Source organism: Bacillus cereus group sp. MYBK14-1 (assembly GCF_051916885.1).
Classification (GTDB): domain Bacteria; phylum Bacillota; class Bacilli; order Bacillales; family Bacillaceae_G; genus Bacillus_A; species Bacillus_A cereus.
This window is the reverse complement of record NZ_JBQAHM010000004.1, coordinates 115344-173014: the sequence shown is the minus strand read 5'-3', so window position 1 is coordinate 173014 and position 57671 is coordinate 115344. Positions and strand designations below refer to the sequence as shown.

Sequence of the window (57671 nt, the reverse complement as noted above, 5' to 3'; positions counted from 1 at the left end):
GATTATGTCATGTCATTCTCTGGATGGAGTGCGGACTTCCCAGATCCAATTACATATCTTGATATGTTTGTAACAGATGGGTCACAAAATAAGATGAAGTACTCTAATCCAAAATACGATGAAATCATTATGAAGGCGAAAAAAGATGGAAGCGATGTAAATGCTCGTTGGAAGAACTTATTAGAAGCAGAAAAAATGTTACTTGATGATGCTGCGATCGTTCCAGTATATCAACGTGGTAGAGCATATTTACAAAGAGATTCAATTAAAAATATGTATAACCATAAATATGGCGGCGATTTAAGCTTTAAATGGGCGTCAGTAGAGAAGTAAGAAAAAAAGCAGGTGATCGCCTGCTTTTTTTTAATACGTTCGTTTCTTATAAATGCCTTTTCCGCCAACTTGGTTCCAGCCAGATTGTACATCCAAACTTTTGTTAACAAACTTCATTTTTTCTTTTCCACCAAAGAGCTTTTCGCCGATGCTATTTGTAATGACACCAATCAATGCTGTTATTCCGATGATGAGGGCAGCAACCGTAATAAAATCAATAAAAAAAGCAATCATTTGAAAACTCCCCCTTTGCCTGTCTGTATGTTTATTGTATGAGATAAAAAATGAAAAAGAAAGAAATGTCAGAAAAATATTTAATTTACTTTAGAAATCGTGTAGACAGGAGGGAGGATATTTGTTAAAATGAGAACAAACGTTCCTTTTTATTCTCATTTGTATAGTCTTACATTTCTTAATTGATTTATCAAGAAAAGGTAAGAAAACGTTCTCTTTTTCATAGGGAAGATTATAGATAAATAACTATATATTATATGAAAAATCTATGAGAAGTGAGTAGTAAAAGGATTGAAAGTTATTGTTAAAGTACAGCTGAAGTGAGCGTAATCATGTTACATAGCAGTGAAATGCACGGAAGAGTTTTCTCAACTAGCAGGAAATTTACTGTATATTTCTTGCAAAATCTATTGTATAATGATTATAGAAGTTACTTATTAAAAGTAATTGTTGTTTATTATAAGTTGTTGCTTACATGAAATGCGATTTTTGTACTTTTCAATAAGACAAGTTATCGCGAAAAATTGCTGAAGTTAGAAATTAAAACTGTATTTAGTACAGAATTTGTACTCTTTAAGGAGAGTGAGCTTTGTATGGTAACATTATATAGTTCTCCAAGCTGTACGTCTTGTAGAAAGGCGAAATTATGGCTAGAGGAAAATCATATTCCCTATACAGAACGTAATATTTTCTCAGATCCATTAACGATTGAGGAAATTAAAGAGATTTTACGTATGACAGAAAGCGGAACGGATGAGATTATTTCTACTCGTTCGAAAGTTTTCCAAGAATTGAATGTAAACTTAGAGTCTTTACCACTTCAAGATTTATATAAGATGATTCGTGACTATCCAGGGATTTTACGTCGTCCAATTATGATTGACGAGAAACGCCTTCAAGTTGGTTACAACGAAGACGAAATTCGTCGTTTCTTACCACGTACAGTAAGAACGTTCCAATTACGTGAAGCACAACGTCTTGTAAATTAATTATAATAATATGAAAACCTTCTACCTATTATATAGTAGAAGGTTTTTTTTAATGTTTCACATTGCGTAATCGAACTTGTTGTACGATAAAGCCGATGCATAAAATAGTGAAAATGAACAAATAAGGAATGCTTGTAGTGAAACTTGGATTGTTATGAAAAAAGGTTGCAAGTCTGTCTTCATGTGTAACCATTTTTCCTGCAGTATAGGCAAGAATCGCTGCACCGCAATAAATGAGGAATGGAAATCGTTCCATAAGTATTAAAATAAGTTTGCTGCCCCAAATAATAATCGGGATAGAAATGAGTAAGCCGATTATGACGAGTAAAAATCTCCCGTGAGCTGCACCTGCAATGGCAATAACATTATCAAACCCCATAACGAGATCCGCGAAAACAATTGTCCGCACAGCTTGAAATAAAGTTGTTTTTCCTTGAATAGAAGAAAGATCGTTGCTATTATCGGTTAATAAATTGACTGCAATTAATGTAAGTAAAACCCCGCCAATCAATTGTAGAAATGGAATGTCGAGTAAATAGACAGCTAGTATAGTAAGGATGATTCTTAGTACAATCGCTAAAAGAGTACCGATCAAAATAGCCTTATTTCGTTTCGATTCAGGTAAATTTCGGCTAGCTAGTGCGATGACGATTGCATTGTCACCACCTAATACAACATCGATACCGACAATCATTAGTACGGATGTTAAAAACTCTAAGTCCATTCGTCTGCCTCCATTTATGATGTTTTAATAAGCGAACTATATGTATGTGATGAAGAAAGTTGTTGTTAAATAATCTCTTCTAATAGAAGTTTCACTTTATTACAGTGTACGGGGGAATGTGGAAATGTATGTCCAAATTTTTTGTAAGTAAGAAATCGCTATAATAATATATTTATGTAGTTTATCGAGTAAAGATAGGCATATAACTATTTTTGTAAAATAAATCGATTTTATTTCCATTCTGGAGAATCTTATCATAAAATGAGAGTACAAGAATCTATTGATTTGTCATATGAGTGGGGAATCCCTTCATAACAATTCTAAGCAGGAAGGGAGAGTTGTATTTTGGATATTGAAAGAATTAATGATCATACGATGAAATTTTTTATTACGTACATTGATATAGAGGATAGAGGATTTAATCGTGAAGAAATTTGGTATGATCGCGAACGAAGTGAAGAGCTCTTTTGGGAGATGATGGACGAAGCTCGTGATCATGACGATTTCTTTATTGATGGACCGTTATGGATTCAAGTGCAAGCAGTCGATAAAGGGATTGAAGTACTTGTCACGAAAGCAGAGCTTTCAAAGGACGGACAAAAGCTGGAACTACCGATAGGGGTAGACAAAATTATAGATATTCCTCTAGATGAAGGCATCGAATCATTATTCCAACAAGAATTAGTCGAAGAGGTAGAAGAACAAACAGGAACAAACTTTAATGAAGATGGTACGTTTGGCTTTTTAATTAAATTTAATGATTTTGAAGATGTCATTTCATTAAGTCATCGTCTTATCTTTGAAGATATAAAAGATGAGCTGTATTCATTTGAGGACCGCTATTATGTATATGTGGAATTCGATGAAGTGCTACATGATGAAGAAGAAATCGATCGTATTTTAAGTATTATTTTAGAATATGGAGAAGAATCAACTTTAACAATTCATCGTGTAAGTGAGTATGGAAAACAAATTGTGAAAGAGCATGCGCTTGAAACGATTCGCAATAATTTTCCTGCTAAAACGTAGGCCGATTTCTGTAGTATGAAATCGGCTTTTTATATGAAGAATAGGAAAGCTTTCTTAGTTAGGAGGTAAGAGATGAAAAATACGTTAAAGCTGATTTTCTTTATACTGCTATTGTTCGCATTATTTGTTTCGTTACGTATGTTTATTGATGTAGCATTTTATTCAGATGTGATTGGGATAAAAGATGTTTCGATTTTAGGTATTATTAGTATTTTATTTACAGTATCTGCGTTTTTAATTGGTTGCGTTATTTTCTTAGAAAATCGACATCCATCTAAAACACTTACATGGTTAATTGTTTTAGGAATTTTTCCGGTATTTGGTTTCTTTGCTTATTTATTATTCGGACAAAATTTTCGAAGAAAAAGAATGTTCCAAAAGAAGGCGTTACTTGATGAACAGGCGTTTTTACAATATAAAGGGCATGAAGATTACGAAGAACGAATTTTACGCAATCATAAGCATCAAGAACTGTTATTTCGTTTAGCGGATCGATTAGGAGCTTTAAATATTTCATTTCAAACTGAAACGAGGACATTAACAAATGGAGATGAAACGTTTCGGGCTATTTTAAATGGGTTAAAACGAGCGAAACATCACATTCATATGGAATATTACATTGTGCGTGATGATAAATTAGGAACAGAAATTAAAGATATTTTAATACAAAAATCGAAAGAAGGCGTTGTTGTTCGCTTTTTATATGATGCGGTTGGAAGTTTTAAGTTATCGAAATCGTATATTGAAGAATTAAACGATGCAGGTGTAGAAATGATTCCATTCTTTCCTGTGCGCTTTCCGATTTTAAACGATAAGATTAATTATCGAAATCATAGGAAAATTGTTGTGATTGATGGGAACGAAGGATTTGTAGGCGGATTAAATATCGGTGATGAGTATTTAGGGAAAAATAAATATTTTGGCTTTTGGCGAGATACGCATTTGTATTTACGTGGTGAAGCGGTTCAAAGTTTACAACTTATTTTCCTTCAAGACTGGTTTTATATGACTGGAGAGGCTGTGCTAGCCCCTGAATATTTACAAGCAAAAGCAGTTGAGGGTGATCATTGGGGAGGAGTGCAGCTAGTTGCAGGTGGCCCCGATAATAAGTGGGAAACGATTAAGCATTTATATTTCGCAATGATCGCTTCTGCTCGGAAATCTATTTGGATTGCAACGCCGTATTTTATTCCGGATGATGATATTTTATCCGCATTAAAGGTTGCTGCACTTGCTGGTATTGATGTTCGTTTATTAATGCCGAGTAAACCTGATAAGCGCACTGTCTTTTACGCATCGAGATCGTACTTCCCAGAGCTTTTAGACGCAGGAGTAAAGATATATGAATACGAAAAAGGTTTTCTTCATAGTAAAATTGTCATCGTTGATTCTGATTTAGCTTCAATTGGGACAGCTAATATGGATATGAGAAGTTTTCATTTGAATTTTGAAGTAAATGCCTTTTTATATGATACAGATAGCATTAAAAGACTTGTTCAAGACTTTAAAGACGATTTAGAAGAATCCAGTGAAATTCACGTCGATCGTTTTCATAAAAGGCGTCTGCATAGACGAATTGTTGAATCAACGTACCGGTTATTATCGCCATTATTATAAAAAGAGATGTCCGAAATTGGGACATCTCTTTTTTAAAAGGAATTTGTAATAAATTGTAGAATATAAGGAGCTGAAAGGGTGTGATTCCGATATTTATAGCTAAAAGAGAAAACGGAGAAAAAATTCATTTACTCTATAATTGTAATGAAGAGCTTTTGCGCCGTATGCGCCAACAGGAACGATTCTTTTGTGTAGCTTGCGGAAAGGAAGTGCAAATGAAATTAGGGAAACAAAAAAGTTGGCATTTTGCTCATAAAAAAGTGGATTCATGTCTTGCCTTTTATGAAGCGGAATCAAAGTATCATATGCATGGCAAAGAATTGTTATATAGATGGTTCAAACGTCAAAACTTTCAGGTGGATATAGAGTACTACCTCCCAGAAATTAAGCAGCGACCAGATGTTTTTGTAGAGAGGGCGGGTAGAAAAATTGCAATTGAATACCAATGTGCAAACCTCGCTATAGAGCAGCTGTACAAAAGAACATATTCGTATTGGCAAGCTGGTATACAGGTCATTTGGATCGTTGGTGGAAATCAATTGAAAAAGCAATCTGCATATTGGATGAAATTTTCCTCACTTATGGCTTTCTCCTTACAATCTTATCCTCAGCCACTTCTTATTTTCTTCTGTCCGAAACAAAAATCATTTATGAAATGTGCATTTGTCACTCCCTTTTCTACAAATGTTTTTTTCTCACATACTATATATTTACCAACTGATGCGACTACTTTTGAAATGCTTTTTTCTCCTGTTCCTTTCGGGAAAGAAAGATTGGGTGAAGAGTGGAAGAAGAGAAAGAAAAACTTTCGCCAAAATGCCTTACCGATTTGGAATTATAATTATAAGTCATTATTACGCCTCTTATATCAATTTAAATGTACCCCAGCGAGCTTTCCTTCTGAAATTGGTGTTCCACTCCCTTCTGGATTTGCTTTTCAAACAAACCCATTTATATGGCAAGCTTTTCTATATATGAAGTGTATAGGAGAGCTTGCAGTGGGAGAGTGTATTTCTCTTCAATACGTGTGTAGTTATGTAAAAAGGTATACGAAAAGGCGGATACTTCCGTACTTTTCGCAGCACATATGGAAAATGGCAGTTACTGAATATATGACATTTTTATGCTATATAGGTGTTTTACGTAAAGTGGGAACTTATACGTACCGAAAAATAAGGGATGCCGTGATGTTAAAAACAGAGGAGGAAATTATGAAACATGATGAGATTTGCTTAATACATGCGCTATCTTTATTTGAGGCAAATTTTAACATGAGAGGAGGAAAAGCGGATATAATAAAGAATGATTGTGAAGGAATTACATAAGAAAAAACGAATTGTACTTAAGTAGAGATATTTAAAGGAGGGCTTAAAGAATGTCTGAACAAAACAAAGCGAAAGCATTACCAGATCGCAACGAGATTGAAGAAGCAAGTACGTGGCGATTAGAAGATATTTTCCAAACGGATGCAGAATGGGAAAAAGAATTCCAAGCTATTAAAGAGCTATTACCGAAGTTAACTGAATTTAAAGGGAAACTTGGTGACTCTGCGGACAATTTACTTGAGGCATTGCAATATGAAGATGAAATATCAATGCGATTAGGTAAGTTATATACATATGCTCATATGCGTTACGATCAAGATACAACAAACTCTGTATATCAAGCATTAAATGATCGTGCAACAAATTTATATTCACAAGTATCTAGTAGCACAGCGTATATTGTGCCTGAAATTTTATCGATTTCAGAAGGTACATTGCAAACATTCTTGAAGGAAAATAGAGATTTAAGTGTATATGAACATGCATTAGAAGAAATTACACGTCAACGCCCGCACGTATTATCAGAAGCTGAGGAAGCTTTATTAGCGGAAGCATCTGAAGTAATGAGTTCATCAAGCAATACATTCGGTATGTTGAATAACGCGGATTTAAAATTCCCATCTATTAAAGGGGAAGACGGAGAAGAAATAGAAATTACACATGGCCGTTACATTCAGTTTTTAGAAAGTGATGATCCTCGTGTTCGCAAAGATGCATTTAAAGCTGTATATGAAACGTACGGAAAATTTAAAAACACATTCGCAAGTACGTTAAGCGGAGCAGTAAAACGTAATAATTTCAATGCGCGTGTTCGTAAATATGATTCTGCTCGCCAAGCTGCACTGAGCAATAATAATATTCCAGAAGCAGTATACGATCAACTCGTTGAAACAGTAAATGACAACTTACATTTATTACACCGTTACATCGATATTCGTAAGCGTGCACTAGGACTTGATGAGCTTCATATGTATGATTTATATACACCACTTGTACCAGAAGTGAAAATGAATGTGAAATACGAAGAAGCGCAAGACCTTTTATTAAAATCTTTAAACGTACTTGGTGATGAATATGTTGATATTTTGAAAGAGGCATATGAAAATCGCTGGGTAGATGTGTATGAGAATAAAGGAAAACGAAGCGGGGCATATTCATCTGGTGCATATGGAACAAATCCGTATATTTTAATGAACTGGCATGATAATGTAAATAATTTATTTACACTTGCTCATGAGTTTGGTCATTCGGTGCATAGTTACTATACAAGAAAAACACAACCGCACGTATATGGTGATTATTCCATCTTCGTAGCAGAAGTGGCATCTACTTGTAATGAAGCACTTCTAAATGATTATTTATTAAAAACGACAGAAGATAAGAAAGAGCGTCTATATTTATTAAATCATTATTTAGAAGGGTTCCGTGGTACTGTATTCCGTCAAACGATGTTTGCAGAGTTTGAACATATTATTCATAAGAAAGTACAAGAAGGACATGCTGTTACGCCAGACATGTTAACGGAAATTTACTATGATTTAAATAAGAAATATTTCGGTGACGCTTTAGTAATCGACGAAGAGATTGGTTTAGAATGGTCTCGTATCCCACACTTCTACTACAACTATTACGTATATCAATACGCAACAGGATTTAGTGCAGCGACAGCTCTATCTAAACAGATTTTAGAAGAAGGACAACCAGCAGTAGAACGTTATATTAACGAGTTCTTAAAAGCAGGAAGCTCTGATTATCCAATTGAAGTGCTGAAAAAAGCAGGAGTAGATATGGCATCTCCTGAACCAGTAAAAGAGGCACTACAAGTATTTGAAGAGAAATTAAATGAATTAGAAGCATTATTATTTGAAGAAAAGTAATGAAAAAAGACGAGGGATTGTATCCTCGTCTTTTTGTTGAATAGATTCAATGTCGATATTTGTCGGAGAGAAAGGTGAATTTCTTTGTTTTTCTAACTGAAAGGATAGTTTTACGACTGATTTTTAAAATTAAAACCCTTTGAATCGTTTTTTATAATTGAAATAAGAGAGAGTGATAACGATGATTCCGAATAAAAGAGGTAAGGCAATAATTTTAGGAAAAGCTTGTAGTAGAGAGAGGATGTACAAGAAAAAAGAAACGATGACAGCTAGAAAGAGAAGAGCAATATAAGATTTTTTCATAAATAAACCCCCTAAATGACCTTTTTTATAGCTTATTCAAAAATGAAAACGTTTAGAATGTGACAAAAGTGTGAAATTCGACAAAAGGGGTTGTCATCTGACGTCGAATCTTGTAATATAATAAGCGTGAACGAATTCACATACAAACATATACCCCTTTGTTTGAACGTGAAAATTTCTCCCATCCCCTTTAATATTTTTATAAGCCGTAAAGAAGAAGACCTGGTGTTTACACCAGGTCTTTTTCTTTTGCTATCCATTTCCAATAACGTTCGCATTTTACTTCTATCATTTGTACTTTTCGTTTCAGTTGTAATTTTTTTAGTTCGCGTTCAATTTCTTGTTGCGGACAATCATAAATAAATGCTACTTCTTTTGAAGATATAAATTGTGTTGCTTCTAGTAACACTTCTAAAGGTGGTAATGGTTCTGGCTCAATTTCACATTTTACAAGTTCTTTCAATAATTGTACGTATACATCGTAGGAATAATTTCCAGCGATTTTAATACCTTCTTCATCTGAGTTCGCATGAAAAAAGACGAGGGAAGGTATTTCTGTAATATGCATTTCATTCGTGAATTTCAAGTCACATTGGAAAGCTTTTTTTGCACTAGCAGAATGTAGATCTTTTTTAAATTCTTCTACATCAATATTGCTATCTTTCGCACATGCAAGTAATAGTTCGCAGTCAGGGTTTGATACATTTTCAAGGAAAATGTATTCTTGGAGTTTTCGCAAAAACTTCGAACCTGCTTTTCGGCCTTGCAACTCCGCTGCCTTAATTGCCATCGAAACTAAATATGGTGTTGACGATGCTTCTTGCATATGTACCTTTCCATCACATGAAAAACCTTGTAAACTGGTTGTCTTTTCCCACACAAATCGAATATTAGCAGGTTTATTCCATTTGTGTGAGGAAGCGTTCGTTCCATCCACTTTTCCTGTTACGATATGACGAATAGAGAAGTATTTCCCGTATTCAAGCCATAGTTTAATAATAAAAGGCTCAATTTCCCAGCAATCTTTACAAAGTGGATCAATAAATAAATATGCTTCTACAGACTTATGCTCGCATGCGGAAGGAGATGGCATATTTATATGCTTTGCTTCCTGCTTATCCATTACACTTCACCTGTTTCGTTTGGAGTATTAACCATATGCTGAGCGGTTAATGCTAAACGTTCAAAAACAAACTCTCTTATATGACCATGAACTCCAGTATCATCCATTGCTTGCTCCATACATGATAGCCAAGCTTCTGCTCGTTTTGGAGTAATCTCAAACGGAAGATGGCGTGCCCTTAACATAGGATGACCATGTTCTTCAGTGTACAAATTAGGACCACCTAAATATTGTGTTAAAAATTGCTTCTGCTTCCTAGCGGTTTCTGTTAAATCTTCCGGGAAGATGGGAGATAAGTCAGGGTGTTTACTGACATAGGAATAAAATGTATCTACTAATATTGCAATGCATTGTTCACCGCCAATTCCTTCAAATGGTGTCATCGGTTGCTTGCTCATCCTTTATAAACTCCTTTTTCCATGAAATGTATATCTATTGTAGCAATGGAATGTTCGAGAGGGCAAATAAACAGCTTTCTCAAAGATTCTTTGCTTATTCTACGGGTGTAAACTTTTTTAGTGAGATGTATCCACTAGTGAAACATATTCACTAGTGGAATTTTCACTTTAGCGTGCTTTTTTTTGTTTGGCAAGGAAAAAGCGTTTTACTTTGTTATTTGTATGGCGAACAGGTATGTTATGTTGCGTTAATAAATGAATAAATGCAGCTTTTCCTGTTTCTTCATCTTGCACTTCAAATTCAATTTCATAATCATCGTGATTGTAATAGAAACTATGATCAAAGACAAGCGTTCCGCCTTTAAATAATGTTTCTGCTCTTTCTGTTGTTAAACTACCCATATATGTTAAAGCAGAAACAGGAATTTGTAATTTGTGTAATTGATCTACTACTGCTCCTTGAATGATTGTGTTTGTTTCCATCATCATTTTTGCTTCGTCTTCTGTTACGACTTGATGCGTTTCTAATAAACCGATTTCTGCAGGTTGTTTCAACGTTAACGTATAAGTTTCTCCTTTATGACGAATACGAAGTGCAGAGCCAGCTTCTTTTAACGAGAAGTCAGGTGTTTCAAAGTAGTGATTCACTTGTTTTGTAAATGCTTCAATAGAAAACGATTTACATAATGTATCGAATTCTTCTTTTGTAACGATATTTTTGAATTCAATTTCAATTTCTTGTGTCATTGTATAATCTCCTTTTGAAAAATAATTCTTTACACATTATCGCTTTTTCATAAATTTGGTTCAATGTTTTATTTGTTTGCGTCCATGTTATGATACAATAATACTGTTAAGTAAGACAGGAAGTTGAGATGGAGGAGTTAGAGCATGCAAAATAAAATCCAAGTTAAGAGCGTAGAAAAGAGAGAGAATGCTCTTATTTTTTGTGCGGAAAATAGTGAAATAGAGGTAAAGGAGTTAAGTGCGCGTAATCACGTACTTGTAGACTCAGACAATTTATCATTTTTATATATCTTAGAAAATGAATCATCTTTCATTTATGTAAGTATTCCGCACACATGCTGGGAAGCAATGCATGAAGCGATGAATAACGATGTGGTTATGTTCGTTCGCGTGAATGACATTGAAATGGAATTAGAAGGATTAAAAGAAGAAGTAGAATATTTAGTTGAAAATATTGAAGGTAATGCAAATTACGGAGAAGAATTAGTAACTGCTGTAGAAAAAGTATTTCTATAAGCAAATGGATTGATTTTGGTGGTGGTTGAAATGAATCGAAATTGGGAAGAATTTTTAGCACCTTACCACCAAGCGGTGGCAGAGCTAAAAGTGAAACTAAAAGGAATGCGTACTCAATTTGCAATGTTAACAGAGCATTCTCCAATTGAGTTTGTAACAGGAAGGGTAAAGTCGGTTGCAAGTATTATTGATAAAGCGGAGAAGAGAAATGTACCGCTAGACCGATTGAGAGAAGATATGCAGGATATTGCTGGGCTTAGAATGATGTGTCAATTTGTTGATGAGATTAAGCCTGTTGTAGAATATCTTCGAAAACGAAATGACTTTGAAATCGTGGAAGAACGTGATTATGTCACGCAAAAGAAAGATAGCGGTTATCGTTCTTATCATGTTGTCATTAGTTATCCTGTTCAAACGATTCAAGGTGAACAAAAAGTATTGGTAGAAATCCAAATACGCACGCTAGCAATGAACTTTTGGGCAACAATTGAGCATTCTTTAAATTATAAATATAGTGGACGTTTTCCTGAAGATATTAAAATACGATTGCAACGTGCAGCTGAAGCGGCGTTTTTATTAGATGAAGAAATGTCTTCTATTCGTCTTGAAATTCAAGAAGCGCAAAAGGCTTTTTCAAGAAAGCAAGAAACGAAAGATTCCGAATCATAAACTAAAGGGTGTTGGGCGATGAAATTTACAATTATGTCAAAGGGAGATCAATCATCAGATACACTGGCAAGCACGATGAAAGAGTACTTGCTAGATTTTGGATTTATAATGGATGAAAAGGAACCCGATATTGTAATTTCTGTTGGGGGAGATGGAACGCTTTTATATGCGTTTCATCGTTATTATAATCGATTGGATGAAACAGCATTTGTTGGTGTACATACAGGACATCTAGGTTTCTATGCAGATTGGTTACCAACAGAAGTAGAGAAATTAGTAATTGCGATTGCGAAAACACCATTCCAAGTGGTGGAATATCCGCTTTTAGAAGTTATTATTCGCTATGTGAATGGAAGTAAAGAGTCACAGTATTTAGCGATGAATGAGGCGACTGTAAAAAGTGCAGAAGGTACATTAGTAACAGAAGTAGAAATACGCGGAGAATATTTTGAAACATTCCGCGGAGATGGCCTTTGTATCTCTACTCCTTCAGGAAGTACCGCGTATAATAAAGCGCTTGGCGGAGCAATTATTCACCCATCTATTGAAGCGATTCAAATTGCAGAAATGGCGTCCATTAACAATCGTGTATTTCGTACTGTAGGATCGCCACTCGTATTGCCGAAGCATCATACATGTGTGTTAAAGCCAGCTGCAGGAATGAACTTACAAATTACAGTGGATCATTTAACGATGGTTCATCAAGATGTGAAATCAATCCAGTATCGCGTCGCAAACGAGAAAGTACGATTTGTTCGTTTCCGCCCATTCCCGTTCTGGAAACGAGTTCGTGACTCGTTTGTTGCAGATAAATAGAAAGGGTTATATATTTGAACAGATTTACATTGAAATGGGATATAGGGCCGGCTGAAGAGGGAACTTTAGTTAGGGAATTTTTGAAAACGAAAGGTATTTCTAAAGCCGCTTTAACGGATATAAAGTTTCATGGCGGAGCAATTGAAGTAAATGGTCAACATGCGAGTGTTCGTCATCAGTTGCGTGCTGGTGAAGAATTACGTGTCTTTTTTCCAGTGGAGGAAAGAAGTGAAGGGATGATGGCAGAAGATATTCCTTTATGCATTATATATGAAGATGACGCGGTTCTTATCATTAATAAAGAGGCGAATATGTCAACGATTCCGTCTAGAGAACATCCGGCAGGAAGTGTTGCCAATGCGCTGTTATCTCATTATGATAAGCAGCATCTTGCAAGTACAGTGCACATCGTAACACGTTTAGATCGTGATACTTCGGGGCTTATGCTTATTGCAAAAAATCGTTTCGTGCATCATCTTTTATCGAAGCAGCATCAACAAAAAGCTGTGAAACGAACGTATGAAGCAATTGTTCACGGAAAGATTGTAGAACGAGAAGGAATGATTGATGCACCAATTGGTCGAAAATCTGATAGCATTATTGAGCGAATGGTTTGTGAGGATGGACAAAGGGCAGTTACTCATTTTAAAGTAATTGATAGTACATATCATAAGACACATGTAGCGCTTGAGCTTGAGACAGGAAGAACGCATCAAATTCGTGTGCATATGGCTCATATAGGACATCCATTACTTGGTGATAGCTTATATGGAGGGAGAAGGGATGAAATGAAACGGCAAGCACTTCATAGTAAATCTTTGACGTTTTATCATCCTATTTTAGAGAAAGAGATGTCTTTCACTATAAAGCTTCCAAGCGATATGCAAGAAGTGTTGCGGCATACTTAAAAAGGGAACAAAATTCTTATATTATAAAGAATTTTGTTCCCTTTTTTCTTAGCGGAATAATATTAAAATTTGGTTTTCACCCGTACGCTTTATAACGAAAAATCCATTTTCGGCTTTTGTAGCAATGCCATTGTCATTTGGAAGACAAAATCCATGTGCTTCGCAAGTGCCGTCATCACGTACTAACATTTGTCCAATTAATCCGACAGGAAGCCACTCGGCGCGATCTTTTCTGGCTACATATTTGCGAGTTGGATCCCATTCTGTATTTAAAAGAGGTTGTATTTCTTCGGTTTCCGTCCATACATATTGGCGTTTTCCAAAGTTATCTGTTTTATAACGTTTTTCCCAACTTAAAGCCCCGCTATTTCCTATAAGGGCAGGGGTTGCACTAGATATTCCTAAAATGAACGAGTCGTGTGAAGTAGCTATCCGAATTTTTTCTTCGCTACTAAATGTAACGAAATAACCGACATCAATAGGTTTATGATCTTCGGTTTCAAACATTTGTGCAAAATCCGTTCCACTTGCATTGTAAGACGCACCCTCAATGTACATTTCTCCATTATGGGCAAGCCATTTAGCCCCGATATTATGGTCGGTGTCGCTTACACCATTTGCAATAAACCAAGAATAAGCTTCTTCTGCAGTGCCGAAGCGCCCCATAATATGGCTACCTGCAAAATGAGCTGTTGATGTATGATGACCTTCCGCATGAGAAGAGGATCCGTTAGCGATAGTTGCGGTTCCTTCTGCGTGTGCTGCTTCGCCTAAAGCAATCGTCTGTTTACCCTCTGCATGAGAATAAGCTCCGCCTGCTGTCGTTTCACTTCCCTCACTATGCGAACTATGTCCAGTTGCTTTTGAGTTTGATCCCTCTGCATGAGAGAAAGAACCTTTTGCGTGTGTTAATAAGCCTTCCGCATGTGCTGCCATGCCCTCCGCATGAGAGTGAAGCCCTTCCGCATATGCATATCGGCCGCCCCTTTTAACTTTTGTATTTTCAGGTGTAGGTGTCTCAATTATGAGTGGTTTTTCAGTTTGTATATCATTCGATGAAGCCAATGCCTCTTTTATTTTTTTTACTTTGTTTATAATAGCAGCTGGAATTTCTGGTTCCACTTTTTTATTTATTGCTACAGAAATATTTTCTTCCGTCTTTTCTTCTGTTTGATTAGAATGTATTACCTGTTCATCTTGATTTGAGAGCTGTTTATTTTTTTGTTGCATCTTTATTTTTCTGCGATCGATTATGCGGCTCATCACAGCATTTTCTAAAGAGACATATGTTGGTTTTACTTTGCTTTTTTTTGATGACTCTTGTTCTTCCAGTTCTTCTATCGCTGCAGCCCGAATACTACACCAGTTGTTAATTCCGTACATGGGCAGATATAAAGGGGGAAATTTTCTTTTTTGTTTAGAAGATTTTTTCTTCATTCTGTCACCTCCTGCGACATTATATGTAGTGTAATTAAAAAAAGATGCACTTTATTGCATCTTTTTTTAATTACTTTACCTAGTTTTATATGAGATCTGCCTAAATAATACGGTAATCTTTCGCTAAGTAAGGTAGTTATGAAATTGGACGGAATTTCTCAGCGACAAAAGGTAAAGAAGAAGGAACAGAGATAGTCTCCATTTCAGGATAACGTAATCCGGTTAATTTGCCACCAAATACAGCACCAGTATCAATATTGACTGTCTGATTGACGAATCGAGGTTCTGCTACTGGTGTATGTCCATATACAATCCAAGCTTGCCCCTTGTACTCTTGCGCCCAATCGCGACGGACAGGTGAGCCATCGGCATGCTTTTCTCCTGTAATATCGCCATATAATACAAAGGTTTGTACTTTTTTATCTCGTCTTCCTATGTAATCTTGCCGAATCCCAGCGTGACATACGATTACTCTTTTTTCATCTAGTATGTGGTAGAGCGGTGATTGTTCATAAAGAGTGATAAACTTTTCTTTTATAATGTTTTGCTTATGAGAAGGGAGTGCCTCATATTCAGCAACAGTTGTTTCAAGTCCGTGAGCGACTGTTACATTACGCCCAAGGAAAAATCGATATAGTTTATTACAGTGATTTCCAGGAGCGTAATAAGCTTCTTTTTTATGTATGACAAGTTCCCATACAATTTCAATCATACGTAATGAATGAGGACCACGGTCTGTAATATCGCCAACGAATGCAAGTTTACGTTGGTCAGGGTGAACCGGTAGACCGCTACTCCAGTTATATCCTAGCTTCTCTGTTAAATTTTGAAACTCTTGGAAGCATCCATGAATATCTCCTATAATGTCATATTTCATATTTAAACCTCCATCGTATTTTTCATTAGTATATCTAAAAAAAGGATAGAGATAAAAATATAGCGTTTTTGTGTTGTTCATTTAAACATAAAGATTTTCGTTCTTGAGCGAACATTTAAAATGAATCCAATCGCAATCATGTATGTAAGCAGTGAACTTCCTCCGTAACTCATAAGAGGTAATGTTATCCCTGTAATGGGAAGTAATCCGATTGTCATCCCGATATTTTGGAATACTTGGAAAGTAAACATTCCGATTGTACCAGCGCAAATGTAACTACCGAAAGGGTCATTACTTTCTAAAGCAATATGAATCATTCGAAAAATGAGTAAGAAAAAAAGAGAAATAATGACACTTGCGCCTAGAAAGCCAAATTGTTCAGCGACATTAGTGAAAATAAAATCTGTATGTGGTTCTGGAAAATATACTTGTCCATTTTCCCACCCTTTTCCTTGCATTTCTCCGGATCCAGTCGCTAAGAATGCTTGTCTTAATTGATAGCCTTGTGCATCATATTTGTAAGGTGCTAACCATCCGTAGAAGCGATTTAATTGATACTCTTTTAAAATGTGTGCTTTAAAGAAATCTGTGTGAGTAAAAAAAATATATATTAATGTAGATCCAGCAACGAAAGTACCTGAAACTAATCCAAAAATAAAACGCCATCGTATGCCAGAAACTAGTATCATTGCTGCAAGCATCGCTGAAATGACCATTGTGTTTCCTAAATCTGGTTCTTTTGCAATAAGTAGTAGTGGTGGCAAGCTTGTCGCAAATATTTTTCCAAGTAGTAAAAAATCGTCATGTATCGTTTGGGAAAAATATTTCTCATTATGATTTGCTATAATTCGTCCAATGACGATAATTAAAAACAATTTCATAATTTCAGAAGGCTGAAAATTTCCGATGCCTGGGAGCCTGTACCAAGCGGTAGCGCCTTTAATTGTAACGGCACCTGGTACTTGAAGTTCTAGTCCAATAAGTAGTACCATTGCAAAGCTGTACAAATACCAAGCAATTTTTTGATAACGATCGAAGTCGATAATCATAATAACACCAATGGCTATAAATCCAATGAAATACCATTGGATTTGCTTTAGTACAAAATTGACGTTTTGTAAAAATGGCGGTAAAGAGGCTTGCGCACTTGCAATAGCACAACAACTAACAATCCCAATGGCAAATAAAATAAATAGTAATACGTAGTCTATTTGATATTGAGAATTTGGATCTTTCAATGTAGGTATTCCTTTCTACTGCTCTTTATAGTAATGGATTTTATCCCGCATTAATGGGCAGTAAGACCCCCACCTCAAAATTCAGCGAAAGCGAAGAAGTTAGGTGGGGGATCAACTGCCCGTAAAAGCCCGATTGGTGAGAGCTGATTAAAGTTTCACTTTATAGTATGAGAAAGAATGTATGAACTATACGAATGATTCACATATAGTCCATACACTTTTAATTTTGCAGAGTAGTTTAATTGTTTAGCTCTTTAATAATTATATCCAAACAATGAGAGAGACGTACATGTGCGTCAGGAAAAATATCTAGTTGATGAAGATAGTATTTTAAGGAACTTTTACACCATTGGTAAGCACTAAGTAGAGCTGCTCTATAGTCCGTAGTATTTTGTAAAAAGCCATATTCTTTTGCTGTTATAACAAGGTGTGTGAAATCTTCACAACCTTGAAGGAGCTTATTGTGTATTTGTTGTCCAGCATGGTAGCGAAATTGACTTAAAGGCTCAGAAATGTATATTGCATTTCCTTTAGAAAGTAAAGAAATCCATGAGGCCATATCAACACTACAAGAATATTGTCGCTCTTTAAGGGTGCCAAAAGGTTCAGTGAGCAATTCCTTTCGGAACAAAGTAGTTGTAGGCTCACCGATAATGTTGTGTCCGCCCTTTAACATCCAATTACCTAAAAATATCCCGTTTAATGGGGTGTCTTCACTATATAACCTTTGTGTTGGATGGGAATCACCTATTAGATTTCCATGATCATCAATGCGTACTCGATAAGAAGTAACAAGAGCAAGATTTTTATTGGGATCTTGCTCAAAATAGGTCATCATTTTTTGTATTTTATGCTTATAAAACACGTCATCGTCCATTAAAAAATTTATATACTCACCATTTGATTTTTCTATGAGCATAAGGTCATTGTGAAATTGTCCTAGAGTAGGGGTATTTCGAATGTATGTTATATTTTTATAATTTGGTAAGTATTGTTCGCGTATTAAAGTTGCTGTTTCATCATTTGTACTATCATCTCCGATGATGATTTCAATATTTGAATAAGTTTGTGCCAATGCACTTTCTAGAGCAATTTTGAAATAATGAGGCCGATTATAAGTAGGAATAAGGATGGAAACGAGAGGTGGATTTTTTTCATTCATCATACATAACTTCCTTTCAGAAGCTTTTTTTTGTTAGAACAATATCTTGGTAACTTGTATATTCATGTCTGCCGCACCATAAACCGTAATGCGGCTTATTGATTATTTCTAGGCCGTACTTATTCAATAGATTGCAAATATCTGTCTCAGGATAAGCAACTGCGAAATTCGGAATATCTTTATTTACAACGTAGCAATTTTCGATTCGATGATAAAAACCTAATGTACTTTGTCCTGCATTTAAATAATAGGATGATTCAGGGTTTATAAGAAAGAATGTAATGAAACATCTCCCGTCTTTTTTTAATACACGTACAATTTCAGATACGTAATGTTCTAATTCTTTTGGGAGAAGATGTGTAAATACAGAAGTTAAAAAGATAAAATCGAATGTTCCGTCTTCATAGGGAAAACGATATTGAGAGGCATCTTCTTTTCCTTCCGGATTATAGAATTGATTGTATATGTCAACATGTTCAAAGTGAAAATTATTACGCATAGTTGAAATGTTATTTTGACACCAAGTAATTCCATCTTTAAACAAATCAAATCCATAATACGCTCCATCATCATTTAAGTAATTCATTAATGGTACAGCCATTCGGCCGACACCGCAGCCTACATCTAATACTTTTTCATTTGATTTTAAAGCACCAATTTGAATAAAATGCTTTAGGAACTCTTTTCCAACCTTTTTGAAGTCGCCACCTACATATTGGACGAGTTCAGGAGGGGGGAGTAAAGTCATTTCTTTGTTAAGTTCACTCATGAGTATACCCCTTTCTTGTATGAGAAGATGCAGTAAATCTATTAATAAAATTTTCAATTTGTAGTGAGAGAATACAGGAAAACAATTGTTATATGTAAGGAGATTCCGAAAAAGAATACTTAATTGGATTAGAAGTGAGAGAAGAATGAGTGAAAATGGAATCTCCTATAGATTAAATCTTTTTTTATTCTTTTCTCCAATAAACGCCAAATACATCAATTTTAGTAATAGGGGCTTTTAAATTTCGTTGGTTTCTAAAGTCTGTCACAGCCTCAGCGCATGGCGGTAGCCCGTAGTCATCGATAATTATATAGCCACCTTTAGAAACTTTATCATATAAGTTCACGAGACCATCCATTGTGGATTCGTACATATCACCATCAAGCCGTGCAATTGCTATTTTTTCAATTGGTGCTGTTGGTAAAGTATCTTTAAACCAACCTTTTAAAAATTTCACTTGATCATTTAGTAAATCATATTTTTTGAAATTCTCTTGTACTTGTTCTAAAGAGACGCGTAAGTAATCGAATGTGTGTAAATAATCACCGTAATCTTTTGGATATTGTTCTAGATTCGGTGCTGGCAAACCTTCAAATGAATCTGCAACCCACACATTACGATCCGTAATGTTGTTTGCTTGTAAAAAACCATTCATAAAAATGCATGATCCTCCGCGCCATACACCTGTTTCAATAAAATCACCTTCTATATTTTCACGAACAACGGTTTCCATCGCCTCTTGTAATTGGTTCATACGTTCTCGACCAATCATGCTATGTGCTGCTCTTGGCCAATCCATTCCATCATGACGTTCACTTTTAGAAACATTTGGTTTTACAATTTTTAAGTTATGGTTTTCAGCATATTGCTTAATGAATAAAGGGAGGGGGACTGTAACTGGTTCGAATTCTAGTTCTTTTGAAATATGTAGAGATGCGGGTAAGTATGCCTCATATTCTAACCATATTTCAAATAAAATGGTCTTCTTTAGCAATTCGAGATAAAGCTGAACAGCAGATTTACTTTCCATATTTGTGCCTCCTGCAAAATGTCATACAACAATATGATTATGTAGATAGCGAATGTTTCATGATTGAATTTGAAATTGAAAAAGCAGTAAAACTGATATCAGTTTTACTGCTAAGTAAAAAATTAAGCGATTTTTTCAATAATAATAGATGCATTTGTACCAAGAGCTAATGATAGCCCAAGTCCTGTAACGATTACTTCAACTAATGATGGAGTTGTCGTAATTTGCGTAATTGCTTGAACAACGATAGGTGCTCCAACTGAGATTAAAGTAGCCCCAGTACCTGGTACAGATACCCCATTTACTTGGATTGTAAGCCCCCCTAATACACTTATTGCCGCAGTATATACGATAACAGTGATTTTATAGAATCCAGTTTCAGCAATAACGAAAGTATCAGCATCTAATTGAGAAATTGCTGTACCAAACTGAGATCCAACAGTATTAAATGGTACTGGAGCATTTAGTCCAAGATCTAAAGAAATTCCAGCGGAGTTAAATGCATACAATCCTGCTGGAAGTCCTAGTCCGGATGGTCCAGTCGGTCCAGTCGGTCCAGTAGCCCCAGTCGGTCCAGTAGCTCCAGTAGCTCCAGTGTCACCAGTCGGCCCTGTAGGTCCAGTAGCCCCAGTGTCACCAGTCGGCCCCGTAGGTCCAGTAGCCCCAGTGTCACCAGTCGGCCCCGTCGGTCCAGTAGCCCCAGTGTCACCAGTCGGCCCCGTAGGTCCAGTAGCCCCAGTGTCACCAGTCGGCCCCGTAGGTCCAGTAGTCCCAGTGCCACCAGTCGGTCCAGTCGGTCCAGTCGGCCCTGTAGGTCCAGTCGGCCCCGTAGGTCCAGTTGGCCCTGTAGGTCCAGTCGGCCCCGTAGGTCCAGTCGGTCCAGTCGGAAGGGTAAACGGTGGTATCGGTGGTAATGTAGGTCCTACAAGATTAGGGTCAAATGCACTAGCTGATAAAGATTCATCGGGATTTAATCCATTTGAATAATTATTATTTGACATAAATTCACCTCCATAAAGCGTTCATTATATAGTAGATGCAAAACCGAAAGAAAATGACACGGACATTTGAATTATTGAAAAGAAATCTTAAACTACTTGAACAATTTAAAAAAATGGAAAGTTTAGTATATGTATAACATATGATTGATTTGGAAGAGGGTGATTATGTTGAACAAGCAAGGAATTACAATTAGTTTATGTATGATTGTTCGAGATGAGGAGGAGACAATAGCCCGTTGTTTAGAAACAGTTGAAAAAATTGTGGATGAAATTATAGTAGTTGATACAGGTTCCGTCGATCGAACGAAAGAAATCGTAGAGAAATACACTTCTAACATATATGATTTCCAGTGGATTGATGATTTTGCAGCAGCAAGAAATTTTTCTTTTTCAAAAGCGACGCAAGAGTATATATTGTGGCTAGATGCAGATGATGTCTTATTAGAAGATGCTCAAGAAGCATTGAAACTTTTAAAAAGAGAATTAGATCCTAAAATTGATGCTGTTTCGATGCCTTATCATCTTGCAATGGATTCTAACGGGAAACCTTTATATTGTACAAAAAGAAATCGACTTGTAAAGCGTGAAAAACAATTTCAATGGTTTGGAAAGGTTCATGAGTATTTAGCTATTTCTGGTGAGGTTTTTAGTAGTAATGTTGCTATTACACATAAAAAAGAAAAAAAAGTAACAAATCGTAATTTGAAAATTTTTCAAAATACTGTAGCGGCAGGTGAAGAATTAAGTCCGAGAGATTTATTTTATTACGCAAATGAATCTACGGATAACCAAAAATATGATGATGCAGTTCTTCTATATGAAACATTTCTTAATCAAGACGAAGGATGGTATGAAGAGAAAATTTATGCATGTGGTAAGTTAGGAGATTGCTATGCAAAGCTCGGAATGTGGGAGAAGGCAATCGAATCTTGTGTGAAGTCGTTTCGGTATGACGTCCCTAGAGGAGAGAATTGTACAAGAATAGGATATATATATATGGAACAAGAAAAATATAATGAAGCGATATTTTGGTTTAAACTTGCTACGGAAGTACCAATGGCAACGGAAAGTCCTTTCCATAGTCCAGCTAGCTACACATGGCTACCCTATTTACAAATGTGTATTTGTTATAGCAGGTTAGGGGAGCAGGATAAAGCGTATTATTACAATGAATTAGCAGCTTCTTATGTTCCGAATAATGCTGCAATTGAATATAACCGTAAATATTTTCGGGGAGTTTTTGATAAACCATATAAAGTGTAATAGGTTTCGTTTTTTAGAAATGATTTATCGCTATTCTAACTCTAATAGATTGGTTATATATTAGAGTATCAGTAACGTAACCAATATAAATAAAAGATTTTATACTGCTATTTGCGGGCTAATAATCATTGGGGGATGAACAAAATCTGCACTTTATAGAATTCATATGAGATTTATATTTCTAATTCAATTTGCATAAGGAGTGTGTGAAATGAATCGCGAAAAAAGTTCTTTATATGAAGAAAAATCCGAGCATTATTATAATGCAGCGAATCCGAATTTATTAAAGCATATAAAAAAGGAATGGAAAGAAGTTCTTGATATTGGTTGTTCGAGCGGTGCATTGGGAGCAGCTATTAAAGAAAACGGTACACGTGTATCAGGAATAGAGGCATTTCCAGAGGCGGCAGAAAAAGCGAAGGAAAGACTAGATCATGTTATTTTAGGGGATATAGAAAAAATAGATCTTCCTTATGAGGAGGGGCAATTTGATTGCGTCCTATTTGGGGATGTATTAGAGCATTTATTTGATCCGTGGGCTGTGATTGAAAAGGTTAAGCCATATATAAAGCAAAATGGTGTGATTTTAGCAAGTATACCAAACGTTGCTCATATTTCAGTATTAGCTCCCTTACTTGCTGGAAATTGGACGTATACAGAATATGGTTTATTAGATAAAACACATATTCGTTTCTTTACATTCAATGAAATGCTAAGAATGTTTTTAAAAGCAGGATATTCAATTAGTAAAGTAGATCGTGTATATGTTGATCATAAAATGTATGAGCCGCTTATTGAGGAGTTATATGGAATTTGTAAAAAATATCGTCTTGGAAGTGGCTTCATGGCTGAGACAGTTGTATTTCAGTATATTATTGAAGCTGAAAAATCACAATTATGAGTGCTGCAGACAAAACAATATTATTTGTTACATGTATAAATGATCGGAAATTGTATGCAAACTGCGTGCGACATATATTGCAATTGTTAGTACCGCCAGGGTATATTGTCCAATTTATGCCGATTCGAAATGCGAAAAGTATGACGAGTGGATACAATCAAGCCATTTCGCATCCAGCGAAGTATAAAGTGTATTTACATCAAGATGTTTTTATTATAAATAGGGCTTTTTTATACGGATTACTTCAATTATTTGAGGAACATGAAAACCTTGGGATGATTGGGATGGTTGGAGCGCAATATGTTCCTCCGACTGGCGTATGGAACGAAGGGCGTGGAATTGTAGGGAAAGTCATTGGTTATATGAATGATTTGTTTTATATGGCAAGTTTAGAACAACCGTATCATGAATCAAAAACATTTATTCCTGTAGAATGTATTGATGGTTTATTAATGGCCACACAATATGATGTTCCGTGGCGAGAAGACTTATTTGACGGATTTGATTTTTATGATGTATCTCAATCATTTGAATTTAGAAAAGCAGGATATACAGTCGGTGTACCTGTACAGCGCGATGCTTGGTGTATCCATTATCATTTTGATGTGAATATGACGAACTATGAAAAGTATCGGAAAATATTTGTGGAACACTATATGTCAGATGTAAATAAGGAAGAATAAAAGGGGGGACAAAAATGAAAGATCATACAATATTAGTCGTTGTTTGTGTAAATAATGAGGAGCTTTTCAAACAATGTGAGAGCCAAATAAGAAACATTTTTGTTCCCCCTGGTTATGTCGTGCAAATTTTTCCGATACGAGATGCGCAAAGTATGGCAAGTGCATACAACCGAGCTCTTTCATATCCAGCGAAATACAAAGTGTATATACATCAAGATACATATCTTATTAATCGAGACATGTTTTCTACACTTATATCTCTTTTTAAAGAAAATGAAAAGCTTGGTTTAATAGGAGTCGCTGGGGCTCAGTTTTTACCGAATAACGGGATATGGTGGGAAGGAAAAAATTTAGTAGGGAAAGTGATTGAATATAGAAGACAGAATTATCAATTATTAAATTTAGATCAGGTTTTTTATGGTAATCAACCATTTTTGTCAGTTCAGGCAATTGATGGTTTATTCATGGCAACGCAGTATGATATTCCGTGGCGAGAAGATTTGTTTCAAGGGTTTCACTTTTATGATGTGTCACAGTCTTTAGAGTTTCAAAGGGCTGGTTATTTAATTGGTATCCCAAATCAAGCAAATTTATGGTGTATTCATTACAACGGGGATGAGTTTGATGCGGATACATATGAGAAGTACCGGAAAGTGTTTGTAGAACATTACAAAGATATATTATCTCCATCATAAAGGAGAGATGCAAAGTGAAAGGAATTATTTTAGCAGGTGGTACTGGATCGAGATTATATCCAATAACGAAAGTAACGAATAAACATTTACTTCCTGTTGGTCGGTATCCGATGATTTATCATGCGGTATATAAGCTAAAACAATGCGATATTACAGATATTATGATTATTACAGGTAAAGAGCATATGGGGGATGTTGTTAGCTTTTTAGGGAGTGGTCATGAATTTGGGGTTTCCTTTACGTATCGTGTGCAAGATAAAGCGGGCGGGATCGCACAGGCGTTAGGGCTTTGTGAAGATTTCGTCGGGAATGATCGTATGGTAGTTATATTAGGTGATAATATTTTTTCAGATGATATTCTTCCGTATGTTGAAGAGTTTGCAAATCAAAAAGAAGGTGCGAAAGTGCTATTGCAATCTGTAGAAGATCCCGAAAGATTTGGCGTAGCACATATTCAAAACCGAAAAATAGTTGAAATTGAAGAAAAGCCGAAAGAGCCGAAAAGTTCTTATGCGGTTACGGGAATTTATTTGTATGATTCGAAAGTCTTTTCTTATATTAAAGAATTAAAACCTTCTGCACGGGGAGAACTTGAAATTACAGATATAAATAATTGGTATTTAAAACGAGGGGTACTTACTTATAATGAAATGAACGGCTGGTGGACTGATGCGGGAACTCATGCTTCGCTTCAAAAGGCGAATACGTTAGCGCGTGATATTAATTTTGGGAAACAGTTTAACGGAGAATAGGTGAGAATATGAAAGTTGTAGAAACAAATTTTACCGATGCAAAATTGTTAGAACCGAGGTTGTTTGGAGACGAGCGTGGCTTTTTTTCAGAGAGTTATAATAAGCAGGTGCTAGAAACATTAGGGATAACGTATTCATTTGTACAGGATAACGTATCTTATTCGGCTAAGGCAGGAACGATTCGGGGACTACACTTTCAAAAAAAACCGAAAGCACAAACGAAACTCATTCAAGTTATGCAAGGGGCAATTTATGATGTTATCGTTGATTTACGAAAAAAATCACCAACATTTAAACAATGGAAAGGATATATTTTAAGTGCAGATAACCATCGGCAATTACTAGTGCCAAAAGGGTTTGCGCATGGATTTTGCACGCTTGTTCCGCATACTATCGTTATGTATAAAGTAGATGAATATTATAGCGCAGAGCATGACTCAGGATTACTTTGGGAAGATAAAGATTTAGCAATTCCTTGGCCAGTAACCGATCCTATATTGTCCGATAAGGATCAGATATTACCATTATTAGAGGAATATGAAGATAGTTTTTAAGTAGGAGCGTTGTTTATGAATATATTAGTAACAGGTGGGGCTGGATTTATTGGAAGTAATTTCGTTCATTACATGCTACAAAGTTATGAAACATATAAAATTATTAATTACGATGCATTAACATATAGCGGGAATTTAAATAACGTAAAATCTCTTCTGGATCACCCGAATTACTCTTTTGTAAAGGGAGAAATTCAAAATGGAGAGCTATTAGAACACGTTATAAAAGAGCGGGACGTACAAGTGATTGTAAATTTTGCAGCTGAATCACATGTGGACCGTAGTATTGAAAATCCGATTCCTTTTTATGATACAAATGTAATTGGGACGGTCACTTTATTAGAACTAGTTAAAAAATATTCGCATATAAAACTTGTGCAAGTATCAACGGATGAAGTGTATGGCTCTTTAGGAAAAACAGGGAAGTTCACAGAGAAAACGCCGTTAGCTCCAAATAGTCCATATTCTTCAAGTAAGGCGAGCGCGGACATGATAGCTCTATCTTACTATAAAACATATCAATTACCGGTTATAGTAACGCGTTGTTCTAACAATTATGGACCGTACCAGTATCCTGAAAAATTAATTCCATTAATGGTTACGAATGCACTAGAAGGAAAAAAACTACCGTTATATGGTGATGGTTTAAATGTAAGAGATTGGTTACATGTAACGGATCATTGCAGTGCGATTGACGTTGTTTTGCATAAGGGACGTGTCGGAGAAGTATATAATATAGGTGGAAATAATGAAAAAACAAATGTAGAAGTTGTGGAACAAATTATTACTCTTTTAGGAAAAACAAAAAAAGACATTGAATATGTTACAGATCGTTTAGGGCACGATCGTCGTTATGCGATTGATGCAGAGAAAATGAAGAATGAATTTGATTGGGAACCGAAATATACGTTTGAACAAGGATTACAAGAGACGGTGAAATGGTATGAAAAGAATAAGGAATGGTGGAAACCACTAAAAGACCAGTAAGGGGCATGTTAAATGAAAGAGAGGGTTATCATAACAGGAGCAAACGGTCAATTAGGAAAGCAACTATTTGAAGAGTTAGACTCTGAAGAATATGACATATATCCATTTGATAAAAAGTTATTAGATGTGACAAATATATCCCGAATACAACAAGTGGTACAAGAAATAAAACCACATATAATTATTCATTGTGCTGCCTATACGAAAGTAGATCATGCGGAGAAAGAACAGGATCTTGCATATAGAATAAATGCAATCGGAGCTCGAAATGTAGCGGTTGCTTCACAATTAGTAGGGGCGAAGCTAGTTTATATTAGTACTGATTATGTATTTCAAGGCGCCAGACCAGATGGATACGACGAATTTCATAGTCCAGCACCGATAAATATATATGGGGCCTCTAAGTATGCGGGGGAGCAGTTCGTCAAAGAGTTACATAATAAATATTTTATCGTTCGCACATCGTGGCTATATGGTAAATATGGGAATAATTTCGTGAAAACGATGATGCGATTAGGAAAAGAAAGAGATGAAATATCTGTTGTAGCGGATCAAATTGGCTCTCCTACGTATGTAGCGGATTTAAATATGGTTATTAATAAGCTCATTCATACTCCTTTATACGGTACATACCACGTATCAAACAGAGGTTCATGCTCTTGGTTTGAATTTGCACAAAAGATATTTTCGTACGCCAATATGAAAGTGAATGTATTACCTGTTTCAACGGAAGAATTCGGGGCTGCGGCTGCGAGACCCAAATATTCTATCTTTCAACATAACATGCTAAGATTAAATGGTTTTTCACAAATGCCGTCTTGGGAAGAAGGATTAGAGCGGTTTTTTATAGAAACCAAAAGTCATTAACAAATTTCTGTTAATGACTTTTTTGTTTGCCTTTAAGCGGTTTTATGGTACTATAATTATAGTATCAGGTACTAATAACAAGTATAAGTATTTCTGGGAGGATATATCATGGAACTATTACAAGGGAAAACATTTGTTGTTATGGGCGTTGCGAACCAAAGAAGTATTGCATGGGGAATAGCTCGCTCTTTGCATAATGCAGGTGCAAAATTAATATTCACATATGCAGGAGAACGTTTAGAAAGAAACGTTCGTGAATTAGCGGACACATTAGAAGGACAAGAATCACTTGTATTACCTTGTGATGTAACGAATGATGAGGAACTTACAGCTTGCTTTGAAACAATTAAACAAGAAGTAGGTACTATTCACGGTGTAGCACATTGTATTGCTTTTGCAAATCGCGATGACTTAAAAGGTGAATTTGTAGATACTTCTCGCGATGGATTTTTACTTGCACAAAATATTAGTGCATTCTCTTTAACAGCTGTAGCAAGAGAAGCAAAAAAAGTAATGACAGAAGGCGGAAATATTTTAACGTTAACATATCTTGGCGGCGAGCGCGTTGTGAAAAATTATAACGTTATGGGTGTTGCGAAAGCTTCATTAGAAGCGAGCGTGAAATATTTAGCGAACGATTTAGGTCAACACGGTATTCGTGTTAACGCTATTTCTGCAGGACCAATTCGTACGTTATCTGCAAAAGGTGTAGGCGATTTCAACTCAATCTTAAGAGAAATTGAGGAGCGCGCACCACTTCGTCGTACAACAACGCAAGAAGAAGTTGGCGATACAGCAGTATTCCTATTCAGTGATTTAGCACGCGGTGTAACAGGAGAAAACATTCATGTTGATTCAGGGTATCATATCCTAGGATAAATATAATATTAATTTTTAAAGGACAATCTCTAAATGCTGAGATTGTCCTTTTTATTTGTTCTGAGAAAGAACGATTTTTAACGAAAGTTCTTACCACGTGATGAATATAACTATAATAGTACACGATTTATTTAGCTACGTATGGAAGTGGGAGGGACGAGTGTGAAGAATAAAAATAAAAGTTCAACAGTTGGAAAACCGTTGTTATATATCACGCAAGTAAGTTTAGAACTTGCTGCACCGAAAATAAAAAGGATTATCCTGACAAACTTTGAAAATGAAGATCAAAAAGAGAAAAGTAATAGACAAGAAAATATTGTAAGTAGTGCTGTGGAAGAGGTAATAGAACAAGAACAACAAGAAGAGCAGCAAGTGGAAGAAAAAATAGAAGAAAAAGAAGAACAAGAAGAGCAAGAAGAGCAAGAACCAGAACCAGTAAGAACTGTCCCGTATAATAAATCATTTAAGGATATGAATAATGATGAAAAAATTCATTTTTTACTAAACCGCCCTCATTACATTCCGAAAGTAAGGTGCAGAATAAAAACAGCTACAGTCTCATATGTTGGATCGATCATATCGTATCGGAATGGCATTGTATCTATTATGCCGCAAAATAGTATGAGAGATATTAGGCTGTCTATAGATGATATCCAATCGATTAGTATGGCCGGTTTTTAAATATGTAAAGGTGGTAGAAAGCTTCTACCACCCCAATAGTTTTTTAGTTTACTTTACGATAGAAACGTCGCGTAAGCATTGAATCGCACAGAAACAGCTTAAATCAACAGTAATGCAAGTAGTTGTAGATATTAATCTTGCATTTGGTACAGCTAAAAACGTACAAATTGGATCGTCACCAGGTGGTACCGGAGAACTGTCACCTAAAACTACAGTTAATACACGTAGTACAGCACAGCTATCGTCATCTACACTTTCCACACGGAAAATTGGAGAACGGCAGCTAGTAAGGCTTGATGATGGTGCAAATGCTTCAAAAGGTTCTCCAGTTTTTGTGTATAAAATAAAAGGGCGTGTATTAGCTACTGATGCAGTATTGTGTGCACCTAAGAATGGGATTTCACAACCAGATCCACATGTTGTTGTAGAACAATCTTGTAATTCATTGATGAATTTTACAACGTCAACTACACAATGAGAAGAGCCATGGTGTTTATTTTCGTTACAACTCATTAATGTCACTCCTTATCTTCTTGTTTGTATTTACATTAATAAGATATTGGAGTCGAGGAGATTTGGTCACAATCTCAAGACCTTTTTTTTTAAATAGGCGAAAGAGGATAAGGGAAGGTGGAATCATGCTGTTTACAAGCTGGCTTTTATTTTTTATTTTTGCGTTAGCTGCTTTTAGGCTCACTCGTTTAATTGTTTATGATAAAATTACAGCCTTTTTGCGAAGACCATTTATTGATGAATTAGAGATTACGGAGCCGGATGGAAGTGTATCAACGTTTACAAAAGTGAAAGGTAAAGGATTAAGAAAGTGGATTGGCGAATTGTTAATCTGTTATTGGTGTACAGGTGTATGGGTTAGTGCTTTTTTATTAGTCTTATATAATTGGATTCCTATCGTTGCAGAACCGTTACTTGCATTATTAGCTATTGCAGGAGCAGCAGCAATCATTGAAACGATTACAGGATATTTTATGGGAGAATAATATATTTTCATAATACGAGAAAAAGCGGAGTTTAAAAGAATGAGGGAACGGAAATAAAGAGTTGTTCATATAGTAAATAGACAGAATTGACAGTAGAGGAGATGTTTGCTGTGAGCAATAATCCAAGGCAAAATTCATATGACCTGCAGCAGTGGTATCATATACAGCAACAACACCAAGCACAACAACAGGCATATCAAGAACAATTACAACAACAAGGATTTGTGAAGAAAAAGGGATGCAATTGTGGGAAAAAGAAGAACACAATAAAACAATATGAAGAATGAAACACTCATGCTACTGTGAGTGTTTTTTATTATATATAAAAAGCGGTATTTCTGTATTAGAAATACCGCTTTTTACTAGCTAATTTGTGCAACTGTTAATGCTGCAGCACGAATGTCTACAGTTCCAATTAACTGAACTGGCACAATTTGAATTAAGTCACCAGGATTTAAGTTAATAAGAATAACACCGCTGGATACGTCTACTTCACCAGTACCAATAACGTTAGAACGAACTGCTGTACCTGATCCAGGAATAATGTTAGCTGGTGTATTTAATGATAAGAAGAAACGACCAGCTTCTGGTGCAACAGGTGAGTTATCAAGACTAATTGTTAATGTATAACTGATTTGATAAATACCAGCTCGTAGAATTCGAATGCCATCTCCGACACTTACTGTATCATTTATTACAGGAACAGTAATATTTGGGTTTGGACTTACGCTAGGTAATAATAGTGGTGTAAATAGTGAAGCAAACTGAGGTGCAGACGCGTTGAAAGCAAAACCAAAGGCAGGTAGTGTACTAGCTGGCTTCGCCTCGCAATCGATTTTAGTAAATTCGCAATCAGAAGAGAACATGTTTTTCACTCCTTTATCTGTTTCTACTTTCAGTTAATGAAAAGGACAGGTTCTATGTTCTAGACAAGTTCCCAATTTTAAGAAATTTACATAAGAATACTCTTTAAGCATGGATTGGGTGGCAGAATTATCTGCCACCCAATCCATGCTTAACTCATTATTTAGTTTTAAATAGAAACATCGCGTAAGCATTGAATAGCGCAGAAGCAACTTAAATCAACAGTAATGCAAGTGGAGGTTGATATTAGTCTTGCATTTGGTACAGCTAAAAACGTACAGATTGGGTCGTCACCAGGTGGTACAGCGGTACCATCACCTAAAACTACAGTTAATACACGCAATACAGCACAGTCATCATCATCTATACTTTCTACGCGGAAAATGGGAGATCTGCAGCTAGTAAGGCTTGAAGATGGTGCAAATGCTTCAAAAGGTTCTCCAGTTTTTGTGTATAAAATAAAAGGACGTGTATTCGCTACTGATGCATTGTTATGTGCACCTAAAAATGGAACTTCGCAACCAGATCCACATGTTGTCGTTGCACATTCTTGTAGTTCATGTATAAAACGAACAACATTCGATACACAGTTGAAATCACACTCATGTTGATGATCTTCATTACAATTGCAGCTCATTATGTTCACTCCTTCTCGTGAGTTCTGACATACACTATTACAATATGAGTGGAATATGGCTGATATTACGTTAATTCTCACGATAAAAACAAGGAATTTATATAGGAGGGATGTACATAACGTGATATAAAAAAAAGACATCCTTATTTAGTGGATGTCTTTTCAGGTAAATCTTTTCGCACAGTATATAAAAAACGAGATATATCTAATTTCTTTCCTCTGAAAAATTGCGGAGAAGAAATATAAAGTTCTTCTTTCGCACGTGTAATGGCGACATACAGTAATCGGCGTTCTTCTTCTAACGCTTCAGAAGTTTCCGTAACACGATCATTTGCATCTTTTAAAGAAGAAGTGTGGGGCAGGATTCCATCACTCGCTCCAAGTAAAAAGACACATGGAAATTCAAGGCCTTTTGCGTTATGGATTGACATAAGTGAAACGGCATCTTTTTGCGGCATTGTTTTTAATGCTTCCATTTCTTTTTGACCTTGAATCGCCTCGTCAATAAATTGTAAATAAGCTGGAATATCGGTGAAACGAGTTGCAGACTCCAGTAATTCTTCCAACATTTCTTCTTGTATGTCTTTATGCATCGTAAAGGAAGAACGATCGTTACTTTGTAAGTACTCTAAATATTTTCCTTTACCATGAATGATTTCTTTTAATGCTTTTTTCGGTTCTAATTCTTTAATAAACTTAATAAAATCGATGCGCTCATTTACCTTTTTCACTTGAAAAGGTTTTAAGCTTGGATTTAATAGTAAGAAATGAAGAAGAGAAGGGAAGCGCCCCTCACCATATTTCCATTGTTCACGTTCAATAAATGAAATACAATCATCACGTCCGATATACATCGTCGGCAATATGTTTGAAAGTGATTCTAGTCGAAACGGCTCAATCACGAGTCTTAAATGATCTAATACAGGCTTAATTAAAGAATGTTCATAAAATGATTGGCTCGCCCCGTGTTTAATAAACGGGATTTTATGAATGGTAAGCTGATCAAGTAACGAACGACTTACAGAATGTGTGCGATACAGTAAACAAAAATCTTTATAGTTTCGGTCACCGCTATCTACTTTTTCTTGAATGAGCTGCAAAATTTGATTTGCTTCATCAAGAGTCGTAGCAGGTCTTGCATAAAAAGGTTGTACACCCTCCTCACGAACGGAGTATAGCTCTTTATCAAAACGTTCTTGATTTAATTTTATAACTTCATTTCCAAGCCCGACGATAAAGGGATTGGATCGATAATTCGTATTTAGTGCAATGATTGTTGTGTTATCAAATTCTTTTGGAAAAGATAAAATAATTTGGTGACTTGCCCCTCGCCAGCCATAAATTGCTTGATCATCATCACCTGCGATGAACAAATTATTTCTTGGCGTGGCTAACAATTTTACAATTTCATATTGTGCATAGGATGTATCTTGAAACTCATCTACTTCAATGTAGTGAAACCGTTGTTGTAATTGAGTTAGTAAAGGAGCATTATTTTCTAACATGTAATATGTTTCCAATAAGATGTCATCGAAATCAATATAATTGTATCGTTGTTTTACCTCTTCAAAACGTTCATATACTTCTTTAAATTCTTGTTCCACTGGTGTTTTCGCTTTTACATCTTTCGGACGATTTAATTTGTTTTTCTCAAGTGAAATCATCGCGAGCATCGTTTCCGCATCATAATCGTCTTTTAAACGCAATTCTTTTAAGATTTTCTTTATCATAATTTGTTTATGTTTTTCATTTGCTAAAATTTGCTGATTATAACCTTGACTACGAAGTAATTTTAAGAACACAGAGTGGAATGTACCAGCAACAACGTAGCTACTTGCTGCATGATTCATACCTGGTAACTTCGCAACACGACTTCGGATTTCTTCAGCTGCTTTTTGTGTAAATGTAAGTAATAAAATATTTCGTGGATGAACTTGTTTTACATTTACTAAATAACCAACGCGAGTTGTTAAAACCGATGTTTTCCCGCTTCCAGCACCAGCTAGTGTAAGAACAGGACCTTCTGTTGTGCGCACGGCTTCTAATTGTTTTTCGTTTAAAAAAACATTTTGTTGTTCAAGAGCGCGGAAATAAGCCGCGTCTACATCTTCTTCCATAATTAAATGGGTAGATGTTTTCGGAATATGATATGTCGCACGCGGAATATCAGCGTGTGTTAACGATTTTTGTGAAAATTTTTCTTGTGTCATATGTTCACCTTCAAAACTATAGCATCAACATTTAACTTTAGCGGAAGAAAAAGAAAATAGCAATGTAAAAAACAGGAGGGGTCACCTCCTGTTTTCAAATTACAATTTTTTTATCATTACAACGTGCGGGATATTTGCTTCCATAAATACATCAGAACTTGTTACATATCCAAGTTTTTTATAGAAATCTTCAGCATGTGTTTGAGCGTGAAGTTTCAATTTTGGTAGCGAATTTTCTTTTGCATACGCTTCAAGAGAATCCATAACAATTTTTCCAATCCCTTTTTTGCGATGGGAATTTAGCACGCAAATGCGTTCCATTTTTCCTATACCATCAAGGATGCGAAAACGTCCAGCACCAACTGGAACATCATTGTCATATATAACAACGTGTGTTGAAGTTTCTTCAAACTCATCGTACTCTTCTTCAGCAGAGACACGTTGTTCATTTACAAACACTTGTTTACGTACAGAGAATGCATCTCTTAGTTGTTCGTCCGTTTGTACAATCTGTGCGTGCAAATTAGTTGTTCCCCTTTCCAAGACGGAATGTTTCGTGTACAGTCCATGTTCCATTTTCTAATTGATATAGAAGATGGAAACGATCAATTGGTTGTTCGTAATAGAAATCTTTCATACGTAATCGGCCCAACACATCAGCATGCTCTGCATCTGATAAGCCTTGTCCGATTGTTAAATGAGGTACGAAAGCATATTCGCGTTCTTGCGTGAATAACCCGCTATGCATTTCTTCATTTAAGAAAGTAAGTTCAGGTGTTTTTTCTACTTTAAAGTAAAGGACGTTATTAACAGGTGCGAAAGAACCAACTTTCCCAACATGAAGGGTGAAAGGGTTCGTTTTACTTGCGATTGTATGTAACTCGTTTACAATCGACTCTAATTGTTCATCTTGCGCCTCAAAGGGTGTTTTCAATGTAATATGTGGCGGAACTAATGCGTAGTGCGGGTCATAACGTTTACGCAATCCGTTCGCTTTATCTTGAATCATTTTAGATGGAAAAATTACAATGCCTAATTTCATGTTCCAATTCCTCCCTTTGTAAGTCTAGTTAGATTTTGAGATAAATAAATCTCTTTATCTATTATATCAAATTATTCTGAATACTGCTCTCTATTATTTCATTGATAGAATATGAGAGAAGGCTTTCGGTAAATCAGTCTGCCAATATTTCCAAGTATGATTGCCTTCAAATTCCTCGTAATGCGTGATGAAGTTTCTATCTGTAAGAAGCGTATTTAACTCACGGTTCGGCCCTACGAAATCAGATACTTGTCCATCAGTACGCTTTACAGCCGTTTCTTCTGTACCGATGACGTGATACAGTTCTAACGCCTGTGGATCTTTGAATTCTTTTGCTAAGTTCATCACTGTTTCATCCACAAATGGTGATTGCATAACGACTTTACCGAATGTATGCGGATACATAAGTGCAGTCATAAAGGAAACTGTTCCGCCAAGAGAATCACCAATTAAAACACGACCTTTTCCCATTTGATACGTTGGATAATTTTCATCAATATATGGTGCAAGTTCATGAGCAAGGAAACGAATATATGCAGCATTTTTCACTTCATTTGGGAAATATTTTTCTTTACGATCATGTACATTTTTATATGGAATACCGACAATAATTGTACGGTCAATTTCTTCGGTTTCACGAAGGCGCTCAATTACACGGTGCGCTTTACCGAGCTGAAAATAATCTCTACCATCTTGTGCAATTACAACTGTATGTTTGTGCAGTGGTGTGTAATTTACTGGTAAATAAACGAGAAGTGTAACATCTTCTTGAAGTGATGCGCTATAAAATGAAATTTCTTCAATTCTCCCTATTGTTTGACTCATGTAGATCCCCCTAAATAAAAATTTACTGTAACGATTGTAAGAGCGACGCTTGTAGTGAAAAGGAAAGAAATATTCACTAATTGGTGCCTTAATTTCTATTTTACCATAATGGTACGAAGAATCTAAAAAATTAGTATTTAAGTTACGAAAGAAAACGGATATAATGAAGTGGGATTTTTGACAGGTGAGAGGGGAGACAGGATTTGAAACAAGAAAAATCAATCGCACTACCATTGGCTATTTCTATAATTGCCATTTCCTTTGCAGCAGTTTTTGTAAAGATGTCCTCAGCACCATCTTCAATATTAAGTATGTACCGCTTATGGATTATCGTACTTATTATGCTGCCTATCGTATGGAAAAAAAGAGAGGAATTTAATAGGATTCAAATGAAAGATTGGGGCTTTTTAATTGGATCTGGTTTCTTTTTAGCACTTCATTTTCTTTTATGGTTTGAATCTTTAAAGCATACAACAGTTGCTAGTTCAACAATTATTTTGGCGCTTCAACCAATCGTATCTTTAGTTGGAGGTTTTTTTCTATTTAAAGAAAGAACAACATATTCAGCCATTGCAACGATGGGAATCGCTATTTTAGGAGTAATGTGCATTGGTTGGGGAGATTTAGGTTTAAGTAAGCAAGCAATTTATGGTGACATATTATCCTTTCTAAGTGTAATAGCGGTTGTCGGTTATTTATTTATTGGGCAAACGACAGTGAAGAAAGTATCGCACTGGATTTATAGCTTTACAGTCTTTGCGTTCGCAGGTCTTTTTATGGGGATTTATAATGTCATATTACAAGTACCCTTTACAGGTTATACGAAGTGGGATTGGACTGTTTTTCTTTTACTTGCGGTTGTGCCGACAGTGTCACATGTAATTAATAACTGGCTATTAAATTATGTAAATGCAACGACAATTTCAATGAGTATTTTAGGAGAACCTGTTGGAGCATCTATACTTGCGTTCTTCTTACTTGGAGAAAAATTAAATGCAATGCAAATTATCGGTAGCATGCTCGTATTGTTTGGTGTATCTGTTTTCTTACTACAGCAACAAAAGCGAACAGCAAAAAATGTCGTAAACGAGCCGGTGTATACACAGGAATTATAGTGTTAGGGGAGAAAAGAGAAGTTGTGATACTTCTCTTTTTGTTTTATAGAAATACGGGTGTAGAAGGGGGAGGAAAATGGAATTTCCATCAAAAAAAGCTGTATGGTTACATCCAATTTTTTTATTGTTGCAGGCGTCTGTTTTGCTCCTATATTTGCAGGGAGAGAATATTTTCTTTTTCTTTTTACAATTCCATTAGCAATGTTGTTTAGCTGGAGTTGGTTTTTGGCAAAATATATTGCCCGGGAAGAAACAATTAAGATTAGATCGGATCTCGTTACAAAACGTATATTTATAAGAGATATAAATCAAATTTCAAATACGAAAAATCCAATAGCAGCTCATGCATTATCATTTGACCGACTTGAAATTGTTTACGATACACATAAAACAGAAATTATTTCTCCAAGAAATAAAGAACAATTTATTAACCTTGTAAAAAGTAAAAACTCAAATATTGAAATCAAGTAAAAGAGTGGCTATGAAGCCACTCTTTTACTTTGGATTTGTCATATAAGGTTGTACATGAATGACACATAGGTCACGAAATTTGCCTTCAGCAGTTGTGACAATTACGACTGCTTTACCTGCACTTTTTCCAGTAATCGTTACGGTGTCACCTTTTGGATATATGGTGATGATATCAGAATTCATATTTGACCAAATAAGCTCTTTATTCGTTGCTTGTATTGGTAAAATGGAAGCTGCTAACACAATGTTTTGTCCCGTTTTTATTTTTAATTTATGTTTTTCCATATGAACACCGATGACTGAAATAACAGAAGGAGCAATTGAAATTTTAGGCGGGTTAGGTTGCATGTTTAAACAAGACGCAGAAGTATTTGTGATAGGTGAAAATTTTCGTGTTTGTTGTTGCTGGAAAGCTGCTAACATGTTGGAGTCCCCTTTCTGTATAAGTGCTGATACTCATACTATAAAGGAGTAGTGTTATGTTAAATTTAACGAAACATAAAGAATTTGTTAAATTTGATAAGAAGATTGTCGAACTGTAAAAAATCTCTGCTGTTATGATAACAGCAGAGATTTTTTTATAAATTATGACGATGTTGTTTTTCGAAATCCTCAAATTGCTCTTCAACTTCTTTTGAAGGTTGTGTTAGTAAACTAACAATTACGATGGCTAGTAAACTAATAGCGAAACCTGGAATCATTTCATATAAGAAATCTTTTAAGAATTTGAATTGAGTCCATATAATAACAGTAGCGGCACCAGAAATCATACCGGCAAGTGCGCCCCATTTCGTCATACGTTTCCAATATAAGCTTAATAAAATAGCAGGTCCAAATGAAGAACCGAACCCAGCCCAAGCGTATCCAACAAGAGCTAAAATTGTATCATTTTGTTTAAACGCTAAAGCGCATCCAACTAATGCAATAACAAGTACAGCCATACGACCGACAAATACAAGCTCTTTATCAGAGGCAGAGCGTTTAAAGAATGTACGATATAAGTCTTCCGTTACTGCACTTGAAGTAACAAGTAACTGAGATGAGATTGTACTCATAATCGCTGCTAAAATAGCGGCTAATAAGAATCCAGTAATAAGTGGATGGAATAAAATTTTTCCTAGTTCAAGGAAAATTGTTTCTGGGTTAGATAATGTTAACTCTTGTTGTGAATAGTAAGCAATACCGATAAGACCAGTAAACATAGCTCCGACAACAGAGAAAATCATCCAGCTCATACCAATTCTTCGTGCGCTTTTCAATTCTTTTACGGACGAAATCGCCATAAAGCGTACGATAATATGAGGTTGTCCAACATAACCAAGCCCCCATGCGAATAAAGAAATCATTCCTAAAGTAGAGGCCCCTTTAAAAATATCTAAACGTGTTGGATCTACAGAGCGGATTGTATCAAATGCAGGTCCAAGTCCATTCGAATTCATAATTGTTACGATAGGAACAAGAATAAGAGCGACTACCATAATGATTCCTTGCACGAAGTCTGTCCAACTTACTGCTAAGAACCCACCAAATAATGTGTAAGCTACAACAACGCCTGCAACAATGAATAATCCAACGTGGTAGTTCATACCAAATGAATTTTCAAATAATACAGCGCCTGAAACTAATCCTGAAGCTACATAGAAAGTAAAGAAAATCATAATAACAAGTCCAGATACTAAACGTAGCATATGAGATTTGTCGTGGAAACGGTGTTCCAAAAATTCTGGAATAGTAATAGAGTTATTTGCAATTTCTGAGTAGGTACGTAAGCGAGGAGCAACATAAAGCCAGTTTGCGTATGCGCCTAGTGTTAGGCCGATCGCAATCCAACTACTACTTAATCCAACGCTAAACATTGCACCTGGTAATCCCATTAAAAGCCAACCACTCATATCGGATGCTCCAGCACTTAATGCCGTTACTGCGGGGCCTAGTGTACGCCCGCCAAGCATATAATCTGTTAAGTTGGACGTTCGTTTATAGGCGAAATAGCCGATTACTAACATCCCGAGCATGTAAATAGAGATTGAAGTTAAAGTTAACATCTGCGTACTCATGAAGTTCCCCCTCCTTTTGTCATGTCTTTTGATGCGTTAATACCTGATTGATTCAACTAATAATCAGTGGGGATGAACACCCCCCACTGATTAAAGTTTCACTTTATAATCTATCATGATTATTCTGAAAAATCCATATAGAAATATGAATTTTCAGAAATGTAAGCGTTTTTTGATGTCATTTTACTTTTTTAATATATAATATTCATACAAAAAACCTTATTTTTAATAGAGTATTTATTATATTTACATAAAAAGAGGTTGTTTTGTCAATATAATATTGAAAGGAAAGAAAAATAAAATTTTTGAAAAAGTATTGACTTGTGAAAAAAGTCAGGTCTATAATGAGTGCAACTTAAAAAAATGCAAGCGTTGATGAAGAAGAGTACACATGATGAACATGTCAGAGAGCTGATGGTTGGTGCGAATCAGTATGGAATTGATGTGGAATGGGCTTCGGAGCTTCCAAACCGAAACGAAAGAAGTAGGCTTTGGCGACATGATCTCATCGATACAAGAGACACGTATTGTTTTTGATACGGTAAAGTGCGTTACATTTGTAACGAATTAAGGTGGCACCACGGGAGTACCCGTCCTTTCTATAGGATGAGTACTCCCTTTTTGTGTATAAAAAATTAAATAAATGAAATCGTTTAAGTAAGAAGAGTACGTATATTGGAGACGTTACAGAGAGCCGGGAATAGGTGGGAGCCCGGTACGGTGCCATATACGGAATGGGCTTACGAGAGGTATGCTGAACAATTTTTTTCAGTAGGCAACCCGGGTTCCGCCGTTACAAGGATAAGGTATAAATTTTGTACCTGAACAAAGCGGGATGCTTTTGCATCCAACACGAGGTGGTACCGCGGTATATTTATCGTCCTCTACATATTTTCGATATGTAGAGGACTTTTTTATTTTTCAGGGCGAGGTGAAGGACATGATGACGAAAGAAGAATTTATAAAACAAAAAAGAGAGAGAAAGACATTTTTAGTAATTACTGAAGAAGAAGGGGATAGCATTACGCCAATTTCTTTATATAGACGTATGAAAGGGAAGAAGAAATTCTTATTAGAAAGTTCACAGCTTCATCAAGATAAAGGGCGTTATTCTTACTTAGGATGTAATCCTTATGGAGAAGTGAAAAGCGTTGGTACGGAAGTGGAACGAACGATTTACGGCCGGGCAGAAAAGTTACAAGGTAACGTACTGCAAGTGTTAGAAGAAGTAATCGTACCATCACAAGTAGACAGTCCATTTCCATTTTGCGGAGGAGCAGTTGGTTATATTGGATATGATGTCATTCGGCAGTATGAAAACATTGGAGCGGATTTACACGACTTATTAAATATTCCGGAAGTACACCTTTTACTATATCGTGAGTTTATCGTTTACGATCATTTACGCCAAAAGTTGTCGTTTGTATATGTATGTAGGCAAGATGATTCAGCAGATTATGAAGAAGTATACGAAAGGCTACGAGTATACAAAGAGGAAGTGCTACAAGGAGAAGAAGCTGAAGTAAATCCAATACAATCCCCATTATCATTTACTTCTTCTATAACGGAAAAAGAGTTTTGTGAGATGGTAGAAATGGCGAAAGAATATATAAGAGCGGGAGACATATTCCAAGTTGTACTGTCACAGCGTTTACAAAGTGAATGTATTGGTGATCCATTCGCGTTATATCGAAAACTTCGAATTGCAAATCCATCACCATATATGTTCTATATCGATTTTCAAGATTATGTTGTACTCGGTTCTTCGCCGGAAAGTTTACTATCAGTAAGGGAGGATAAAGTGATGACGAATCCAATTGCTGGTACAAGGCCGAGGGGGAAAACGAAGAGGGAAGATGAGGAAATCGCAAAAGAACTGTTAGGCAATGAGAAAGAGCGAGCAGAGCATATGATGCTTGTAGATCTTGGGCGAAACGATATTGGTAGAGTGAGTGAAATCGGCTCGGTTACGATAGATAAATATATGAAAGTAGAAAAATATTCTCACGTTATGCACATTGTATCCGAAGTTTACGGAACATTGCAAAAACAAATGGGCGGATTTGATGCGTTAGCGTATTGCTTACCAGCAGGGACGGTTTCTGGAGCTCCGAAAATTAGAGCGATGGAAATTATAAATGAACTAGAGAATGAAAAAAGAAATGTATACGCTGGTGCAGTTGGATACGTTAGTTTTTCAGGAAATCTTGATATGGCGCTCGCCATTCGAACGATGGTCGTAAAGGATGAAAAAGCATACGTTCAGGCAGGAGCAGGAGTCGTTTACGATTCAGATCCAGTAGCTGAATATGAAGAAACATTAAATAAAGCGAGGGCGCTTTTGGAGGTAATGAAATGATTGTACTTATCGATAATTACGATTCGTTCACATATAACTTGTATCAACTGTTAGGCGAACATGAAGAAGAAATTGTAGTTGTAAGAAATGATGAAATAACGATAGAACAGTTAGAAGAGGTGAATCCAAGAGGAATTGTACTTTCACCAGGACCAGGAAAACCAGAGGATGCTGGCATTTGTATCGACGTCATCCGTCATTTTTATAAGAACGTTCCCATATTAGGGATTTGTCTTGGCCACCAAGCGATCATAGCTGCATTTGGAGGAGACATTGTTAGAGCAGAATGTATTAAACATGGAAAAACATCGCGTGTGAAACATAACGGAACGTCAATCTTTTCATACGCTACACAGCCGCTAACGGCAATGCGCTATCATTCCCTTGTTGCAGAGCAAACGAGCTTGCCAGAGTGTTTTGACATATTAGCGACAGCGATGGACGACGGAGAGATAATGGCAGTCCGTCACAATTATTATCCGCTCTTCGGATTACAGTTTCATCCGGAATCAATCGCAACAGAAGAAGGCGGAAAGTTAATACGTGCCTTTTTAACAGAAATAAAAGAGGAGGAAAGAGTATGAATAACTATCTTCGTAAATTAGTGGAGGGTCAACATTTAACAGAAGAGGAAATGTATAAAGCAGGACTACTTTTATTAAGTGAAAACATATTAGAAAGTGAAATTGCAGCTTTCTTAGTCTTACTGAAAGCGAAAGGTGAAACTGCAGAAGAAATATACGGTCTCGTTCGAGCTCTTCGCGAAAAGGCATTGCCGTTTTCGAACCATATACAAGGAGCAATGGACAATTGCGGGACGGGTGGTGACGGTGCTCAAACGTTTAATATTAGCACAACATCAGCATTCGTACTGGCAGGAGCAGGTGTAAAGGTTGCAAAACATGGTAATCGTGCTGTTTCTAGTAAAACAGGAAGTGCAGACTTATTAGAAGAACTAGGTGTAAATATTAGTAGTACGCCAAACGAAATTGATTATTTACTAGAGCATGTGGGCATTGCATTTTTATTTGCACCAGTGATGCATCCAGCACTAAGGCGCATTATGAAAATAAGAAAAGAGTTAAACGTGCCGACGATCTTTAATTTAATTGGTCCTTTAACAAATCCAGTGAATTTAGAAACACAATTTGTCGGTATTTATAAACGAGATATGTTATTACCAGTTGCAGAAGTATTACAAAAGTTAGGCCGGAAACAAGCGCTTGTCGTAAATGGAAGTGGTTTTTTAGATGAAGCGTCATTACAAGGGGAAAATCACGTAGTCCTTTTAAAAGATAATGAAATAGTAGAAATGAGTATTGATCCAGAAAAGTATGGTTTTTCAAGAGTGAAAAATGAAGAAATTAGAGGGGGGAATTCAAAAGAAAATGCAAAGATTACGCTTGAAGTATTGAGCGGAGAAAAGAGTGTTTATCGTGATACCGTTTTATTAAATGCAGGTCTAGCTCTTTTCGCAAATGGAAAAACGGAAACGATTGAAGAAGGAATTAAACTCGCGGCACATAGCATTGACTCTGGAAAAGCATTAAGCAAATTAAACTTATTAATTGCAGCAAGCAACGAAAAATTAGAAAGGGTGAACTAAAGTGGGGACGATTTTAGATAAAATTGTAGAACAGAAGAAAAAGGAAGTTGCGGAGTTATATGAAATATATACACCAGTAAAAACAAAAAGAAAGACACATTCACTTGTAGAAGCGTTACAGCAGTTTACTGTCATTGCAGAAGTAAAGCGAGCATCACCATCAAAAGGAGATATCAATTTACACGTTGACGTACGAAAACAAGTGGGAACATATGAGAAATGTGGTGCAGGAGCAGTATCTATTTTAACAGATGGTCAATTTTTTAAAGGATCGTTTCACGATTTACAAACAGCAAGAGAAGAAAGTAACATTCCGCTTTTATGTAAAGATTTCATAATTGATAAGATTCAAATCGATAGAGCGTATGAAGCGGGAGCAGATATTATTTTACTAATTGTAGCAGCGTTAACGAAAGAGAAGTTAAAAGAGTTGTATAGCTACGTGTTAGAAAAAGGATTGGAAGCGATTGTTGAAGTTCATGATGAACAGGAATTAGAAACTGCGATTGTATTAAATCCGCACGTTATTGGCATTAATAATCGTAATTTAAAAACGTTCGAAGTAGATTTAAGCCAAACTGAAAAGCTTGGAAAAAGATTGAATGAGGAGAAATTATTTTGGATTAGTGAGAGTGGCATTCATTCAAAAGAAGATATTATCCGTGTTAAAAGAGCTGGAGCAAAAGGTGTATTAGTTGGAGAGGCACTTATGACATCATCTTCTATTAGTAGTTTTTTTGAAGATTGTAAGGTGAATATATGAAAGTGAAAATTTGCGGCATCACTGATGTGGAAACAGCGAAAAGTGCGTGCGAATATGGCGCAGATGCACTCGGATTTGTTTTTGCAGAAAGTAAGCGGAAAATCACTCCAAAGAGAGCGGAAGAAATCATTCAGGAGCTTCCAGCCAACGTGTTAAAAATCGGTGTTTTCGTAAATGAATCAGTAGAAGTGATCCAGAAAATTGCAGATGAGTGCGGGTTAACACATGTACAACTACATGGGGATGAAGACAATTATCAAATTAGAAGATTGAATATTCCGTCTATAAAATCGCTAGGAGTAACTTCAGAGAGTGATATGAAAAACGCTCAAAGGTATGAAACGGATTATATATTATTTGATAGCCCGAAAGAAAAGTTTCATGGAGGAAATGGAAAGACATTTTCATGGGAACTACTTGGGCATATGCCAAAAGAATTGCGAAAGAAAACGATATTAGCTGGTGGATTAAACGCTCTTAATATAGAAGAAGCAATTCGAACTGTTCGGCCATACATGGTCGATGTGAGCAGTGGAGTAGAGACAGAAGGAAAGAAAGATGTAGAGAAAATAAAACAATTTATTATAAAAGCGAAGGAGTGTTCCAAATGAACTACGCATATCCAGATGAAAAAGGACATTACGGTATATACGGAGGACGATATGTTCCAGAAACGTTAATGCAATCTGTGCTAGAACTAGAAGAAGCATATAAAGAAGCGATGCAAGATGAAGCATTTCAAAAGGAATTAAATCATTATTTAAAAACGTACGTCGGAAGAGAAACACCGCTATATTATGCTGAAAATATGACGAAGTATTGCGGTGGTGCAAAGATTTATTTAAAACGTGAAGATTTGAACCATACAGGAGCTCATAAAATTAACAATACAATCGGTCAGGCACTACTTGCAGTGCGAATGGGCAAGAAAAAAGTTGTCGCTGAAACAGGAGCTGGACAACACGGAGTTGCAACAGCTACTGTATGTGCTCTTCTCGGATTAGAATGCGTCATTTTTATGGGAGAAGAAGATGTAAGACGTCAAAAATTAAATGTGTTCCGAATGGAATTACTCGGAGCGAAAGTAGAAAGTGTAGCGGCAGGTAGCGGTACATTAAAAGATGCGGTAAACGAGGCGCTTCGTTACTGGGTTTCACATGTGCATGATACGCACTACATTATGGGATCTGTTCTCGGACCACATCCATTCCCGCAAATTGTCCGTGATTTCCAAAGTGTAATTGGAAATGAAACGAAAAAACAATATGAGGCGTTAGAAGGAAAGTTACCAGAAGCAGTCGTTGCTTGTATTGGCGGTGGTAGTAATGCGATGGGGATGTTTTATCCGTTCGTACACGATGAAGAAGTTGCTCTTTACGGCGTAGAAGCAGCTGGAAAAGGCGTTCATACAGAAAAGCATGCAGCAACTTTAACGAAAGGAAGCGTTGGCGTTCTCCACGGATCAATGATGTATCTTCTGCAAAACGAAGAAGGACAAATTCAAGAAGCACACTCTATTTCAGCAGGACTTGATTATCCAGGTGTTGGTCCAGAACATAGCTTGCTAAAAGATATTGGCCGCGTTTCCTATCATTCGATAACAGACGAAGAAGCATTAGAAGCATTTCAATTATTAACGAAAAAAGAAGGCATTATCCCGGCGTTAGAAAGCTCGCATGCTGTCGCATACGCATTAAAATTAGCGCCGCAAATGAAGAAAGATGAAGGGCTTGTCATTTGTTTATCTGGCCGCGGTGATAAAGATGTAGAGAGTATAAAACGTTATATGGAAGAGGTGTAAAAAATGGGAGTAGAAAAAATTAAAGCAGCGTTTGAAAATGGCAAGAAAGCATTTATTCCGTACGTAATGGGCGGAGATGGTGGCCTTGAAAAATTAAAAGAAAGAATTCGTTTTCTTGATGAAGCAGGAGCAAGCATCGTTGAAATTGGTATTCCGTTTTCAGATCCAGTTGCAGATGGCCCAACGATTCAAAGAGCAGGGAAACGAGCGCTAGATAGCGGCGTAACATTAAAAGGCATTTTTCAAGCGTTAGCAGAGGTAAGGAAAGAAGTACAAATACCTTTTGTTCTTATGACATATTTAAATCCGGTATTTGCATTCGGAAAAGAGAGATTCATTGAGAACTGTATAGAAGCAGGTGTAGACGGCATCATCGTTCCAGACTTACCGTATGAAGAACAAAATATTATTGCGCCGTTACTTCGAGAGGTAAACATTGCGCTCATCCCACTGGTTACCGTAACGAGTCCTATTGAAAGAATTGAAAAAATTACGAGTGAATCAGAAGGGTTCGTTTATGCTGTTACAGTAGCGGGCGTAACGGGAGTACGTCAAAACTTTAAAGAGGAGATTCATAGTTACTTAGAAAAAGTAAAATCACACGTCAACTTACCAGTAGTCGCTGGATTCGGCATCTCAACAAAAGAACATGTAGAAGAAATGGTTACAATATGCGACGGAGTTGTCGTTGGAAGTAAGGTCATTGAGCTTTTAGAAAATGAAAAGCGAGAAGAAATATGTGAATTAATATATGCAACAAAACAAAAAGAAGAGGCATAGTCTCTTCTTTTTGTTTTGCGTAATAAGTGTTAAAATATACAGAAAATACATATAATTCAGAGGGGGAGAAGGCATGCTAAGACGTAAATTACTATATCTATTTTTAACTGTACCATTATACGCTTGGCTCATTAGCATGACGAAAATAGAGTTAATGGCTCTATTTTTAGGGTATGTATTCATCTTTTCCAACTTAAATCGCATTCAAGAACAGTCTATTTTAGAAATATGTCTATTTTCGATTAGTATAGAATTATTTAGTATCGTTTCGATTGTATTATTAAACGAATTATTTCTACGGATTCATTCATTTACATTAATGAAATTTTGGAATATTATATTGCAAGCAATATGTACTTACATTGTGTTTGTTGTGTTGAAAGAAATAGTCGGAAAGCAGACAGTTTTTCAGGATAATAGAAAATGGGAGTGAATGAAAAGGAGCCGTTTGGTTCCTTTTTTGAATCTGTTTTAAAAACAATTGAAAATTATAGCATCTGTTATATAATAGTTAAAAATTGTATTTTAAACGAAATGAGATGATAACATGGCCATATTGTTGGCACTTATCCCAATTATGATGATTTTCATTTGTTTATTTTTATTTAAACAAACGTCATTAAGGTCCTCGTTAATTTCTTATGCTGTGTCTGTTGGAATCGTTTTACTCTCGCCAACGTTTCAATTAGGGATAAGTGAAACTGTACACGCAACGATTAAAGGATGGTTAATTTGTTTTATTGTCGGGTACGTTTTATTTTTCGGTATTTTTTTATTTCACCTCATGAACAAAATGGGGTACATCGATCAAGTAGCACGTTTTCTAGAAGAAGTTACTCAGGATCGCTTATTACAAATGCTGCTTATGTGTTTTGGCATTTGCCCGCTTATTGAATCAGTAAGTGGATTCGGTATCGGCTTCATGGTTGCAGCACCTATTTTTCTTTCACTAGGATATAAACCATTTCAAGCTGTACTACTCTCATTCATCGGCTTACTAGCTAGTTCATGGGGCGCAATGGCAACTGGTACGATTATCGGTTCGCAGCTAATAAATATGCCTCTTACAACACTTGGCACAAATACAGCGCTATTAAGTATTCCGATGTTTGCTTACTTCGTTATTCTTTCTTTACACGTTGTTGGCGGCTGGCAAGCGGTTATAGAAAAGTGGAAAGAAGGAGTAGGATTCTTTCTATTATTTTCTCTCGGAATCTATCTTTCTAATGCATACGTAAGTGTTGAACTAGCCGGGATATTAAGTTCTATCGTTACGATTACCTTTGGCTTTCTTATCATTAAATTAAAAGGAAAAAGTGGGCAAAATCTTATAACAGAGCATGCGGCTGCAACGGAGAGAGAAGTATCCATTATAAAAATTATTAGCCCTTATATATTTCTAACAGTTTGTATTTTACTTTCTCGCCTCGTTCCAGCATTACATGATTTGTTCAGATCATATGCGGTTCTTGATTTGAAATCATACTCTTACAAACTAGAGTTACTATATTCACCAGGATTTTGGCTCGGTATGACTTGCTTATTTACTATTATTTTCTTCCGCATCCCGTCTAATATTATTAAACAATCACTCTCACAAACGATCAAACAATGGATTCCTTTTGCGATTACGACGACAATGTTTATCGCCATTTCAGAACTAATGGGTGCATCAGGCATGCATTCATTACTCGCAAAGACAGCTGGTGATACATTTGGAACATTTTTCGTTTTCGTTGCGCCGTTTATTGGCGCTATTGGTGGGTTTTTAACAGGTAGTAACGCAGGATCAAATGCAATGTTTATAAAACTACAAATGCAAACCGCACAAAACGTAGCACTCCCGTGGCAATATGTCACAACACTTCAAAACACCGCATCATCAGTAGCGACAATCGCTTGTCCATCACGGATTACACTAGGTGCTTACTTATGTAATATCCCTTACCGTGAAAATGAACTATTAAAGAAGACGACGTTAATGATTTTTGGTGCGGTTTTGCTTGTAGTGGTAGAGGTTATTGTTTGGTATATGTTGAGAAATTAAAAATCCTCCTAACATAGGAGGATTTTTTTTATGAGTGGATAATGATTTAAATATGAATAGCTTCTACTAGATGAATAGGAGATGAAATGTATGACCCTAAAAAACTACGGTGTGTTAAAAGGTACAGTTATACAATCAGAGATTGGAAAAGGGAAAACACCTCATTATCAAGTTCATTTACAGGGCGAGACAGGAGTAGATTATCGTATTGCAATTAACGTAAAGTCACAAAGTTATCCATCAGAAGTTTTATATTTTGCGAGTAACAATATTAAGTCAGAGGCGATTCATATTTTACCGACATTACCATTCGGTTTTACAGAAATAAAAAACAATGAACCGAAAGTAGCTTTAGATTATATAAGAGGAAATCTATTTGACTCAAATCAAATGATTCCTTTACCTCCCGAAAAAGCAGGAGCAGATAATGATTTAAATGAAAAAATAGAACGTTATATAAAACGAGCGATAGAAGAAAAAGCAATTATTTACGCATTTGGTGAAAGATGGGGACCAGAAGAAAATACACCAGATTCCTATTTTCATTTCAAACCAGGAAACGGTATACATGATATTCATATGAATCAAGGGAATGTAGAAAAATGGCAAGGTGATGATGGCATATGGCAAGACGGAGGAATACTCATTCACTTTGAAAAGGAAGAAGAATGGATTGGTATCTTTCTGGCATTCCAATCACAGTCATGGTGTACCGATGAAGAAGGGCATGCTCGTGTGCCTGTTGAGCATTGTGATTATAAGGGGAATATAAAATAAGAAGAGGGAGTTCAAAAAGAACGCCCTCTTCTTATTTTATAAAACGAAAAACTAACAAGTGTAGAAATACAAGAGAAAAGCAGTGCTACACTAGAAAACGCAATGAGATACATATTATATTTCATAACCTGTCCAATTAGCTGGTTACTGTCGTATTGGAACAGTCCCGCTATGATGTTGAATAAAAATAAAACGATAAACATGACGATAACTCCGTCTATTGATCCTTTAATGTCTGGTTTACTTAAAGCGATATGTGCGGAAATGCAAATGGCGATAAATAAAAATAACCAAAAGGAAGGATTCAATAAATTACCGATTGTAAATAAGCTTTTCAATAATACAAACGTCGACAAGAGCATGTTTTGAATCATTTCTACATTAATAGAAGTAGAAGCAATCGTTTTTTCGAGAGTTGTATTAAATAAAAAATATGATTCTGGTACGAAATAGCGCATTAAAAGGATTAGTGCAGTAATACCAGAAATAATAGGCCCAATGCCGATAAAGAAATTCCCAATTCGTTGATACACACTTTTTTGATTGTATTGATGTTGTATGTAACCTAAAGCCCCTTGACTTGTATCTGTTGGGAAGAACTGAGTCGCCACAATTTTATGACGGAACAGTACGCACATAATGGCATGTCCAAGTTCATGAATCGGAACACCGATCCAAGCCGTTAATAGGAATCCTTTTCTTCCAAAAGCTCTCGACCAATACATGCGTGTGAGAGATTCTAAATAGCCTAATAGAAATCCAATTACAATGATAACGCCAATTAAAGATAATAATTGGATTACGCTTGTAAGGAGTATTTGAAAAATTGAGTTTACCAATTCCATTGCCAGTCATCCAATCTGTTAAAAATATTATTTATTCTGTTTCATAATAGCATTTTTTTTCAAGATTACTAGCACATATATTTTCTTTCGGAAGAAGGATTTCAGAATCTTTTTCTTGTAGTCATGTTTTATGTCCAAAGTCATATATTGAACTTGTAACACCCTATATGGTATATGCTTAAGGAGGGATAAGAGAATGAAATGTCCGTCATGTCATACAGAAAATGCAGCGGAGGCAAAGTTTTGCGGGAATTGTGGACATTCGTTAACGGAAGAAGTAGTGGCAAGTAGTGGCCAAGAAGAAGGGCCGGAACAAGCACGTGCGGCACAAGCAAAGGAAGCTCGGCCAAATGAAACGGTAGAGCAAGCGAAGCGGTTCGCGAGCGGCTATTTTCAATTTTTTAAACATGCATTACAAGCACCGACAGCGATTATGAAAAGCGGCGCTATTGAAGTGCGAAATGGAATTGTAAGCCTTGTTCTTATTTGTTTTTTAGGAGCATGTATTTTTTATAGAATGATGAGTGCAGCATCAGCAGTTACGAGAACATTTGCACCAGATATATCTACTCCCACGTTTTTTGGAGAATCTATAACGGTCTTTTTCTTTTTATTAATTTTAACTTTATTTGTCGGATTTATTATTTTTGTAAGTGGTAAGATGATGAAATCGTCTTTTTCGTTTCTTGAAGTATTTGGTATATGGGGAACGATAGCGACGCCGACTATTGTCATATTAGTCCTTTCTTTTCTTTTTAGTTTCTTATTAATCTTTTTCTTACCTATATTATTATCCGTAGCTGCAACTTATATAGGGATTAGTATAACTGTAGCCGTATTAAAGCTAGACAATGGCGGATTAGATCTTGTTTACACACTTATTATTGCAAATGTTTTAATTGGAATTGCAACGTTCATGGTACTTTGGTCTTACATTAGTACGATAATTCAAGCCTTAACAAAGGGAATAACTGGCTTCTAATGAAAAGGTGGTTGACTGAATGAATGTATGTACAAAGTGCGGAGCTCAGTTTGAAGATGGTGTGCAATTTTGTCAAAACTGCGGGTCGAAGAGGGGACGTCCTGTAGTAAAGAAGAACATGAGCGGTGGTACAAAAGTTGGCATTACACTGTTAGCACTATTTGTTATAGTGATTATTGGATTGTATTTGTACGGAGCATCGTATTATACGCAGGTGGCACAAGTAGACCGGATGATTACGATTTTACAAGAGAGGGACGGAGAGAAATTAGCTGAGATCGTTACGGCAGATGATCCATCGGTTATGATAACGAGAGAGAGTTTAACGCCTCTATTTTCATATATAAAAGAAAATCCATCTTACGTAAATGAATTAAAAGGATATTTGAGACAAGGTGAAAAACAACGGGACGGAATAGAAAGAGCTGATTTTTCATTAACGAAAGACGGAAAGTATTTCTTTATATTTGATCGATATAAATTGAAAGCGAAGACGTACTATACAACTTTGCTTACAAATGAAAAAGGCGTATCGTTAAAAATGAACGGAAAAGAAATTGATAAGACAGATGACAAAAAGTTTGAGAAGCAATATGGGCCATTTCTTCCGGGAAATCAAGTGTTTCAATCAGATTATAAAAATGACTATGTAAAATTATCTCGTGAGGAAAAGGTTGTACTTATGAAACAAAGCCAAAATAACGTAACGATAGATTTAACGTTGCAAGGTCAATATATTACAGTTCAAACGAACGCGCCTGGTGCAACATTGTACGTAAATCAAAAACCGGTTACAGCGCTGGCAGGAGAAGAAATTACATGGGGGCCTGTAGCGACTGATGGAAGTGCGACGATTTATTTAGAACGAAATGGAGAAAGTGGACGGGAAACGACACAAGTAGAGACGGTAACGGCACTTTTGTCTTATAATCTTCCATTCCAAAAGAAAAATACAGAAAAAACAGTTGTTTATAATGTTACTCCAACGCCCGCGACTGGGTATGTATATAATGGTTTCATCTTTCCTGATAGTGATATTCGAAAATTAACGAGCGCAGATTTAACATATTTATCGAAAGAGCAGTTGAAAATTGCTAGAAATGAAATATATGCAAGGCATGGACATATTTTTCAAACGAAAGATATGCAAGCGTATTTTGCAAAACAGTCTTGGTATAGAGAAAATCCTTATTTTAAAGGAAAGTTAACAGATATCGAAACTTATAATATTGAACTAATCAAATCAAGAGAATAGAACACATGAAAAAAGGTACAGTGCATAACTGTACCTTTTTTATGGTTTTTTATCTGAACCAGGATCCCTTGAGAAAAAGATATGAAAGAGAAATGTGACTTTACTTGCTCCTCCTGATGTACTTGCTTGCACATCAGATAAACCATTAGATGTTAAAACACCTTCAGAATGAGGGGGTACGACTATTTTGAGATTATCATCTGATTCTGATGATGCAGTAACTGTTATTGTATCATCAGATAAGTTCAAAATTTTTACAGTGCCGATTGGTAAGATGGACTTGCCAGCGTGTGATGCTGAAGCGAGAGCCTTTCCAAATCGTTTGTGGGAAAGTCTCATCATTAGATAACCAAGCACGAGCACTATAGATGGTTGCGTTAATAGAGAATTCTTGATCAAGCGACAAGGCGGGTTTTGGTTCTTTCGGTTCCTCTGGAGTTTGAGCGAGAAGGCCGGCGCACATGTATGTTTCACCTACTTTCAATTGTGACTGTTATAGCATATTAAACATATTGTTTATAAGACACGACAGTTACCTATTCAAGCATAGGTTTGTGCACAAAATTTGAAGATGAAATTCTCTTTCTTTACAATAGAAGTAGGTGTTATTTCTATAAAATATGGAAAACGTAAAGAGTATGTAAAAAAGAAGGAGTGGTAAAGTGAACTATGTCATTATTGGCGGAGATGCAGCTGGTATGAGTGCAGCTATGCAAATTGTTAGAAACGATGAAAATGCAAATGTTGTAACTTTAGAAAAAGGTGAAATTTATTCATACGCTCAGTGTGGATTACCGTATGTCATTAGTGGTGCTATCGCTTCAACTGAAAAGTTAATCGCGCGTAACGTAAAGACGTTTCGTGAGAAATATGGAATTGATGCAAAAGTGCGTCATGAAGTAACGAAAGTAGATACGGAAAAGAAAATGGTGTACGCAGAGCATACGAAGACGAAAGATGTCTTTGAATTTCCGTACGATCGATTATTAATTGCGACTGGAGTGCGTCCTGTTATGCCAGAATGGGAAGGACGGGAATTACAAGGCGTTCATCTTTTAAAAACAATTCCTGATGCTGAGCGCATATTAAAAACGCTAGAAACGAATAAAGTTGAAGATGTAACGATTATTGGCGGTGGCGCAATCGGACTGGAGATGGCAGAAACATTCGTCGAACTTGGTAAGAAAGTAAGAATGATTGAGCGAAATGATCATATCGGTACGATTTATGATGCAGATATGGCAGAGTACATACATAAAGAAGCAGATAAGCATCATATTGAAATTTTAACGAATGAAAATGTAAAAGCGTTTAAAGGGAATGAACGAGTAGAAGCAATTGAAACGGATAAAGGTACGTATAAAGCAGATCTTGTTTTAGTGTCGGTAGGAGTGAAGCCAAATACTGATTTTCTTGAAGGGACAAATATACGTAAGAATCATAAAGGGGCAATTGAAGTAAATGCATATATGCAAACGAATGTGCAAGACGTATATGCAGCTGGTGATTGCGCAACACATTACCACGTTATAAAGGAAATTCATGATCATATCCCGCTCGGAACGACTGCCAATAAACAAGGGCGACTTGCTGGACTGAATATGCTTGATAAACGAAGAGCCTTTAAAGGTACGTTAGGTACAGGTATTATTAAATTTATGGATTTGACGCTTGCAAGAACAGGATTAAATGAAAAAGAAGCGAAAGGGCTACACATCCCGTATAAAACAGTCAAAGTAGATTCGACTAATATGGCGGGCTATTATCCAAATGCAAAACCACTTTACTTGAAATTACTATACCGTTCTGACACGAAACAATTATTAGGCGGACAAGTAATTGGAGAAGAAGGTGTAGATAAACGGATTGATGTAATCGCAATGGCACTCTTCAATAAAATGAGCATTCACGATTTAGAAGATGTCGACTTAAGTTATGCCCCACCATATAACAGCGTTTGGGATCCAATTCAGCAAGCGGCAAGGAGAGCGGAATAGCACTTTTTAAAGTGCTATTTTTTTGTTAAAGGGGAATTATCATTTTTGTCGAATGAAGAGAATCGGGAAATAGTTACATATGTGGAAGGGGAGTTTTTTATGATTGTAGCACTTCAAAAAGTTCAAGAATCAGAAAAAGAAATATTACGTAATTTGTACGCTTTATATCTTCATGACCTTTCTAAGTTCACTATGAAAATAACTATCGGAGCGAACGGATTTTTTGAATACGAAGATTTGCATATGTTTTGGAAAAATGACGGAATCACGCCGTATTTTATAAAAGTTGATCAGAGTATTGTAGGATTCTTATTACTACTGGAACGTCCGTTTTTGAAGAAGGAAAATGATTTTGGTATTAATGATATTTTCATATTGAATCAATATAAAGGAAAAGGAATCGGTAAACAAGCTGTTGAGAATTTACTAGAAGAGAAAAGAGGACAATATTTCGTTATCGAACTTGTAAAAAATGTACCAGCATTGTCGTTTTGGAAGAAAGTATATAAAGAACTAAACATTGAATTTGATGAGAGAGCGCAGCTAATTGATGATGAAGAATGTCTCGTTCAAACGTTTAAAATTTAATGAAATTGGTGTTCCTTTTATATTAATTTGAAATTTAACTTTATCCCGCTATTTGCGGGCAGTAAGCTCCCACTGATTAAAGTTTCACTTTATTTTGAATATACCGTTTCCCCTTGAAAACATATTAAGTATCGCTTATATTTTCATATAGTATTTATTTTTTAAACGAAGCAATGAACGAACCAGGGGGCGCAGTATGGCAATTAACATGAGAACAATCGAAGAATGGATTGCTGAATCAAATGCAAGACATGAAGAAGACTTTGGACACGTTGTGGAAGAAATGAAAGAAGTATGTGTCGGACTTGATAACGCGACATTAATTTATACGAAAAATGTATTTTGTTTCGGTAAAAAAGTAGAAGTATTTTTCTTCTTCCAAGACCATGTCGTGATTGGACAAGAAAAAGACGAATATGTTGAGATTGAAAAATTAAAGTATGATGCCATTACAAATAGTAACTTAAAAACAAATGACAAAAATACTACGTTAGAATTAAAGTTTGCTAACGGACAATCTATCAATTTAGATAGTTTAAATGATAACTACGGTACGAAAAATTGGTTATTTGCTAGACAAATTAAGAGTATTTTTAAGTTAATCTAGTAAAAAAGCAGACCCTTTGAGGTCTGCTTTTTATTTAATTCCTATTACACAAAGACAATCTCTTTCTTCGTAACATTGTACACTTGTAAATCCTGTTTTATAAAAGAGATTTATTAGTTCTTCGGTCGTGTTAAATTTCTTCATATGATATTGAATTTTGAAAGTTTCAGCCACTAATAAAAAGGAGCCGTCCGGTTTTAAGATGCGAAATACTTCTTTTATATCTTGTTCAACATCAGGCCAAAAATAATGAGTTTGAAAGGCGGTAATGAGATCGAAGAAGTTCGTATGATGTGGAATCGAAGAAACGCTTGCTTGTTGAACAATTACTTTTTGTTTTTGAACATCTTTTGCATTCGTCTGTATAGAATTTTTCACAGCTTGATCGGAGTAATCAATCCCATATATTTCCCCAAGTGGAGTTCGTTTTGAAAGAGTGTGTATGGTTTTACCTCCACCACAGCCGATGTCTAATACGACTGCATCTGTCTTTATATGTACTTTCTGCAAAGCCCAATTTATTAATCTCGTATGTGCAGCGTTCATAATACAAAGCATGGAGGAACCAATTGTTCCGCTAGGATTTTTTGCTTGCTGAATTAACCGTTGTAAAATGCTCAAGTTAAATTCTCCTTTTATGTAAGAATATATACTCATTTCGCCTTTTATAAATTAAATCCTTTAAAAAAGCACGCCGATAGACGGCGTGCTTCTAACAATGCAAAGCCCCTTTTAACCAATTCCGCGCCCGATATGCCCCAACTGGAACTTGAATAAGAGATGTTTCATTCCCAGCATCTATTCCGTACAATTGATCACATGAATTTGTATCAAAACTAAGTAAAGGATGCCCGCCCATCCCCATCGCGGTCGCTGCAAAAACGAGTTTATGAACAAGTATACCTGCTTCCATTTGATGAATACGGTACCCTCTATAGCCTAATGCATTTGTATAATAATCTTTCTTTCCGACTACATGTAGGCAAAGTGATACTTGAAAAAGGTTTACGTTATCCATCGTCATACTGGATTGAAGAGGATAACGAAGGTCCCCATATCGAAGTGGTTGTATGGAATGCGTTTTACTGTTATAAGTGTAAGCGCCGTTTTTTATATCTTTTACATTATAGAAACATCCATATAATGAGACGCGCGCATTTTCATTTATATACTTACCATCAAGGTCGTTGGAATAAGGGAGGGAGAGGCTCGCTTCTTGTAGTAAAGTAGCGAGCTCGGCTGCATCCCATTTCGTTAAAGTAAAGTCAGCATCAGGGGAATACCGTTTTCTGCAAAGTTGCAAGAAATCATAAGATAAACGCTCTACTTTCGGCAGTTGTACAGCATGCTCATGATATTGATAGTGCTCTTCATGAGCTAGTGTTTGGAAGTGTGCTGTCGATTCGATCATAGAAGCTTCATTTATTTTTGTTATCATCGGATATTCATCTACATGTTTTGAGCGAACGAAATGTTCATGTGCGAGCGGCGGAATTTGTTGCAACAACTCACGAGAAGTAAATGTTTTATTTTCATGGTAATCATTGTGAAACCAATTAGTTTCTGGCTCTGTACTTAAAGGAATAACGGCATACACACTTTCTTCACCTTCTGACAATCCGAGTAAATGGTTCAGTGCACGGTCTAGAAATTGAAAGTAT

General features: G+C 36.1%; 63 protein-coding genes, 2 pseudogenes and 2 other annotated features (2 of these 67 cut by a window edge). Of the genes and pseudogenes, 39 read left to right on the top strand and 26 right to left on the bottom strand.

The window, feature by feature from the left end:
- Nucleotides 1-333 carry the 3' end of a peptide ABC transporter substrate-binding protein gene (locus ACTFR3_RS13800; protein ID WP_000728609.1) on the top strand. It extends 1314 nt beyond the left edge of the window, so 333 of the gene's 1647 nt are visible here — the last part of the coding sequence; its start codon lies beyond the left edge, outside the window; its stop codon occupies nt 331-333.
- Nucleotides 334-363: 30 nt separating this feature from the next.
- Here the strand turns inward: ACTFR3_RS13800 and ACTFR3_RS13795 are convergent, their stop codons facing one another.
- A complete protein-coding gene (locus ACTFR3_RS13795) occupies nt 364-567 on the bottom strand; it encodes a hypothetical protein (RefSeq protein ID WP_000559971.1) in 204 nt (67 codons plus the stop codon).
- A 593-nt stretch (nt 568-1160) separates the two neighbouring features.
- Here ACTFR3_RS13795 and spx point away from each other — a divergent pair.
- On the top strand, nt 1161-1556 hold the full coding sequence (gene spx, locus ACTFR3_RS13790) for a transcriptional regulator Spx (protein ID WP_000258267.1): 396 nt from the start codon (nt 1161-1163) through the stop codon (nt 1554-1556).
- 49 nt (nt 1557-1605) lie between these two features.
- On the opposite strand, the gene ACTFR3_RS13785 is transcribed toward spx, so the two are convergent.
- Nucleotides 1606-2280 (bottom strand): TerC family protein, encoded by a 675-nt coding sequence (locus tag ACTFR3_RS13785; RefSeq protein ID WP_000362607.1) that lies wholly within the window; start codon nt 2278-2280, stop codon nt 1606-1608.
- Nucleotides 2281-2625: 345 nt separating this feature from the next.
- On the opposite strand from ACTFR3_RS13785, the gene mecA reads away from it, so the two are divergent.
- From mecA to pepF, 4 genes are all read left to right on the top strand, one after another.
- Entirely contained in the window at nt 2626-3309 is a 684-nt protein-coding gene (mecA, locus tag ACTFR3_RS13780) for an adaptor protein MecA (RefSeq protein WP_000350713.1), read from the top strand.
- Between the two features lie 72 nt (nt 3310-3381).
- On the top strand, nt 3382-4926 hold the full coding sequence (locus ACTFR3_RS13775) for a cardiolipin synthase (RefSeq protein WP_086401879.1): 1545 nt from the start codon (nt 3382-3384) through the stop codon (nt 4924-4926).
- 80 nt (nt 4927-5006) lie between these two features.
- Nucleotides 5007-6251: a competence protein CoiA gene (locus ACTFR3_RS13770; RefSeq protein WP_086401878.1), complete on the top strand. Its 1245-nt coding sequence runs from the start codon at nt 5007-5009 to the stop codon at nt 6249-6251.
- A gap of 50 nt (nt 6252-6301) precedes the next feature.
- Complete coding sequence (gene pepF, locus ACTFR3_RS13765) at nt 6302-8128, top strand: oligoendopeptidase F (protein ID WP_017656431.1); 1827 nt, start codon at nt 6302-6304, stop codon at nt 8126-8128.
- A 129-nt stretch (nt 8129-8257) separates the two neighbouring features.
- Here pepF and ACTFR3_RS13760 read toward each other — a convergent pair whose 3' ends face one another.
- From ACTFR3_RS13760 to ACTFR3_RS13745, 4 genes are all read right to left on the bottom strand, one after another.
- Entirely contained in the window at nt 8258-8431 is a 174-nt protein-coding gene (locus ACTFR3_RS13760) for a hypothetical protein (RefSeq protein WP_000750355.1), read from the bottom strand.
- Nucleotides 8432-8660: 229 nt separating this feature from the next.
- Complete coding sequence (locus ACTFR3_RS13755) at nt 8661-9554, bottom strand: ClpXP adapter SpxH family protein (RefSeq protein WP_000360645.1); 894 nt, start codon at nt 9552-9554, stop codon at nt 8661-8663.
- A complete protein-coding gene (locus ACTFR3_RS13750; protein ID WP_000043390.1) occupies nt 9554-9952 on the bottom strand; it encodes a globin domain-containing protein in 399 nt (132 codons plus the stop codon). Before ACTFR3_RS13750 ends, ACTFR3_RS13755 begins: the two co-directional genes overlap by 1 nt.
- A 168-nt stretch (nt 9953-10120) precedes the next feature.
- Complete coding sequence (locus ACTFR3_RS13745; RefSeq protein ID WP_000191121.1) at nt 10121-10699, bottom strand: CYTH domain-containing protein; 579 nt, start codon at nt 10697-10699, stop codon at nt 10121-10123.
- Nucleotides 10700-10843: 144 nt separating this feature from the next.
- On the opposite strand from ACTFR3_RS13745, the gene ACTFR3_RS13740 reads away from it, so the two are divergent.
- The 4 genes from ACTFR3_RS13740 to ACTFR3_RS13725 are packed head-to-tail and all read left to right on the top strand — an operon-like array spanning nt 10844 to nt 13608.
- A complete protein-coding gene (locus tag ACTFR3_RS13740) occupies nt 10844-11215 on the top strand; it encodes a hypothetical protein (protein ID WP_001180003.1) in 372 nt (123 codons plus the stop codon).
- Between the two features lie 30 nt (nt 11216-11245).
- Entirely contained in the window at nt 11246-11884 is a 639-nt protein-coding gene (locus ACTFR3_RS13735) for a GTP pyrophosphokinase (protein ID WP_001081482.1), read from the top strand.
- Nucleotides 11885-11902: 18 nt separating this feature from the next.
- Nucleotides 11903-12700: an NAD kinase gene (locus tag ACTFR3_RS13730; protein WP_000673190.1), complete on the top strand. Its 798-nt coding sequence runs from the start codon at nt 11903-11905 to the stop codon at nt 12698-12700.
- 14 nt (nt 12701-12714) lie between these two features.
- Nucleotides 12715-13608, top strand: a complete 894-nt coding sequence (locus ACTFR3_RS13725; RefSeq protein ID WP_001079134.1) for an RluA family pseudouridine synthase — start codon at nt 12715-12717, stop codon at nt 13606-13608.
- A 48-nt stretch (nt 13609-13656) separates the two neighbouring features.
- On the opposite strand, the gene ACTFR3_RS13720 is transcribed toward ACTFR3_RS13725, so the two are convergent.
- From ACTFR3_RS13720 to ACTFR3_RS13690, 7 genes are all read right to left on the bottom strand, one after another.
- The gene (locus ACTFR3_RS13720; protein WP_000730517.1) at nt 13657-15045 is read right to left on the bottom strand and encodes a peptidase G2 autoproteolytic cleavage domain-containing protein; all 1389 of its coding nucleotides are present in this window, start codon (nt 15043-15045) and stop codon (nt 13657-13659) included.
- 136 nt (nt 15046-15181) lie between these two features.
- Nucleotides 15182-15922, bottom strand: coding sequence for a bis(5'-nucleosyl)-tetraphosphatase PrpE (gene prpE / locus ACTFR3_RS13715; RefSeq protein WP_000872698.1), 741 nt, complete (start codon nt 15920-15922; stop codon nt 15182-15184).
- 77 nt (nt 15923-15999) lie between these two features.
- Nucleotides 16000-17160: an FtsW/RodA/SpoVE family cell cycle protein gene (locus ACTFR3_RS13710; protein WP_000654702.1), complete on the bottom strand. Its 1161-nt coding sequence runs from the start codon at nt 17158-17160 to the stop codon at nt 16000-16002.
- Between the two features lie 238 nt (nt 17161-17398).
- Nucleotides 17399-18325 (bottom strand): glycosyltransferase family 2 protein, encoded by a 927-nt coding sequence (locus ACTFR3_RS13705; protein ID WP_000980807.1) that lies wholly within the window; start codon nt 18323-18325, stop codon nt 17399-17401.
- A gap of 13 nt (nt 18326-18338) precedes the next feature.
- Nucleotides 18339-19091: a class I SAM-dependent methyltransferase gene (locus ACTFR3_RS13700; RefSeq protein ID WP_001292843.1), complete on the bottom strand. Its 753-nt coding sequence runs from the start codon at nt 19089-19091 to the stop codon at nt 18339-18341.
- A gap of 184 nt (nt 19092-19275) precedes the next feature.
- The gene (locus ACTFR3_RS13695) at nt 19276-20121 is read right to left on the bottom strand and encodes a TylF/MycF family methyltransferase (RefSeq protein ID WP_000444381.1); all 846 of its coding nucleotides are present in this window, start codon (nt 20119-20121) and stop codon (nt 19276-19278) included.
- Nucleotides 20122-20243: 122 nt separating this feature from the next.
- Complete coding sequence (locus ACTFR3_RS13690) at nt 20244-21122, bottom strand: BclA C-terminal domain-containing protein (RefSeq protein ID WP_086402115.1); 879 nt, start codon at nt 21120-21122, stop codon at nt 20244-20246.
- 165 nt (nt 21123-21287) lie between these two features.
- On the opposite strand from ACTFR3_RS13690, the gene ACTFR3_RS13685 reads away from it, so the two are divergent.
- The 10 genes from ACTFR3_RS13685 to ACTFR3_RS13640 all read left to right on the top strand — a co-directional run bounded on the left by ACTFR3_RS13685 (nt 21288) and on the right by ACTFR3_RS13640 (nt 29384).
- Nucleotides 21288-22385 carry a glycosyltransferase gene (locus tag ACTFR3_RS13685; RefSeq protein ID WP_000932913.1) on the top strand — a complete coding sequence of 366 codons (1098 nt, stop codon included), beginning with the start codon at nt 21288-21290 and terminating at the stop codon, nt 22383-22385.
- 211 nt (nt 22386-22596) lie between these two features.
- Complete coding sequence (locus ACTFR3_RS13680) at nt 22597-23286, top strand: class I SAM-dependent methyltransferase (protein WP_001078432.1); 690 nt, start codon at nt 22597-22599, stop codon at nt 23284-23286.
- Entirely contained in the window at nt 23283-23969 is a 687-nt protein-coding gene (locus ACTFR3_RS13675; RefSeq protein WP_001271188.1) for a glycosyltransferase family protein, read from the top strand. Before ACTFR3_RS13680 ends, ACTFR3_RS13675 begins: the two co-directional genes overlap by 4 nt.
- Before the next feature lie 14 nt (nt 23970-23983).
- Nucleotides 23984-24664: a glycosyltransferase family protein gene (locus ACTFR3_RS13670; protein WP_000651524.1), complete on the top strand. Its 681-nt coding sequence runs from the start codon at nt 23984-23986 to the stop codon at nt 24662-24664.
- Nucleotides 24665-24678: 14 nt separating this feature from the next.
- Complete coding sequence (locus tag ACTFR3_RS13665; protein ID WP_000676157.1) at nt 24679-25416, top strand: sugar phosphate nucleotidyltransferase; 738 nt, start codon at nt 24679-24681, stop codon at nt 25414-25416.
- A gap of 8 nt (nt 25417-25424) precedes the next feature.
- Complete coding sequence (gene rfbC, locus ACTFR3_RS13660; RefSeq protein WP_000869415.1) at nt 25425-25970, top strand: dTDP-4-dehydrorhamnose 3,5-epimerase; 546 nt, start codon at nt 25425-25427, stop codon at nt 25968-25970.
- A gap of 15 nt (nt 25971-25985) precedes the next feature.
- Complete coding sequence (gene rfbB / locus ACTFR3_RS13655) at nt 25986-26957, top strand: dTDP-glucose 4,6-dehydratase (RefSeq protein ID WP_001024161.1); 972 nt, start codon at nt 25986-25988, stop codon at nt 26955-26957.
- 12 nt (nt 26958-26969) lie between these two features.
- On the top strand, nt 26970-27824 hold the full coding sequence (gene rfbD, locus ACTFR3_RS13650) for a dTDP-4-dehydrorhamnose reductase (RefSeq protein ID WP_000664651.1): 855 nt from the start codon (nt 26970-26972) through the stop codon (nt 27822-27824).
- 108 nt (nt 27825-27932) lie between these two features.
- The gene (fabI, locus tag ACTFR3_RS13645) at nt 27933-28703 is read left to right on the top strand and encodes an enoyl-ACP reductase FabI (RefSeq protein ID WP_000421886.1); all 771 of its coding nucleotides are present in this window, start codon (nt 27933-27935) and stop codon (nt 28701-28703) included.
- A 141-nt stretch (nt 28704-28844) separates the two neighbouring features.
- Nucleotides 28845-29384 (top strand): spore coat CotO family protein, encoded by a 540-nt coding sequence (locus tag ACTFR3_RS13640; RefSeq protein WP_075677572.1) that lies wholly within the window; start codon nt 28845-28847, stop codon nt 29382-29384.
- A 48-nt stretch (nt 29385-29432) separates the two neighbouring features.
- On the opposite strand, the gene exsY is transcribed toward ACTFR3_RS13640, so the two are convergent.
- The gene (gene exsY / locus ACTFR3_RS13635) at nt 29433-29897 is read right to left on the bottom strand and encodes an exosporium assembly protein ExsY (RefSeq protein WP_001277744.1); all 465 of its coding nucleotides are present in this window, start codon (nt 29895-29897) and stop codon (nt 29433-29435) included.
- Nucleotides 29898-30022: 125 nt separating this feature from the next.
- On the opposite strand from exsY, the gene ACTFR3_RS13630 reads away from it, so the two are divergent.
- Both ACTFR3_RS13630 and ACTFR3_RS13625 read left to right on the top strand, forming a co-directional pair.
- Nucleotides 30023-30382, top strand: coding sequence for a DUF1360 domain-containing protein (locus ACTFR3_RS13630; RefSeq protein ID WP_440044479.1), 360 nt, complete (start codon nt 30023-30025; stop codon nt 30380-30382).
- Between the two features lie 101 nt (nt 30383-30483).
- Nucleotides 30484-30669, top strand: coding sequence for a hypothetical protein (locus ACTFR3_RS13625; RefSeq protein ID WP_029948404.1), 186 nt, complete (start codon nt 30484-30486; stop codon nt 30667-30669).
- A 75-nt stretch (nt 30670-30744) separates the two neighbouring features.
- Here ACTFR3_RS13625 and exsF read toward each other — a convergent pair whose 3' ends face one another.
- From exsF to ACTFR3_RS13595, 6 genes are all read right to left on the bottom strand, one after another.
- Entirely contained in the window at nt 30745-31248 is a 504-nt protein-coding gene (exsF, locus tag ACTFR3_RS13620; protein WP_000492939.1) for an exosporium protein ExsF, read from the bottom strand.
- A 167-nt stretch (nt 31249-31415) separates the two neighbouring features.
- Nucleotides 31416-31883, bottom strand: a complete 468-nt coding sequence (gene cotY, locus ACTFR3_RS13615; protein ID WP_001277719.1) for a spore coat protein CotY — start codon at nt 31881-31883, stop codon at nt 31416-31418.
- A 143-nt stretch (nt 31884-32026) separates the two neighbouring features.
- Nucleotides 32027-34093, bottom strand: coding sequence for an ATP-dependent helicase (locus tag ACTFR3_RS13610; RefSeq protein WP_000191197.1), 2067 nt, complete (start codon nt 34091-34093; stop codon nt 32027-32029).
- Nucleotides 34094-34192: 99 nt separating this feature from the next.
- A complete protein-coding gene (locus tag ACTFR3_RS13605; protein ID WP_000543296.1) occupies nt 34193-34615 on the bottom strand; it encodes a GNAT family N-acetyltransferase in 423 nt (140 codons plus the stop codon).
- A gap of 1 nt (nt 34616) precedes the next feature.
- A complete protein-coding gene (locus ACTFR3_RS13600; protein WP_000765863.1) occupies nt 34617-35135 on the bottom strand; it encodes a YjcG family protein in 519 nt (172 codons plus the stop codon).
- Nucleotides 35136-35228: 93 nt separating this feature from the next.
- Nucleotides 35229-35960 (bottom strand): alpha/beta hydrolase, encoded by a 732-nt coding sequence (locus tag ACTFR3_RS13595; RefSeq protein ID WP_000084013.1) that lies wholly within the window; start codon nt 35958-35960, stop codon nt 35229-35231.
- A 203-nt stretch (nt 35961-36163) separates the two neighbouring features.
- Here ACTFR3_RS13595 and ACTFR3_RS13590 point away from each other — a divergent pair, with 203 nt between their 5' ends.
- Both ACTFR3_RS13590 and ACTFR3_RS13585 read left to right on the top strand, forming a co-directional pair.
- Nucleotides 36164-37075 (top strand): DMT family transporter, encoded by a 912-nt coding sequence (locus ACTFR3_RS13590; protein WP_000806939.1) that lies wholly within the window; start codon nt 36164-36166, stop codon nt 37073-37075.
- A 76-nt stretch (nt 37076-37151) separates the two neighbouring features.
- Nucleotides 37152-37546 (top strand): annotated as a pseudogene (locus ACTFR3_RS13585) (PH domain-containing protein).
- Between the two features lie 24 nt (nt 37547-37570).
- Here the strand turns inward: ACTFR3_RS13585 and ACTFR3_RS13580 are convergent.
- Together ACTFR3_RS13580 and putP are read right to left on the bottom strand one after the other, a co-directional pair.
- Nucleotides 37571-37969 (bottom strand): Ig-like domain-containing protein, encoded by a 399-nt coding sequence (locus ACTFR3_RS13580; RefSeq protein ID WP_000878730.1) that lies wholly within the window; start codon nt 37967-37969, stop codon nt 37571-37573.
- A gap of 155 nt (nt 37970-38124) precedes the next feature.
- Nucleotides 38125-39603, bottom strand: a complete 1479-nt coding sequence (putP, locus tag ACTFR3_RS13575; RefSeq protein ID WP_000107210.1) for a sodium/proline symporter PutP — start codon at nt 39601-39603, stop codon at nt 38125-38127.
- Nucleotides 39604-39966: 363 nt separating this feature from the next.
- Nucleotides 39967-40204: a binding site (T-box leader), on the top strand.
- Nucleotides 40205-40246: 42 nt separating this feature from the next.
- Nucleotides 40247-40491: a binding site (T-box leader), on the top strand.
- Nucleotides 40492-40543: 52 nt separating this feature from the next.
- Between putP and trpE the strand changes: the two genes are divergently transcribed.
- From trpE to ACTFR3_RS13525, 10 genes are all read left to right on the top strand, one after another.
- Entirely contained in the window at nt 40544-41962 is a 1419-nt protein-coding gene (gene trpE / locus ACTFR3_RS13570; protein WP_071741037.1) for an anthranilate synthase component I, read from the top strand.
- The gene (locus tag ACTFR3_RS13565; RefSeq protein ID WP_000636322.1) at nt 41959-42546 is read left to right on the top strand and encodes an aminodeoxychorismate/anthranilate synthase component II; all 588 of its coding nucleotides are present in this window, start codon (nt 41959-41961) and stop codon (nt 42544-42546) included. Before trpE ends, ACTFR3_RS13565 begins: the two co-directional genes overlap by 4 nt.
- Entirely contained in the window at nt 42543-43568 is a 1026-nt protein-coding gene (gene trpD / locus ACTFR3_RS13560; RefSeq protein ID WP_071741038.1) for an anthranilate phosphoribosyltransferase, read from the top strand. Before ACTFR3_RS13565 ends, trpD begins: the two co-directional genes overlap by 4 nt.
- Before the next feature lies 1 nt (nt 43569).
- Nucleotides 43570-44331, top strand: coding sequence for an indole-3-glycerol phosphate synthase TrpC (gene trpC / locus ACTFR3_RS13555; RefSeq protein ID WP_071741039.1), 762 nt, complete (start codon nt 43570-43572; stop codon nt 44329-44331).
- Complete coding sequence (locus tag ACTFR3_RS13550) at nt 44328-44942, top strand: phosphoribosylanthranilate isomerase (protein ID WP_071741040.1); 615 nt, start codon at nt 44328-44330, stop codon at nt 44940-44942. Before trpC ends, ACTFR3_RS13550 begins: the two co-directional genes overlap by 4 nt.
- Entirely contained in the window at nt 44939-46132 is a 1194-nt protein-coding gene (gene trpB / locus ACTFR3_RS13545; RefSeq protein ID WP_016124290.1) for a tryptophan synthase subunit beta, read from the top strand. Before ACTFR3_RS13550 ends, trpB begins: the two co-directional genes overlap by 4 nt.
- Before the next feature lie 3 nt (nt 46133-46135).
- The gene (gene trpA / locus ACTFR3_RS13540) at nt 46136-46912 is read left to right on the top strand and encodes a tryptophan synthase subunit alpha (RefSeq protein WP_071741041.1); all 777 of its coding nucleotides are present in this window, start codon (nt 46136-46138) and stop codon (nt 46910-46912) included.
- Nucleotides 46913-46985: 73 nt separating this feature from the next.
- On the top strand, nt 46986-47345 hold the full coding sequence (locus ACTFR3_RS13535; protein ID WP_000946131.1) for a DUF4029 domain-containing protein: 360 nt from the start codon (nt 46986-46988) through the stop codon (nt 47343-47345).
- A 114-nt stretch (nt 47346-47459) separates the two neighbouring features.
- Nucleotides 47460-48959 (top strand): L-lactate permease, encoded by a 1500-nt coding sequence (locus ACTFR3_RS13530; protein ID WP_000996262.1) that lies wholly within the window; start codon nt 47460-47462, stop codon nt 48957-48959.
- A gap of 90 nt (nt 48960-49049) precedes the next feature.
- Complete coding sequence (locus ACTFR3_RS13525; protein WP_000172949.1) at nt 49050-49736, top strand: DUF2278 family protein; 687 nt, start codon at nt 49050-49052, stop codon at nt 49734-49736.
- 11 nt (nt 49737-49747) lie between these two features.
- Here the strand turns inward: ACTFR3_RS13525 and ACTFR3_RS13520 are convergent, their stop codons facing one another.
- Entirely contained in the window at nt 49748-50581 is an 834-nt protein-coding gene (locus ACTFR3_RS13520; protein ID WP_071741042.1) for a hypothetical protein, read from the bottom strand.
- A gap of 196 nt (nt 50582-50777) precedes the next feature.
- On the opposite strand from ACTFR3_RS13520, the gene ACTFR3_RS13515 reads away from it, so the two are divergent.
- Nucleotides 50778-51563, top strand: coding sequence for a zinc ribbon domain-containing protein (locus ACTFR3_RS13515; RefSeq protein ID WP_086404100.1), 786 nt, complete (start codon nt 50778-50780; stop codon nt 51561-51563).
- Between the two features lie 19 nt (nt 51564-51582).
- Nucleotides 51583-52818, top strand: coding sequence for a TcaA 3rd/4th domain-containing protein (locus ACTFR3_RS13510; protein ID WP_071741044.1), 1236 nt, complete (start codon nt 51583-51585; stop codon nt 52816-52818).
- A gap of 39 nt (nt 52819-52857) precedes the next feature.
- On the opposite strand, the pseudogene ACTFR3_RS13505 reads toward ACTFR3_RS13510, so the two are convergent.
- Nucleotides 52858-53281, bottom strand: a pseudogene (locus ACTFR3_RS13505) (hypothetical protein).
- Between the two features lie 199 nt (nt 53282-53480).
- Between ACTFR3_RS13505 and ACTFR3_RS13500 the strand changes: the two are divergent.
- From ACTFR3_RS13500 to ACTFR3_RS13490, 3 genes are all read left to right on the top strand, one after another.
- On the top strand, nt 53481-54815 hold the full coding sequence (locus ACTFR3_RS13500) for a CoA-disulfide reductase (RefSeq protein WP_001110229.1): 1335 nt from the start codon (nt 53481-53483) through the stop codon (nt 54813-54815).
- A 99-nt stretch (nt 54816-54914) separates the two neighbouring features.
- Entirely contained in the window at nt 54915-55403 is a 489-nt protein-coding gene (locus tag ACTFR3_RS13495; protein ID WP_255913467.1) for a GNAT family N-acetyltransferase, read from the top strand.
- Between the two features lie 196 nt (nt 55404-55599).
- Nucleotides 55600-56010 carry a DUF3908 family protein gene (locus ACTFR3_RS13490; RefSeq protein WP_071740052.1) on the top strand — a complete coding sequence of 137 codons (411 nt, stop codon included), beginning with the start codon at nt 55600-55602 and terminating at the stop codon, nt 56008-56010.
- A gap of 30 nt (nt 56011-56040) precedes the next feature.
- Here the strand turns inward: ACTFR3_RS13490 and ACTFR3_RS13485 are convergent, their stop codons facing one another.
- Nucleotides 56041-56631: a methyltransferase domain-containing protein gene (locus tag ACTFR3_RS13485; RefSeq protein ID WP_088345324.1), complete on the bottom strand. Its 591-nt coding sequence runs from the start codon at nt 56629-56631 to the stop codon at nt 56041-56043.
- A 91-nt stretch (nt 56632-56722) separates the two neighbouring features.
- Nucleotides 56723-57671, bottom strand: partial view of a SagB family peptide dehydrogenase gene (locus tag ACTFR3_RS13480; RefSeq protein ID WP_088345326.1) — the 3' portion only. Its footprint extends 593 nt past the window's final position; 949 of the gene's 1542 nt are visible here — the last part of the coding sequence; the start codon falls outside the window, past its right edge; the stop codon is at nt 56723-56725.

Bases quoted from the DNA above. Each gene is read 5' to 3' on its own strand.
- cotY (WP_001277719.1), bottom strand. From the start codon at position 31,883: ATGAGCTGCAATTGTAATGAAGATCATCAACATGAGTGTGATTTCAAC.
- ACTFR3_RS13630 (WP_440044479.1), top strand. From the start codon at position 30,023: ATGCTGTTTACAAGCTGGCTTTTATTTTTTATTTTTGCGTTAGCTGCT.
- ACTFR3_RS13700 (WP_001292843.1), bottom strand. From the start codon at position 19,091: ATGAGTGAACTTAACAAAGAAATGACTTTACTCCCCCCTCCTGAACTC.
- ACTFR3_RS13760 (WP_000750355.1), bottom strand. From the start codon at position 8,431: ATGAAAAAATCTTATATTGCTCTTCTCTTTCTAGCTGTCATCGTTTCT.
- ACTFR3_RS13775 (WP_086401879.1), top strand. From the start codon at position 3,382: ATGAAAAATACGTTAAAGCTGATTTTCTTTATACTGCTATTGTTCGCA.
- ACTFR3_RS13740 (WP_001180003.1), top strand. From the start codon at position 10,844: ATGCAAAATAAAATCCAAGTTAAGAGCGTAGAAAAGAGAGAGAATGCT.
- ACTFR3_RS13695 (WP_000444381.1), bottom strand. From the start codon at position 20,121: ATGGAAAGTAAATCTGCTGTTCAGCTTTATCTCGAATTGCTAAAGAAG.
- ACTFR3_RS13690 (WP_086402115.1), bottom strand. From the start codon at position 21,122: ATGTCAAATAATAATTATTCAAATGGATTAAATCCCGATGAATCTTTA.
- ACTFR3_RS13515 (WP_086404100.1), top strand. From the start codon at position 50,778: ATGAAATGTCCGTCATGTCATACAGAAAATGCAGCGGAGGCAAAGTTT.
- ACTFR3_RS13670 (WP_000651524.1), top strand. From the start codon at position 23,984: ATGAAAGATCATACAATATTAGTCGTTGTTTGTGTAAATAATGAGGAG.
- ACTFR3_RS13675 (WP_001271188.1), top strand. From the start codon at position 23,283: ATGAGTGCTGCAGACAAAACAATATTATTTGTTACATGTATAAATGAT.
- ACTFR3_RS13595 (WP_000084013.1), bottom strand. From the start codon at position 35,960: ATGAGTCAAACAATAGGGAGAATTGAAGAAATTTCATTTTATAGCGCA.
- putP (WP_000107210.1), bottom strand. From the start codon at position 39,603: ATGAGTACGCAGATGTTAACTTTAACTTCAATCTCTATTTACATGCTC.
- trpD (WP_071741038.1), top strand. From the start codon at position 42,543: ATGAATAACTATCTTCGTAAATTAGTGGAGGGTCAACATTTAACAGAA.
- ACTFR3_RS13530 (WP_000996262.1), top strand. From the start codon at position 47,460: ATGGCCATATTGTTGGCACTTATCCCAATTATGATGATTTTCATTTGT.
- ACTFR3_RS13640 (WP_075677572.1), top strand. From the start codon at position 28,845: ATGGAAGTGGGAGGGACGAGTGTGAAGAATAAAAATAAAAGTTCAACA.
- ACTFR3_RS13490 (WP_071740052.1), top strand. From the start codon at position 55,600: ATGGCAATTAACATGAGAACAATCGAAGAATGGATTGCTGAATCAAAT.
- ACTFR3_RS13495 (WP_255913467.1), top strand. From the start codon at position 54,915: ATGATTGTAGCACTTCAAAAAGTTCAAGAATCAGAAAAAGAAATATTA.
- ACTFR3_RS13610 (WP_000191197.1), bottom strand. From the start codon at position 34,093: ATGACACAAGAAAAATTTTCACAAAAATCGTTAACACACGCTGATATT.
- exsF (WP_000492939.1), bottom strand. From the start codon at position 31,248: ATGTTCTCTTCTGATTGCGAATTTACTAAAATCGATTGCGAGGCGAAG.
- trpE (WP_071741037.1), top strand. From the start codon at position 40,544: ATGATGACGAAAGAAGAATTTATAAAACAAAAAAGAGAGAGAAAGACA.
- ACTFR3_RS13550 (WP_071741040.1), top strand. From the start codon at position 44,328: ATGAAAGTGAAAATTTGCGGCATCACTGATGTGGAAACAGCGAAAAGT.
- pepF (WP_017656431.1), top strand. From the start codon at position 6,302: ATGTCTGAACAAAACAAAGCGAAAGCATTACCAGATCGCAACGAGATT.
- ACTFR3_RS13535 (WP_000946131.1), top strand. From the start codon at position 46,986: ATGCTAAGACGTAAATTACTATATCTATTTTTAACTGTACCATTATAC.
- ACTFR3_RS13685 (WP_000932913.1), top strand. From the start codon at position 21,288: ATGTTGAACAAGCAAGGAATTACAATTAGTTTATGTATGATTGTTCGA.
- ACTFR3_RS13510 (WP_071741044.1), top strand. From the start codon at position 51,583: ATGAATGTATGTACAAAGTGCGGAGCTCAGTTTGAAGATGGTGTGCAA.
- ACTFR3_RS13520 (WP_071741042.1), bottom strand. From the start codon at position 50,581: ATGGAATTGGTAAACTCAATTTTTCAAATACTCCTTACAAGCGTAATC.
- rfbB (WP_001024161.1), top strand. From the start codon at position 25,986: ATGAATATATTAGTAACAGGTGGGGCTGGATTTATTGGAAGTAATTTC.
- ACTFR3_RS13785 (WP_000362607.1), bottom strand. From the start codon at position 2,280: ATGGACTTAGAGTTTTTAACATCCGTACTAATGATTGTCGGTATCGAT.
- ACTFR3_RS13680 (WP_001078432.1), top strand. From the start codon at position 22,597: ATGAATCGCGAAAAAAGTTCTTTATATGAAGAAAAATCCGAGCATTAT.
- ACTFR3_RS13735 (WP_001081482.1), top strand. From the start codon at position 11,246: ATGAATCGAAATTGGGAAGAATTTTTAGCACCTTACCACCAAGCGGTG.
- ACTFR3_RS13795 (WP_000559971.1), bottom strand. From the start codon at position 567: ATGATTGCTTTTTTTATTGATTTTATTACGGTTGCTGCCCTCATCATC.
- fabI (WP_000421886.1), top strand. From the start codon at position 27,933: ATGGAACTATTACAAGGGAAAACATTTGTTGTTATGGGCGTTGCGAAC.
- ACTFR3_RS13745 (WP_000191121.1), bottom strand. From the start codon at position 10,699: ATGACACAAGAAATTGAAATTGAATTCAAAAATATCGTTACAAAAGAA.
- ACTFR3_RS13625 (WP_029948404.1), top strand. From the start codon at position 30,484: ATGTTTGCTGTGAGCAATAATCCAAGGCAAAATTCATATGACCTGCAG.
- ACTFR3_RS13730 (WP_000673190.1), top strand. From the start codon at position 11,903: ATGAAATTTACAATTATGTCAAAGGGAGATCAATCATCAGATACACTG.
- ACTFR3_RS13755 (WP_000360645.1), bottom strand. From the start codon at position 9,554: ATGGATAAGCAGGAAGCAAAGCATATAAATATGCCATCTCCTTCCGCA.
- rfbC (WP_000869415.1), top strand. From the start codon at position 25,425: ATGAAAGTTGTAGAAACAAATTTTACCGATGCAAAATTGTTAGAACCG.
- ACTFR3_RS13705 (WP_000980807.1), bottom strand. From the start codon at position 18,325: ATGATGAATGAAAAAAATCCACCTCTCGTTTCCATCCTTATTCCTACT.
- ACTFR3_RS13525 (WP_000172949.1), top strand. From the start codon at position 49,050: ATGACCCTAAAAAACTACGGTGTGTTAAAAGGTACAGTTATACAATCA.
- ACTFR3_RS13565 (WP_000636322.1), top strand. From the start codon at position 41,959: ATGATTGTACTTATCGATAATTACGATTCGTTCACATATAACTTGTAT.
- rfbD (WP_000664651.1), top strand. From the start codon at position 26,970: ATGAAAGAGAGGGTTATCATAACAGGAGCAAACGGTCAATTAGGAAAG.
- ACTFR3_RS13750 (WP_000043390.1), bottom strand. From the start codon at position 9,952: ATGAGCAAGCAACCGATGACACCATTTGAAGGAATTGGCGGTGAACAA.
- trpA (WP_071741041.1), top strand. From the start codon at position 46,136: ATGGGAGTAGAAAAAATTAAAGCAGCGTTTGAAAATGGCAAGAAAGCA.
- ACTFR3_RS13600 (WP_000765863.1), bottom strand. From the start codon at position 35,135: ATGAAATTAGGCATTGTAATTTTTCCATCTAAAATGATTCAAGATAAA.
- exsY (WP_001277744.1), bottom strand. From the start codon at position 29,897: ATGAGTTGTAACGAAAATAAACACCATGGCTCTTCTCATTGTGTAGTT.
- prpE (WP_000872698.1), bottom strand. From the start codon at position 15,922: ATGAAATATGACATTATAGGAGATATTCATGGATGCTTCCAAGAGTTT.
- ACTFR3_RS13720 (WP_000730517.1), bottom strand. From the start codon at position 15,045: ATGAAGAAAAAATCTTCTAAACAAAAAAGAAAATTTCCCCCTTTATAT.
- spx (WP_000258267.1), top strand. From the start codon at position 1,161: ATGGTAACATTATATAGTTCTCCAAGCTGTACGTCTTGTAGAAAGGCG.
- ACTFR3_RS13580 (WP_000878730.1), bottom strand. From the start codon at position 37,969: ATGTTAGCAGCTTTCCAGCAACAACAAACACGAAAATTTTCACCTATC.
- trpB (WP_016124290.1), top strand. From the start codon at position 44,939: ATGAACTACGCATATCCAGATGAAAAAGGACATTACGGTATATACGGA.